A 57,671-nucleotide genomic window follows, 5' to 3' on the forward strand; every position below is an offset into this window, starting at 1 on the left:
ACAGCATATCCAGATATGAAGGTTTTGATTTATACAGGTTTTGACTTAAGTACACATTTTAATCTACTGGTCGAATCCAATATCTCTGGTTTTGTTAGTAAAACTGCCTCAAAGGAACAGCTCGTCACAGCGATACACTGTGCTTTAAGAGAAGAAGTGGTGGTTCCATTACACTTGTTTAAACAATTGCGTCGTGCGGAAGCAAAAGTGAATGATACCAATTCAGAAGGAGATGAGAAAGTTCTTGCAATTTCTCTTAACGAGAAGGAGCATAATATTTTAAATGAGGTATCAAAAGGGTACACCAATAAGCATATAGCTCAAAACCTTCATATGTCTCAGCGAAGTGTAGAATATACATTAACCGGTATTTTTAACAAACTGGAAGTCCGTTCAAGAACGGAAGCTTTAATGAAAGCCAAGGAGCTTGGATTGATTTCAGAAATATAAAATTTGGATACCTTTATTTGGAACGGCTGCGCTTACACCTTCATAAGATATAAAGACTAAATAACTACCCTCGTTCATGCAGCTCTATGTCAGCAAGGAGGGGTTAATGCTTGAAGGAGAAAGACTATAAGCCGAAGCAACTACTGACGAAACGGGAAAAAGAAGTCTTTGAATTGCTAGTGCAAGACAAGACAACGAAAGATATTGCCCAGGAACTTTTTATTTCAGAAAAGACTGTGCGAAATCATATTTCAAACGCTATGCAAAAGCTGGGCGTTAAGGGGCGTTCTCAGGCTGTTGTTGAGCTCCTTCGCATGGGGGAACTCAAGCTATAGTGGAGGGCCGACTTTCTACGGGAAGTCGGTTTTTATTTCAATTTCAGAAAGTTTAAACCTTCTGATGGAACAAATGATTACTGCAATTAAAATTATATACGTAATGGGTATATCACTAGTCATGATTGAGCTTTTCTTAACCACCTTAAGAAAGTGTGAGCGTTTACTCGATAAAGATTACCGACTTAAACAACAGTATGTTCTTGCAATTTTCAGTAAAAACCGTAACAATTAATTTATTGAGTGATTTTTTGAGGAGGAAAGCCTTTTGAATCAGAGTACAGTCACAGAAGATAAAATTGCCGATATAGAAAAAAAATTACGGCATATATCAGGAATTATTAAGCAAAAAGGAAGGGAAATCTTAAATCACTATCCTATAACACCTCCACAATTTGTAGCATTACAATGGTTACTGGAATCAGGTGATATGACAATAGGAGAGTTATCGAATCAAATACATCTTGCGTGTAGCACTACTACTGATTTAGTGGATCGCATGGAGAAGAATGGGCTAGTAGAGCGTGTACGAGACCCAAATGATCGCCGTGTGGTTCGAATTCACCTTCTGGAGAAAGGTGAATCGATTATTCATGAGGTGATTGAAAAACGACAGGCGTATTTAGAACATGTGCTACGAAGTTTTTCAGGTGACCAAATCGATTTATTTCGTGGTCTATTAAACTCTATGCATGATGAAATGACAGTGATTCAGCAAGAAAATCAGGCGAACAACGAGAATTCATAAAAAGAGGCGATAGATGTTGGACCGACCTATAGGAGTTATTGATTCAGGAGTAGGCGGAATGACCGTAGCTAAAGAGTTAATGAGACAACTTCCTAACGAAGAGTTAATTTATTTAGGGGATACTTTACGATGCCCCTATGGTCCTAGGCCAAAGGATGAAGTTGTAAAATATACATGGCAAATGGTTCGTTTTCTACTTGATAGAGATATCAAAATGCTAGTCATTGCATGTAATACAGCTACAGCGTTCACATTGGAAGAGTTAAAGAATGAGTTGGATATTCCTGTGATTGGGGTTATTCAACCAGGAGCAAGAGCTGCTATTAAAACCTCTGAGAACCTACATATTGGTGTAATAGGTACGGAGGGGACAATTGATAGTAAAGCTTATACGAATGCGCTTAAGCATATAAATCCGAATATTTTTGTGAATGATTTAGCATGCCCATCCTTTGTGCCAATGGTAGAACAGGGAATCTTTACAGGGCCAAGGGCGAAGCATGTGGTTTCAGAAACTTTAGAACCGATGAAGCAAGCGAATCATATTGATACATTAATATTAGGATGTACACACTATCCGCTTTTGCAGGATACGATTCAAGAGGTAATGGGAGAAGAAATCACCATTATTTGTTCTGGCGATGAAACAGCTAGAGAAGTAAGTGTTATCTTAGATTACTATCAAACTCTTTACTATGGTGACCGCATTCCTCAGCATCAATTTTATGCAACAGGTGACCGAGAACTTTTTGAAAAAATAGCAAATGAATGGTTTGAAGAACCAATAGGATTCATCGAAGTAATTGAACTATAATTTTACTAACAATCTGCTATCTATAAGGTGGCAGATTGTTTTTGGTGGAATGTTATATTAACCATTTTCTTAGCTTCGTACACTGGAATGCCCAATTATGTGTTATTCAAGAATAGAGGCATAATCTTGAAGACTTGGAATAGAGATAGTTTGGGGGAGTGGGATGTTTCCGTAGATTAAAGGTGGCCGTGGAACAACTGGCATCCTGCCGGCGAGAGTCTCCTTGTTCCACGGCCACCTCCTGCGATGTTGGGAGAAATGGAAACATTGCGAAGTTAGAGAGGTTGAGGTATTTGAATATCTTCTGACGGTCTACACCCTAGTAAGTTCTAGTATAACAATTGGTTCATAACAAAAAATTCTTTGGCAAGAAAGCTAATGAACATTTAGTTAGCTGCTTGTAAAAAATAAAGTTTTATTTGTCCGTAAGATCTACCCAAAGAGGGATTTTTACTAAAAATAAGGGCTTATATGTTCTTTCGGGAGACATACAACATTTGGCCGCGCGTCTGTGAAGGCTCACCAGCTCGCCCGCAGGAAAGCGAGTTGCTTCACCGTAACCCCCTTCCACTTTTCAAGTATCGGACCCATCACCTCTTAAATATATTTCGAACGCTAAGTAAAACTATGCATGCTCATAAAATTTCGCCTAAGCTGGTCTAATTTTATTTATGGCTCGTATATATGGTAGTACAAACCATCATAGGAGGCGAAAAACATGCGAAAGCGTGCTATGTTATTTATGGGTATGTTTGCAAGTGTCACACTGCTATCGGGGTGTGTTTTTCAAGGGGAACAATCGTTAGAAGATATGGATACTCCACCAGAAGAAGTCAGTGAGCAGGCAGGAGAGAATGCTGAGCAAAATGTTTCTTCTGATGAAAATGCAGAAAACACGAATCAAGAAAAACAAGAGGTTGTTGTTTCCGAAACAGTTGATCGTCAATTATACTTGTTAGATGAGAATGGTATGGTAGTTCCGCAGACCTTACCATTACCTGAAGCAGAGTCTAACGAAGTAGCCCAACAAGTTCTTGAATACTTAGTAAAAGGTGGTCCAGTGACAGAGGTGCTTCCTAGTGGATTCCAAGCGGTATTACCTGCTGGAACTGAAGTGAATGGATTGAACTTGAAAGATGATGGCACCCTTGTAGTCGATGTGTCTAAAGAATTTACAGGTTATCGTGCTGAGGATGAATTGAAAATTTTGCAGTCATTAACCTACACTCTGACTCAATTCGATAGTGTGAACAAAATAAAATTACAAATTAATGGCTACGAAACAGATGTGATGCCGGTGAATAGTACACCGATATCTGATGGATATTCAAGAGCAAATGGTATAAATATTCATGTTGGCGATGTTGCAGATTTAACTAAAAGTGAATCTGTTACAGTCTATTATCCAGCACAGCATGACGATCAGTATTATTATGTACCAGTAACAAAACGAATTGATGCTTCAGAAGATAATATGTATGAAGCCATTGTTCAATCTTTGGTGGAAGGTCCTGATTACCAATTGAACTTGTTGAATGTGTTTAATCAAGACGTAAAGCTTATGGATAAACCATCCTATGAAGATGGGGTTCTTACATTGACATTTAATGAAAATGTACTTAGTAATTTTGAAGATCAATCGATATTATCAACTAAAGTAATGGATTCTTTAGTTCTATCTCTTACTGAACAACCTGGGGTAGAAGCAGTGTCAGTTAAGGTTGAGAATTTTGATCAAGTATTCTCAGAGGAAGGTTCAGTTATTGCAGAACCTGTTTCCCGACCTCAAATGGTAAACACAAGTAGTTTTTAAATGAATGAAATGGGTTATAATATAATGAAGACAAAGAGGCTAAAATTTACTAGCCTCTTTTTTTATTCCTAATCATGTTCTATTTAAACTTTCGCTGTAAAATATGTTACCATGAGCAAGGATAGATGAAGGAGGAGCAAGTAATGAGAACGGATGAACGTAAAGAAAATGAACTAAGACCAATACATATGGAAGCAGGTTATGTAAAGCACCCTGAAGGGTCTATACTTATAACCGTTGGTGATACAAAAGTAATTTGTAATGCAAGTATTGAAGATCGTGTCCCTCCTTTTATGAGAGGTCAAGGGAAAGGCTGGGTTACAGCAGAATATGCAATGCTACCTAGGGCTACTCAACAGCGAAACATTCGTGAATCATCGAAGGGGAAAGTCTCTGGACGTACAATGGAAATCCAACGCTTAATTGGTCGTGCGTTACGAGCAGTGGTGGACCTTGAGAAATTTGGCGAGCGCACCCTTTGGATTGACTGTGATGTTATCCAAGCAGATGGTGGTACACGTACAGCATCTATAACTGGTGCCTATGTGGCTATGGTTTTGGCTTTTGGGAAGTTAGTAGAAAATGGTACGATAAAAGAACTACCAATTAAAGATTATCTCGCAGCTACTTCTGTTGGGGTATTATCAAATGGAAGTGAGATATTGGATCTTTGCTATGAAGAAGATTCAGAAGCACAAGTAGATATGAATGTAGTCATGACTGGTAATGGAGAATTTGTTGAGTTACAAGGTACAGGAGAAGAAGCTACGTTCTCTTATACACAACTTCAGAAAATGCTTGAATTAGCACAGTCAGGGGTAAAAGAGTTATTTGATAAGCAAAAAGAAATCATGGGAGAATGGACAGCCCATATAGATCGTAACCGTAATCAATCTTCTTAAAAAGGATAATGTGTAATGAAAAAATTGATTGTGGCCACTAAGAACCAAGGGAAAGTAAACGAGTTTCGTGAAATGTTTTCAAAATATGGTATAGAGACATATTCTCTCAATGATCTAGATACGCATATACCAGATGTTGAGGAAACAGGCACGACATTTGAAGAAAATGCTCAATTAAAAGCTGAAACCATAGCAGACTTACTCCAGGTACCAGTGCTAGCAGATGATTCTGGTTTGGAAGTTGATGCATTAAACAAAAGACCTGGAGTATTTTCTGCAAGGTTTGCAGGAGAAGACAAAGATGATCATCGTAATCTTGAAAAGGTACTGGATGAATTAAAGAGCATTGAGAATCGTGAGGCAAGGTTTGTATGTGCACTGGCTTTAGCAATACCAGGTCAAGAAACGATTTTTGAACGAGGTACGTGTGAGGGAATGATTGCGACGAAATCCTATGGAGATAGAGGATTTGGTTATGACCCTATTTTTATCCCTCGAGGGTATGAGGAAACGTTTGCGCAACTCCCTTCAGATGTAAAAAATCAAATGAGCCATCGTAGTAGAGCGATACAACAAATGGAGACCTCCATCCAGAACATTTTAACGTAAGGGGAGATCACCGTGCCAAAAGTATTAATCATTAGTGATAGTCATGGGCTATCAGATGAAGTACAGAAAATCAAAGATCGCCACTCAGATGAAGTGGATAGCATGATCCACTGCGGCGACTCAGAGTTACCTTTTGATGATGAAGCAATGAATCAGTTTCAAAAGGTGCAAGGAAATTGTGATATGGATGAACGGTATCAAGAAGAATTAGATTTCACTATAGGTGATTTAACATTTTTTGTGACGCATGGACACCTATTCCGTGTAAAATCCACTCTAATGCCATTGTCTTACCGTGCAGATGAACTTGGAGCTCAAGTGATTTGCTTTGGTCACTCGCATACTGCTGGAGTGGAAATGGTAGACGGCAAGTTATTTATTAACCCAGGAAGCATTCGCTTACCAAGGGGGATTACCGAGAAAACATATGCAACCCTGTACTGGGAGGATCCCTCTGTCGTTACGGTAGAATTCTTTACAGATCAAGGTGTAGTTATACCGGATTTGACCTATACTGCAGATTTTCAGGCAGAAGATTAAATTCTTCTGCCTGAAACCATTGACATTTTGCTTATAAATTCATATAATTATTTTTGTTCGCTTCACACACGAAGCAAAAGATAAAAACATACTATAACATAAGAGATTTTCAATTGCGGGTGTAGTTTAGTGGTAAAACCTCAGCCTTCCAAGCTGATGTCGTGGGTTCGATTCCCATCACCCGCTCCATACATAAATACAAACTAATAATAAAATGTCCCAGTAGCTCAGCAGGATAGAGCAACGGCCTTCTAAGCCGTAGGTCGGGAGTTCGAATCTCTCCTGGGACACTTTCGCGTATGATATCCCGTCATTACGGCGTTTGACCATCGAATAATGATCCGTTGATTGTTTTCGAAATGGTTGCCGTAATGGCGGGATTTTTCGTATGTATGTCGGACTAAGACGCTTCCCTACGTAGGACTCACTAGAGTCAGCGAAAGGGAGCGTTTTTAATATGGCGAGAAAGTTTGTGGGAGAGAGGCGTCCGACGGCCGGTCAAAGAGTCCGACGGAGTACCGATGTCCCACGTACAGAATTTAACGAGGTTGATTATACGATTGAAGAGGCGTTAGAAATCTTTATTCAAGCGAAAGAAGCCGAAGGTGTTAGGGAGCGCACTATTAAGGACTATCGGAGTCATATCGAATATCTAAAAACCTTCGTAGATAGTGAGGCGTTTTATATCTCCGAGTTAACCTCGCAGCTTATCCGTAAGTATGTTAACTATTTACTGCGTGATAGAAAGGCGTATGAAGGCGATGAGAGGCGCGAAAAGGTATCGAAAGGGTTATCTCCTAATACGGTTAATATGCGTCTTAGAACGCTTAAAACGATGTGTCGCTTTTGGTATGCGGAGGGTATGATCGAAAGTAATCCGATGAAGAACGTTAAACCCGTTCGCTCCGATCAAGAAGACGAGGTAGAAGGGCTATCCGACGATGTAGTCGATAAGATACTCCGATATTATGACGAGAGACAGTTCGCAGAGTGGCGTGATAAGACGCTGGTGCTCTTACTTTTAGATACGGGGCTACGCATATCAGAAGCCGTAAATTTAACGATAGAGCAAATCGACATTAAGTCGTTAGAAATTACCGTACCTTCTCAAGTCGCTAAGAATCGCAAATATAGGGACGTACCTATTACGCACCAAGTAGCGAAGCGTCTAAGGGATTTACACGCCGAGTCTCAGTTATATTTCGGAGATACCGACCGGATTTTCATGAACGCTTACGGCGAGCCCTTTACAGACGACGCTTTCCGGAGAAGGTTAAATCGACTAAAAAAGAAGTTAGATATACCGCGATTACACCCGCACCAATTCCGGCATACATTCTGTCGTAATTACCTACTAGCGGGCGGCGATGTCTTCACCTTACAGAAAATCGTGGACCATGCAGACATCAAAACAACGAGGAAATACGTACAGATGGACCGCGAGCATATTAAGCAACAACACAATAAACACTCGCCAGTACGGCGTTATTTAAGTCGCTCATAGTGGGCGGCTTTTTTACGTGTAACATCGGAATAAAGTGTAAAATTACACCTTCGTTTACTTCCGATTGCCTCCGTTTAATCCTGTGGATAAGTACGTTAAACCCCGTCATATAAGGCGTGTAGGCTGCGGGTAACTACGGAGGAATGGCGGGGAATGTGCGGGGGAGTTCGCGGTTAGTCCGTAGTTACGCTGTGATACCGACGTATGAGTCCGTGGTGCTGACTGCTCCGTATAACCTGCAACGAGGCGCTCGGGCGCGGCGGTCCAAAATATCGAGGGCTCGACGAAGGTAAACGGAGGTAAGCGCAAACTAGCCCGCCGAATGTACGAAACTGGATAAAAACGTACATACAAAACGTTGACTTCTCGGCGTTTATTGAATATACTTGTATTAACGATATAATAACGTACATTCAACGTACGAAAACGGAGGTTATTGACGATGGCTGATAAGGAGAAAAACGTTCAACCTTTACGCACTTCGGCGGAAATAGACGAGATGAAATGGGCGCTTAGGCGCTTTTGTTCCGAGAGGGATCGCTTCCTATTTAGCTTCGGAATAAACACGGGCTTACGGGTTAGCGATATAGTCCCGCTAACAGTCGGAGATGTACGTAATAAAACCCACGTAATTAAGCGAGAGAAGAAGACGGGGAAGGCTCGTAGGTTCTACTTAAACCAGGCGCTTAGAGCGGACATAGACGCTTATATTAGCGGACTGGACGACGCCGAATATCTCTTTCCTAGCCGTAAGGGTAACGCTCATATATCGACCACACAGGCGTATAGAACGCTCGTAAAGGCCGCCGAAATGTTAGGACGTGATGACGTAGGTAGCCATACTATGCGAAAATCGTTCGGTTATCACTACTACAAACGGACGAAGGACGTAGCTGCGTTGCAAACGTTATTCAATCATTCAGCGCCTTCTATAACGCTTAAATACATCGGCATAACAGACGAAGAAATCGAAGCAAGTCTCGAAGATTTCTCGCTGTAAACGTAGTCAAGCGGGCGGAGTTCGTCAAGTGTTCCGCCTTTACATAACCCCCAACCATACCTCTTTCTACCCCCATTCCTGGGCTCAAGACCGACTATATGATATAAAAAACCCGGACCGCTCGAAGTTTTACCCAGGCGAACCTTTTGCGTCGTACGTTCTACCTCGGAAAAATTTAGCGAAATAAATTTCAATCCGGGGTGCTGGCGACATAAAAAAAGACGTCTCGCTGGACGCCTCTACTCAGTTTCCTCCGATATATACCGAAATATATCCTCGACATTGTACCGCTTATTTATTCCCTTTTCATCCGCTAACTCATTTAACGTAGTAACGATACGCTCTAAAGTTTCGAAATTGATCGCCTTAGCTTTTTCACTTACTAAGTCGCTTATAGTATTCGGCCTAATTTTCGCCTCTACCGCAAGTTTATTCTTCGTAATATCCAGCTCCGCAAGTATATTCGCTACCGTTATCTTTATATACGGCATACTATCGCTCCTCTCGTTAATTTAACTATATTATACACTAAAACACATCATGCGTTAAACTTTTTTCGATAAAACTATTGACGTTTAACTATTTGCGTTATATTATAAGTATAACGAAACGAGATAAACTTTATTCGTTAAATTTAAAAAAAGGGGTTTTTATTATGACAGTATTAAACGCGAGCAAGGTTGAATGGATCTCTTACGATGTTAAAGGCGAGGTAGAAAGACTGCTTGGAGAAAACGAGGTATTCAAACGGAAAGCTAAAGAGGCAGCCAACGACGATGATTACGTTTATTACAACGAAAGAGCTGCCGAAATTGAAACGGAATTCTTCTCGATGTGATTAACGTAACCCGTTGATATTCCGAGCGCCTCCGCAAATTGCTTCATCGGCATTCGGTAGACTTTTCGGATTTGGTAAAACGTCTCACAATCCATAGGAAAATCGTTCATCGCCATAATGCGCTCCCCCTTTTCACTATAATTTTTTATAGTATTTTCGCTAAAAAAAGCGCTGCCTTATTTGGCAGTTACCAATTTATTAAAACCTCTTCCTATAACTAGCCGCCAAATCTACTAGTTAGGTTCATAAGGCTGTTACTTTAATAGTGATTTTTTATTTAATTGTTCACTGATTAAAAATACCTTCCCTACATTACGCTTTTTGCAGAGGTTATGTTCACTACTAAAAAGCCCTCTTCCAAACATAGCCCGTCTTATGGATAGTAGGTTTACGATTCTAATTAAATAACCCCTGTCATTTGCTCTAGCTAAGTTAAGAGCAGATTGTTCACATATTCTCATATTACAGGTCACTAAGAAGGATTTAGTTCACGATTCCTCATATACCTCGATACAAATTTTGAAAATGTTCAAACGCTTAACGAATTTTCCTCTCTACTTTTAAGTGGAAAACTAATCTCCGAACGTACACGCAACTCACGAATTTTTTCTGATTTTTTGCGGAGGCAAGTCCGGCTTTACGTCGTACTCCAACACACAATACGGCGGAGCTTGAAAAATACCGGAGTCGTCCTCGTCCGCTTCTAGCTCTCCGTCCATTAATAACGATAATTCCGTCCCGTCCTTTTTCGGCTTCACAAGCGCGTTGTATTCCTTATCGGGGTTATAGACGGTGTACTCCGCGCGCCTCTCCGCTACCTGGTCCGCCGAAATTATATAATCGGCTAATACGTCCAGGATCGAGTAATTTCGTTCGCGCATTTTCTTCCGCGTGGCCGGGTGCTTCGTGATTTTCTTCGCTAAGTCTACGTGATTCTCCCATTCCGCTATGAAGTCCGAGGCTTGTTTAACTCTTACCGCCGGATTCCCCTCGCCTAGATTCTGCTGCCAAAATCGGAATAAAGCTCGGATTGCTTGCGTCGTTTTCGTTTGCATAACGTTTCTCCTCCTCGATTAATTATGGACCGCAAAAAATACCCCCTTTTTCGGGAACAAAATCGCCAATTTACCCCCTTTTTCGGGAACAAAATCGCCAATTTACCCCCTTTTTCGGGAACAGTAAAAATCGGACATTTTCGCAAATAAACGCCTCTATATCAAGGGTTTTGGGCGATTAACTGCGATTTTTAAAGTGACTCGGATATCTTAAGGTCTGTATCTTATTACGTATATAACGCTAATAGTCGAAAGAGGTAAAACCTTTTAAGTTTCATGCGTCCTTCATTCGTTTCACTCATTCAGTCCGCCACATACCACCTTACGGAAGAACTTAACTCCGAATAGTAATACCTCCGAAAATGGTATAGGCCAAGGAATGAAATGACGAAGGCGGCGGGCGGTTTTTGCCCGGCTGATCTCAGAACGAAGTTCCCCGCTTATTTCCGCCCTTCTACTATTACCTCCGTATATACTGCGGAAGCGTAACGCAATTTGCGTAATTTTTTCGTAAATAAAAAACCCCGCCACTAGGGCGAGGCTTGTACGTTCTACAAGCGACGAGAATTTATTAGATATGATTTACGAGTATGCTGTAGAACAATATAAAAAAGTTATTAAGTGGGGGGTATAAGATATGGGCTATATTCAAGCTGTAACGGATTTGTACGAGCAATTAGAAGGAGAATTTAAGGAGTTATCCGCAGAATTAAAAAAGCGATATGGAAGCGCACCACAAGGAAAACGGCGGCTTCATTTTTGCTTTCTACGAAATGCAGCGAGATATGAGCGAACGTTTTCCGGACTTAACACAATCCGACCTAGCTCGATTAATGTTTATCGGCACATACGTCGGATGGCAGGGCGGCGAGCTTAGTTACGGTAACGGTGTTAGGATCGACCGTAAAGTTCTCGAAAAATTACTCGACATAAGCCGTAGCAAATTCAGCGAGTTTTTCAGCAAGTTGACCGACCTCGGCATATTAAACGAGGATAACACCGGAGCAATCCGAGTTAACCCTAGCGTATTTTACCGAGGAGCTGAAAAGGATTTTAAGAAAGTAGCCGGCGCCATGCAATACACGCGAGTATATCGGAAAACTATCCGCGAGTTATATGCGATGTACAACGGCCGAACTATCAAACAACTCGGATTAATTTACGCGGTGCTACCTTACATTAACTTTAACTATAACATCGTCTGCCACAATGCGGAGGAATACAACAAAGACAACGTTAAGCCGATGACTACAGCCGACCTAGCAAAGAAACTCGGCTATTCAAAGGCGGAGCAACTGACGAAGGCATTACGAGGTGTTAAATACGAAGGTCAGCGTGTTTTTGGCTTCTTTGAATGTGAGGACGACGCAAGAAAGAAGAAAATCGTGGTTAACCCTAACGTAATCTACGCGGGTAGCGGTGAAAAGTTAGACGGAATAAAAATCCTATTTAAGAGCGCTTAATGTAAAGCGTATTTTTTATGCTCTTTTTTAAGGAGGTGAGGCGAAATGAGCGAGGAAACGGTTTGCAAAGTATCGCAACACTACTCAGCAGATAGTGAGCTTACGACGTTAGTTATCGACGTCGAAACAGGCGAAGTGCTCTACAGAAGTACGCAACAGACCTCGGACATCTACGCAGTACGAAAGATAGTCGAGGGGTTGGCTTACGATGAGGCCGTTAAATTTACTTTCGGTGGAAATTACCGGTTAGAGGAATAAAAATACTTAATCGGATTGGAGGGATTGGATGGAGGATCGCACACATAACTTAGCGCTATATCTGATCGGACTGGCGCTTTTGCAAAAGAACGGTAAAAAATACGTTCATAGAGAAATAGACCAAGCAGTTGAAGAGTTACAAAAAGACTTAAATCTAAAAAATTAATTTAAAGGATGGGATTGGATTGGATAGAAAAATGACTGAGGAATTACAAGGTTTAATCGAGGACTTAAAGCACCTTAACGAAGAGGTAAAGCAAGGAAACGAGGTGCTGCGTTGTGGCTAAGGATAACACGAAAATATGCGTAGTTTGTGAAAAGGAAAAATCGCTAACCGAATTTAATAAACGCGCTTCGGAGACGGACGGTCGCCGCAAGGAATGCCGTATTTGTCAGAAGCAAGCAAACGCAGGCTACCGCAACACTCCAAACGGTAGATTAAGACGGGCTTTCCACGTTGCTAAAGCGAGGGCTAAAGCGGCGGGCGCTTACGATACCTTAACTTTCGAGGAGTTGAAGGAGACGTTCGACGCTGCGGTAGACCACGGTTGCGTTTATTGTGGCGGGGAGTTAGAAAACGATTGGTCGGTCGAGCATGTTATTCCGTATTCAAAAGGCGGTACGAACGAGATTCATAACGTTGTAATAGCTCATAACGCTTGCAACTTCCGTAAGCATAACCACGCTCCGGCCGATTATTGCGAAGCGCCTGGCTCCTTAGACCAGTTAGCGGCTTATCTATACGTTATGTCGGACGGTAAGTACGAAATAGACGAAGCATACGCGCTCTTAAAAAGTGGTGAGGCGAATGGGGAATAAACTTTGGCGGATGGAGCCTGGTTGGCTCGGAGGCTATACGGAAGACCGCGACCTCATCCGGAATATAAAGCGTAGCAAAAAGGATTGGTCGATTATGGCCGACTACTTTATCAGAGGACGATTAAAGGGCGTTCAATTTAAGATACCAGCGGACAAAAGGCGGGTTGCTGAAAATGCGTTCGGCGTAACGGTCGAAAAATCGAATAAATAAAGGCGTACAGGCGTTTTTATCTTTGTAGGAACTATAACCCTAGCGAGTGAAAGAACGTCTTTTATTTACGCCAATTTCTTTAAAAATCTGCGTATATAGTACAGAAATAAACGGATAAAGGGGCGGGTGAGTTGGACGGAAAGTACGGGGAGCATGAAGTCGTTTATTGTACGCTTGCCTTTACCAAGTCGCAAGAAAGCGGCGTAATCGCGGCTGGCGTCCAGTTTGTACGGAAACATAAAACCACGGAAGGCAAAACGGAGCACGAAGTATTAAAAGTGGCGTCGTTATACCTCGACGAGCCGGACTTATCGTCGTATAACCAAGCGTGTCGGGCCGTGATGTCCCGGTGTATTTCGGAGCTTCCGGAAGGTACGAAGTTAGTCATATTCCACAGCGCGCAAGCCGTTTTTAATCGGAATAAGGCGTTTGTCAGGCAAATCACGCCGCAGGCCGAGAGTTACGGCGTAGAAGTTAAAGCGAAAAAGTTTGACCGCAGGAACAAAGCCACGCAAGAGGCCGAGTTATTAGCGAATGACGCAATAAAACGTAAAGTAAGTGTAATAAACCAAATTCAATAAAAAAGGGAGAGATTTTTAATGAGAAATCCAATGCACGAATTATACGAAATCAAAAATAAATTTCACGGCGGAGAGTACGTATCGGAGGAAAATTTAAAACAATTAGAAAATATTTGCAGAACCACAGGCAACCAAGAAGCTAGGTCACTTTATTCGCAAGTTAAAAAACATCTAAAAGGAGACGATCAATAATGACTACATTCAAACAATCAGCAACCTTAAGAAGTTTAACTCAGGAACTTAAATCTAGAAAAGAAGAGCTCTCGGAAAATTTAAGAGGTTTTGATATGGCAATCGAAGAAACCGACAAACAAATCACAGAAAAACAAGAAGCTATTGAAGAAGGCGTTTCCGTAGACGAGGAAGTCAAATACCAGCAAGAAATTCAGTCTTTGGAGGCTACAAAAGACGTACTAAACAGAAGAAAGGGAGAAGACGAAAGAACTTTAAACCCCGTCATTAAAGATTTAGAAGAAAAGGTTATTCAACAATTAATTTCAGACGTAAAGAAACAAAAAGGCGAGGCTTTCGAACAAGCAAGGCAAGAAACAGCAGAAGCCTTAAAGAAGTACCAAGACAGCCTAGCTCGTTTTTACGAGATAAATAACGAAGGTAGAGACTTTATCCACGGATATACTAACTTACTCGGTGATTTCTTCGATGAAAGAGCTGAGGGAACTATGTACCGAAATAAGTCTGTTATATACGGCGATTCAAAAGCTGGAATTGAAGGTATAACCGAACCGCAACAATTACAACTAATAAACTACGGAACTATCAGAGGTAAGTAAATGAAATACACACTCACTTGTACGTACGTTGAAGACGATAAATTCGGAGTTTTCACCTGGGCGCTTTCAAATTTCGAAGGCGTCCTGCACTCCGATTCTATTATTGCGCTAGGCGAGCGGAAATCCGACCGTACTTATTGCGGTCATATCGCTTTACGTCGGGCGTTAAGGCAATCAGCTAAACTAACGGAGGGCGTGGTCGATTTAACGGTCAAGCTAGACGAAGGGCTTATCGAGGCGGTAGGTTACGAGCTTCTACCGGAAGTCTCGACGCCTCTATATCCGGCTTTAAAGGAAACCACCGAACGAGCTTTACGGAGATTCGAGAAGTACCAGCTCGCGCAGATTACCGAGGACGTGGACGGCGGTATGAGCGTAGACGAAGCTACGGCACTCGATGAAGCGGAGGATCGACTAGAGAGGTTGAGAACGATAGGCGGGCGGTTGGACCTTTGGTTTTTACGAATAACAGCACCAACAAAAATTATAAAATAGGAGAGGTTAAAATGGCAGAACCTAAAAACTTAGAGCAAGCGTTAAAACAGTACCACGGAATTAAGGACAAAGAAACGCAAGCAGCTGAAAATATTCGCAAACAAAAAGCAGACCTACAAACGGAAATAGCTGACTTAGAAAATAAGCTCGCCGAGCACCAACGGGAAACTACTTTAGATATATCGGATAAAGCATTACAAACAGAAACCGATTTAAAGCAGCAAATCACCTCGGCAAAGTTGAAGCTGCAAAGTCTCCAAGACAAAGAAGGCCGTCTTAGTTTCGGCAGAGACACGAAAGCAATCGGTAAAAAAGCGGTGGAGTTTGCGAAGCAGGAAAAGAAAGAAGAATACGACGAAAAACTTCCGGGAGTGCTAGACGCAATCGAAAAAGCAAAACGTGATTATCTATTGGCGGTAGTTGCGTATCGAGATTTAGAGAACGACCTTAAACAAGGTATTTCGGACGTCGGGCTAGAGGTCAATCATCAAATTACAAACGATGATTTTCCACGCGTACGTGAAATTGCGTGGGGTTATCGCGATCACCAGCACACAGACGGCGAAAAGTATGCGGTAAGTGAGGCCGACATACAGCGAGCAGTGAAAGAAGGTAAATTCAGCAAATACGAATAACTAGAACGAACGTCACGCGATGAAGAGGTAGCGGCCACCTCGGAGCGTGGCGATTTTTATATACCAAAAACAAAGGAGCGGATGAATAGTGCTAAACATTAGAACAAACGCAAAGGGCGATTATATTTTCGAAGGTGACGAAGAGGTAATGTCTAAGATTTCCGGCGCCAATTTATCGAAGGTAGACTTGTCGGACTATAATATTAGTTTCGACGTACTTTATCGCCTATACGACCGCGCTAAGTCGGTGCAAGGCGGTAAATCGGTCAGTTACGAGCAAATTCTTACGGAAGATGGTCCGGAAAAAGGAGAGGCTACGTACACGAATTACGCGGACTTATACGCGGCCATGAAGCAAAGGTTAATCGAAAGAAACCAGCTAATTAAGCAAAAAGGATTACGGTAAAACTTACGCGATGAACGGTAGTCTGACAAGCTACCCGGAGCTAATATGTCCTCCTAACGGGCGCCCTTACTACTAGGGGCGTCTTTTAATTATGCAGAAAGCGAGGTGAAGACGTATGGAACAAACCAAAAAAGCGAGGATTTCAGAAATAATCGATGAAATAAGCGCGCTAGAAAAGCCATTACACGAATTGTCTACAGGTCAACGCACAATACCGGAGACCAAGCGCGAACTAGATATACTCTACAACGCGGGTAAAGATCTTCGTGCTTTCGATGAGAAAGAAGTATCTTTACTAGGACAGAAAACAATCGAGTTTCATAGCACGTTAAAACAATTTCGACTAGCAATCCACAAGTATAAACCTAAGCACAAAAAAGTAAGAAAGCAGTCTCAACGGTTACTCGATGTCGCTAAACAAGTCGGCGAGATTGAACAACGAGTATTAAAAATTATCGAAACTGAGGAGGTGTAAAAATTGAGTTATGATTTAACAGCTAAATTACAACTACAGGACAGGTTATCAAGACCATTAAAGAAGGCAACAGATCAAGTTAAAAGAACGCAAAGACAGACCGAAGGACTATCCGGAAGAATGAAAGCGTTAGACTCCGGTATGAAGAACCTTGCCGTCGGAGGTGTAGCAGCGTTATCGACAGGGTTAATTGCGATGACAGGTTACGCAGCCAAAGTCGGCATGACCTTCGAGGCGGAAATGGATAAAGTTAAGGCGGTAACTGGCGCTACTACCGCAGAAATGGCGGCAATGACGGAACAAGCGAAGGAGCTCGGCAAGCAAACGCAGTTCTCGGCAACTCAAGCAGCACAAGCGCAAGCGTTTTTAGCGCAAAGTGGCATGGATACGAAAGAAGTTATGGGCTCTATGCCGTCAGTGCTAGACTTAGCGGCTTCCGGACAATTAGACCTAGCGCAAGCTTCCGACCTTGCTTCGAACGTGCTTTCCGGGTTTAACATGGAAGCGTCGGAAATGGGCCATGTATCAGATGTACTTGCTAAGTCCGCAGCGAGCGCGAATACTTCCGTCGGACAGATGGGCGAAGCCCTTAGCTATTCTGCCCCTATAGCACAAGGCCTCGGTATTTCGCTCGAAGAAACCGCGTCAGCTATAGGCCTGTTTTCTAATGCAGGAATACAGGGGAGTAGAGCGGGCAGCAGTTTGCGAGGAATGTTATCGCAATTACAATCGGCTACCGGCTCGACGGCGGACAAGTTGAAAGAATTAGGACTTTCCGCAAAAGACGTCAATCCAGCGGTACACTCCTTGTCTGATATAGTCAAGACGTTGAAGGACTCCGGTGCTACGGCAGCGGACGCCATGAAACTAGTCGGACAAGAAGCGGGCCCTGGACTAGCGGCGTTATTGACGCAAGGATCCGGAAAGTTAGACGAAATGACGGAGAAATTCAAAAATGCCGACGGTGCCGCGTCTAAAATGGCGGACACCATGAACGACAACTTACGCGGTAGGTTACGCGAGCTTAAATCCGCATTTGACGGGCTGGCGCTAGATATATTCGACCAAATGAAGCCGGGGTTAAATTCACTTGCGAAGGACGCGAAGGACTTTGTAGGTGTATTGACCGCCGGTTTTGCTATTTTATCGGGGCAAGACGTAAAAGGCGTTAAGCAGCTTACGGAGGTATTCGGCGCAGCAGACGGCGGAACGGAAAAAGTTGTTCGCTGGTCGAACGCTTTCGAAACGGCGAAGCAAAAGTTCAATACGGCAAAGGACGCGCTTACGGATGTCTACAACCAATCGAAGAAGGTAGCCAACTGGATTATTAATAATTGGCCGTTGGTATCAAACATCATCGTCGGAGTGGCTACGGCTGCTACAACGTTACGAGTCAGTTTCGCGGCGTTATCTATTATTCGTACGATAAAGAACTCTATGCTGTTGTATCAAGCGGCTGCTTTCGCTACTACGGCCGCACAACACGGTCTGAACGCGGCTATGAGAGCGAATCCAATCGGAGCGGTTATTACGGCGCTTACCTTACTAGTTACGGCTGGTGTTCTGCTTTATAAGAATTGGGGGAAAATTACCGAAAAAGCAGGTCAATTATGGAGCGGAATACAAACGGCTTTCGGACAAGTAGGTTCTTTTGTGGAAGGCGTTTTCTACCGTGCTAAGTCTGCGGTAGTAAGCTCTATTAATACGATAATCGAAAAAATCAACGGAATGATAGGTAAGATTAATTCGATCCCCGGTGTTAACGTGCCGATTGTTCCGAAAGTATCCGCACCGCAAATTCCGGACTCCGTCGCACAATCGCAAGGGCTTTCACCGATGGCTGCGCGAGGCGTGCAAGTAGACGGAAGCCACAAAGCCGGGCTTGAAAGAGTGCCATATGACGGTTACGTTGCTCGACTGCATAAAGGCGAACGCGTACAAACGGCGGAAGAAGCTAAGGAAGACAGAAACGGTGGAGAAGGTGGTAATACGTACAACTTTAACGTTAACTACACCGGACGTGGAAATACGAAGCAGGACGCCGAGGAACTTCTTTACGAAATGTCTAAGATTATCGAAAGAAAAGGGGCAAGAATGGCTAGCATTTAATTTACAAAGGAGAGGAATAAATGAAGCACCTTATAAAAGCGGCGGTTTTATCGGGATATATCCGACTATTCGGCGCTAGAAACTACAATAAATACGGAGGTATAAATAATGAGTAGAATAAAAGAATTAGAAAAAAGGCTTGATAGTAAACAAATACAAGCGGCCAATCTATTAGTAGCTAACGAGTTCGCAGGTAGAGAGGAGAAGCAAACACATCAAGAAATAGCGGACGAGTGCGGAATCTCACGCATGACACTTTTCAGATATAAAAAGAATCCGGACTTCGTTACGTACATGGACGCTCAAAGCGAGCTGACTTTAGCGAGTTATCGTTCTTTGGCAGATGCGCAACTTATGAGGCTAATTAGTGGTCACGGGCAAAACAACGGGCTTCCGAGCGTGAAAGGGTTAGAATTGTATTATAAGCTATTCTCGAAACTGGTCGATAAGTCCGAGGTTTTACACGTCGAAGAAAGTCCTAAGCACAATACCGACGCAATTAGAGCGGAAATTGAACGCTTCAAAAGCCGCAAAACGGACGAAGGAGAAACGACAAAGGACGACTAAAAACTATTGTGGCGGGGGTTGCAGCCTCCGTCTTTTTAATTTATGCTTATACATAGTTAGTAAAATATGGTAAAGGGGTGGGGTTATTTATGAAAAAAGTAATGGTGATTGTAACGTTATTCGGGCTCTTTATTCTTGGCGCGTGTAGTGGAGGAGCAGCGGAAACTAAAAGTTTAGATGGTATCGAGCAGCACTTTAAAGACGTGGGGCTTGAGGTAGCAGACGAAAAGCAGGATAAAATGTTTCAGATGATAGGGGCGAAGAATGGCTTCGGTTTAGATGTGGAAGGTACTGCAATCGAACTTTATGAGTTTGACAAAGGGGCTGACCAATTTAAAGTAATAAAAGAACAAGAAGCTATGAACGGGACTCCAGTTACACTTAACGGGAATTTAATCTTATTAATGCACGGCGAAAATAAAGAAGTCGTAGAAGCTTTCGAGGAATATTAATTAGACGCAAACGGCGGGTAGTCCTTAACGGGGCTGCCCGCTTTTTTTTATCCCCAAAAGTCCTCGTAATCCACATTGTATCCTTCTTTATTCAACGCTTTAATTATTTTCTTAGCGTTTTTAAAAGAAGGCTCATTGTCGTTAGAGCTAGCTATTCGACTAATAGTATTCCGATTTACTTTACTAACCTTCGAAAGCTCCTCTTGTGTAATTCCGTACTTATCCAGGAACTTACCGAACCTCGATCGTTTCTTCCCTAGACCGAACATCGCAACCTCAACCTTTCCTAAGTAATTGTATAGCACCATCATCGACAGATAGCTCGATTTTTATTCACAAAAATGAGATTTTCTCACAAAAGTGTGAATAATGTACAAGCGGAGGCTAATACGTTCTAATATGCACAACAAATTGCGAAGGGGCTGGCGAAACAGATTACGTTTTACCTATTCGAATTAAATAGCGCAGGCTGCAGCTTAAAACGTAGTTAAGAATCGTATAATTTCGGAGGTTAATAGGTTAAATGGATTTCGTTTTAGGAGGGACTATCTCTTATTGAGATACTTTGAGGAGGTGGAGCGATGTTTGTAGAAATCCTATCAAGCGCGGCGATGGGAAGTTTGCTCGGGTACACATACATTTATCAAGCAGGTTTAGGCGGGAATGATAAGAAGAAAATCGAGAATATAGCAAAGAATTGCGGCTTAGTTGCGAAAGACGGCAAAACTATCCGGATCCATCGGCGTTCAAAAAAGGACGGCTATACGGAGTATGTTTTCCAAATACCGCAAGGGCTGTCTGCGAAAGAGTTCCGGAATAAACTCGACCATTTTCAAGACGGTTTAAACATAAAGAAAAGCGTCCTAGACCTCGCACTTTCCGACTTTAAGGAGGTTAACTGGCGAGGCGATTTATTATCCGAAATAAGAGCGGTAATTGAGAAGCGACAAAAGCTCCGGAAAACAGTCGAGGTAGAGTTCGACGGTATGCTGAAATTCCGTGTTTATAACGAAGGCCTGCCGGAGTTGTTCGAGTACACCGAGGAGTTATTCGATAAGGTGAAGACGTGGGAAATTCCGATAGGCGTAGCGTTAGGCGGCCGATTAATTAAGCATGACTTCGATAAACTCGCGCACATGATTATCGGCGGAACTACTGACTTCGGAAAATCGAACGCTTTAAAGGTAATTATTACGACGCTTATCCATAAGCAGCCGAAACATGTATCGTTCTCTTTAATCGACCTAAAAGGCGGGCTTTCATTTAGTCGCTACAAAAACGTTAAGCAAGTCGATCGAGTAGCGAAGAACAGTAAAGAAGCGCTCGAAGCCTTAGAGGCGGTGCAACTACGACTAAACAAAACGATGGAATACCTCGAAGCTAACGGTTACGAGGACGTCAAAGAAGCGGGTATAAAAGACCGCCATTTCATCGTCATAGACGAAGCTGCGGACATAGCAGACAACGATAAATGCCAGGAGATTCTGAAGGACATAGCGCGGCGAGGTCGGGCGGCTGGCTTCCGGTTGTTGTACGCGACTCAATATCCTACGAGAGAAACGGTAAGCTCGCAGGTGAAGCGGAATTGTATAACGCGATTATGCTTCGTACTAGATACGGAGATAGCGAGTCGAGCGGTGCTAGACGAAGGCGGAGCGGAGGAGCTGCCGTTAATACAAGGGCGGGCGATTTATAAAGCGCATAAGAAAACCGTCATACAGACGCCTTATATCGAAAATAAATTCATCGAGAAAACCATTCAACCGCACGTTAATATCCGAGCTAAGAGGGAGAGTGGGAAACGCCATGAACAAGGTCATACAAAAGGAACAACGCGAAGAAAACATACTCTTATCGTTGAAGAAACTGCATTATCTTAGTCGATCGCAACTTCAAGCCTTACATGACTTAGGCAGTACAAGGAACGCGCAAAGAATCCTCCAAGATATGTCGCCGTACCTATCAAGTTTTCGGGACGGCGAGAACGTCTACTACTTAAATAAGGAAGGCCGCGAACGAGTTAACGCTAAAAAAGCATTTAAGAAGACGACGCAAGCCCGGCATTACCTTATGCGTAACTCTTTATACATCGCGTTCGGTTCTCCGGCTACGTGGAAGAACGAGGTTAAGCTAGAGGTATCGGGCAACGTGAAGGTAATTGCCGACGCTATTTTTACGCGAAACAACCAATACCATATTATCGAGGTCGATCACACGCAGAAAATGAGTAAGAACCGCGGGAAAATCGAGCGTTATAAGCAACTAATCGAGCTCGGCGTATTCCAAAAGCATCCAATATTCACCTGGATAACGACGACGGCTTATCGCGAAAAACAGTTAAGTAAATTGTTAGACGGAATGGAACATCAGATATTTACAATCGCAGACTTTCATTAAAGGGAGGGCTTAGTATGGCTAAGCGTTTATTTCAACCGAAAGTACAAACGGTGGGTAGTGTCTCGGAGTTCTTAAGCGGAGAGGGTACGTTAAAAAAGGAAATAGCGAGGTTTAATCGTCACGCAGCGGCCCACGGGTTAAAGGCGAGTTTAACCACGTTAGCAACCGGAGTTACGGCGGTAAGCATTACGGGCAAAGCGTTCGTAACTCACGCCTCGGCGCAAGCAGTTACCGTGCAAGGCGGGCCGGTCGACTACGTGAAAGGCAAGGCGAAGGAGCAGATCGTTCAAGCGTTCCAGCCGTTGGTCGATATGATACAGGCGCTAAGTTATCCGATAGCTCTCGTAATGCTGACGGGTGGGGCGTTGCTATTTATGATAAATCAGAAGGACAAAGGAATATCGCTCATACAAAACGCGTCTATCGGCTATATCCTCGTCCAGCTAATGCCGTTAATGATGCAACTACTCGTAGGTATCGGCGGAGCGGTCGGTTAAGTCCTACGTACAGACTACGTATACAATAAGAAGAAACGCGGAAATTTCTTACGGTTGTACTTTCGACATCCTTCGGGTAGAATAGTGTACGTAATACACAAAACGACTCGAACGTGAGACTCGTAGGGAATCCGTGAGACTTTGTAAAATCGGTTTGACCACCGATAAAGCCCGTCATAATGACCGTTTGATTGTCCGTAATGGTAAACGGAATTACATACGCGAAAGAAAATCGGCCTTCTAAGCCGTAGGTCGGGAGTTCGAATCTCTCCTGGGACACTTCGTTTTACGAATGGAAAGGAAGACATTAGGTTGATTACCTAATGTCTTCTTTTTATTTAGGATTATTGGTTGGAACTTCGTAACTTCATAATAAGTATTCTTAATATATATTTTTGTTAAAGAATGTTATGATGTTTTCAGGTGAAGATAAGTGAAACATTCAACATGAAAAAAGGAGTTTTTATCTTCATATCGAATGTATATTTAGGAGCTCGTGTATTTGGAAAATGATGAATACTAGGTCGATGGATACATATGATAAAAGAAAATCAAAACAAATAATGAGGGGAGGGACAACATGACCAAAGAAAAAGCAGATGTCGTAATATTTCCGAAATGGAAAACATCTTTAGAAGAAAATGGGCTAGCAGCCTTGAAGGCAAAAAAATATGAAGAAGCACTTGAACATTTTGATCAGTTAATACAATTTGAAGCTGCAAATTCAGAAGTGCTGACTGGTAAATTAATTGCGCTGATGGAGTTAGGTAGGTACACAGAAGCAGAAACAATTTGCCGTGATTTAATGAAGTTAGATGATGGTCACTACTTCCAATACTTACATATATACTTAACTGTTTTATTTCAGACAAGTCAATACGAAGAGCTAATTGATTTACTAGATGAAGTTTTCAAATCAGATGATATCCCGCAAGAACTTAGACAACAATTCTGGCAACTATATGATATTACTGAAAAGCTAAAAGTAGATGAAACGAAAACGGAACATATGGAAAGTTTAGATGAATTTTTGGTAGCGTTGGATACAGAAGATGTGAAAACGCAATGGCAACTTTTATCTAAATTAAGAAAAACAAGTATTCAGCCTTATTTGAATGATGTAGCTCCATACTTAAAAAAAGAACATATTCAACCTGTCATTAAAACGGCACTTTTGCAATGGATGCAAGAGCAACAAGTAGAAAGAAATGTAGAGGTACAAAAACTTGGAGAATCGCTCGTAGTTAATCCTAGTGAGCTATCAGATATCCTTGCTCACCCATCATCTATACATATATTGAACTTATTAAATGAAGTGGAACAAAATAATCCAACCTTATATGAGTTTATTCAACAACTTTTATTTAGGTATATGTACGTGAGATTTCCGATTATGCCAAATGATAAGGAATTACCATCTATAGCCAAAGCCTTGTTTGAATTAAGTTCTACATATCTACAACTTGAGAATGAACCATTTCCTATGGCATCCTCAATACCAGATGATTCAGTGGATGTATGGAAACAACAAATTGAATACTATGAAGTGCATTATTTCTCTGTATTAGATGAATAATGCAATATGCTTTTTTAGTGAAATGCATTCAGTATTTCTATTAATGGAATCATCATATGGTTGATTGTTGAAAGCAGAAAGTATTATGTTATAATAAGGTGGTTGCAATTTATACACTGCCTTCTTTTGTATGTAGATTACGAAACAACCATTATACACAATGAATGTATTAATAGATTTTGGAGGGAAAATCATGTCAGCAAAATGGGAAAAGTTAGAAGGAAACGAAGGTCAATTAACAGTAGAAGTAGATGCGGAAGAATTTGACCAAGCCTTAAATCAAGCATTTAAAAAAGTAGTAAAAGACGTCCAGGTACCAGGATTCCGTAAAGGAAAAGTACCTCGTCCGATTTTCGAACAACGTTTTGGTGTGGAGTCTCTTTATCAAGATGCTCTAGACATCATTCTTCCTGAAGCGTACTCAAACGCTCTTCAAGAAACAGGCATTAACCCAGTTGATCGCCCAGAAGTAGACGTAGAGCAAATCGAAAAAGGCAAAAACCTTATCTTCACTGCAAAAGTAACAGTTAAGCCTGAAGTAGAGCTTGGCGATTACAAAGGTCTTGAAGTAGAAGAGCAAGACACTCAAATAACAGATGAAGATGTAGAGAACGAACTACAACAACAACAAGAAAAGCAAGCTGAATTGGTTGTTAAAGAAGAAGGTACAATTGAGAATGGCGATACAGTAGTAATGGACTTTGAAGGATTCGTAGATGGAGAAGCGTTTGAAGGCGGACAAGCTGATAACTATTCTCTAGAAATCGGTTCTGGCACATTCATTCCTGGATTCGAAGAACAGCTTGTAGGCAAATCTTCTGGCGAAGAGACAGAAGTAGAAGTTACATTCCCAGAAGAGTACCATGCTGAAGAGTTAGCAGGAAAGACTGCAACATTCAAAGTAAAAGTACACGAAGTGAAAACAAAAGAACTTCCAGAACTTGATGATGAATTTGCTAAAGACGTAGATGAAGAAGTAGAAACTCTTGCTGAACTTAAAGAAAAAACTAAGGCACGTCTACAAGAAGAAAAAGAACGTGAAGCAGAAAACACGAAACGTGAAGAGATTGTTAATAAAGCAACTGACAATGCTGAAATCAACGTACCAGATGCTATGGTAGACACAGAGCTAGACCGTATGGTTAAAGAGTTCGAACAACGTCTACAAATGCAAGGTATGACGATGGACATGTATTTCCAATTCACAGGTCAAGATGAGAATGCACTTAAAGAGCAAATGAAAGAAGATGCTAGTAAACGTGTGAAAACAAATCTTGTACTTGAAGCAATTTCTGAAGCAGAAAATGTTGAAGTAACAGAAGAAGATATTAATGCAGAGCTAGAAAACATGGCTTCTATGTATCAAACAGATGTTGAGAACTTGAAGCAAATGCTAGGTGGCAATACTGACGCGGTTGAAGAAGATCTTAAAATTAAAAAAGCGATCGACTTCCTTGTAGCAGAAAGCAAATCTGCATAGTCTACACTAAAAACAAGGCGCGACATGATCGTGCCTTGTTTTTTACTAAAAAAACAAAGTTGTCCTACTTTTACTACCATTTCTTACATATACATATAATATAGTTTGTATGCAGAATCAGTTCAGATAGGGGTTACTACTCGTAACGAAAAAATATAAAAAGATACATAGCCCTTTTGTCACTGGTGATTGTTATGATTTTCTGAAATGAAGTATGGAATGTTCGTTCTTATGGAAAAATACATATCACCTAACGAACTTCTTTTACTATCTAATTATTATCTAATGAGCATGTTGTTGTTTAACCACTTAGTTTTACCTTAAATGATTGACTTCTTTTCAGCACATGTACATAATGAATACAAATAACAGGAAAGATTCTTCTTTAGAGAGTTTTTTACTTTTAGTACTATATATAATTTGATATGATGACGTAAAGAAGCGTTTTTATATTCTATGTAATGTTAATATTAAGTTTATGTATAGATTTGTTGTGACTTATACTTTGAGAGGTGAAAAGCATGTTTAAATTTAACGAAGAGAAAGGGCAATTAAAGTGTTCTTTCTGCGGCAAGACTCAAGATCAAGTCCGTAAGCTTGTAGCCGGACCAGGAGTTTATATATGCGATGAGTGTATTGAATTATGTACAGAAATTGTTGAGGAAGAATTAGGTAATGAAGAAGAAGTGGAATTTAAAGAAGTACCTAAGCCTCAAGAGATAAACTCCATTCTCGATGATTACGTAATTGGTCAAGATTATGCTAAGAAGTCGTTGTCTGTAGCTGTTTATAATCACTATAAACGTATCAATGCCGTTCAAAAGCAGGATGATGTAGAGCTTGCTAAGAGTAACATCCTAATGCTTGGACCAACAGGTAGTGGTAAAACATTACTAGCGCAAACATTAGCTCGAATACTAAATGTGCCGTTTGCTATGGCTGATGCTACATCATTAACGGAAGCTGGTTATGTTGGTGAAGACGTAGAAAACATCCTTCTTAAACTAATTCAAGCTGCCGACTATGATGTAGAAAAAGCAGAAAAAGGTATTATTTATATTGATGAAATTGATAAAGTTGCACGTAAATCAGAAAACCCATCTATTACACGAGATGTATCTGGTGAAGGTGTTCAACAAGCGTTGCTTAAAATTCTAGAGGGTACTGTAGCTAGCGTTCCTCCTCAAGGTGGACGTAAGCATCCCCACCAAGAATTTATTCAAATCGACACGGCTAACGTACTGTTTATTGTAGGTGGAGCCTTTGATGGAATAGATCAAATTGTAAAACGCCGTCTTGGTAAAAAAGTAATTGGCTTCGGCTCTGAAGATAAGAGTGCCGAGGATATGGATAAAGGGGAAGTACTAACAAAGGTACTACCAGAAGACTTATTACGTTATGGCTTAATTCCTGAATTTATTGGTCGTCTTCCAGTTATTGGAGCATTAGAGCCGCTTGATGAAGATGCTCTAGTAGAAATTCTTACGAAACCAAAGAATGCTCTTGTTAAGCAATATCAGAAGTTATTCCAAATTGATAATGTAGAACTTGAATTTGAAGAAGAAGCCCTTCGTGAAATAGCTCGCAAAGCCATCGAGCGTAAAACAGGTGCACGTGGTTTGCGTTCCATTATTGAAGGCATCATGTTGGATGTTATGTATGAATTGCCAGGTCGTGAAGATATCGAAAAATGTATCATCACTCCAGACACTGTTACAAAAGAAAATGGTCGTCCAAAGTTTGTACTAAGCGATGGCACAGTTAAAGATGAAAACGAAACACCAAAAGAAAGTGCTTAATATAAAACAGTAGCCCTAGGGCTACTGTTTTATTCATGATAAAGGGTACTAACTTGTTATGGATTAAGACGGAATGCAAAGTTTAGTATGATAGAATTTCATGCGGTCCTAAGGTTTAATGTGTTCATTTGCGGAGATACTAGCTGATAACATTAAAGATGAAATGCAGGAGGAATCTTTTATGACATTAGCTGGTATTGCTCTTTTTGTGCAGCTTTTCTTTGGAATAGTAATTGGTTTGTATTTTTGGAATTTATTAAAGAATCAACGCTCGCAAAAGGTTACAATCGACCGTGAATCAAAAAAAGAACTAGGCGAACTTAGGAAGATGCGACAAATCGCATTATCTGAACCCTTATCCGAGAAGGTGCGGCCGAAAACATTTGAAGATATTGTTGGACAACATGATGGAATTGAGGCTTTACGTGCAGCTATATGTGGTGCGAATCCTCAACACGTTATTATTTATGGCCCTCCTGGAGTTGGAAAAACGGCAGCAGCGAGATTAGTTCTAGAAGAAGCAAAACAATTTGCAGAGTCACCTTTCAGAACAGATGCTGTGTTCGTCGAATTAGACGCCACCACAGCTCGATTTGATGAACGTGGAATTGCTGATCCTTTAATTGGATCTGTTCATGACCCTATTTATCAGGGGGCTGGGGCAATGGGGCAGGCTGGCATCCCGCAACCAAAGCCAGGTGCTGTATCCAATGCACATGGTGGCGTCTTATTCATTGATGAAATTGGCGAGTTGCACCCCATTCAAATGAATAAATTATTAAAAGTGCTTGAAGATCGTAAAGTTTATTTCGAGAGTGCCTATTATAGTGAAGAAAATCAGCAAATCCCCTTACATATCCATGAGATTTTTAAGAAAGGATTGCCTGCTGATTTTAGGATGATTGGAGCTACAACGCGACGCCCTGAGGAAATCCCTCCTGCAATACGCTCCCGTTGTTTGGAAGTCTTTTTCCGGGAGCTTGAGCATGAAGAAGTTATAGAAATTGCTCAAAAAGCCGCAAACAAAATTCAATTTTCTGTAGAAGAAAAAGGGCTATCCACTCTTGCAGATTACGCAAGAAATGGAAGAGAAGCGGTGAATATGATTCAAATTGCTTCTGGAATTGCAAAAAAAGCTAACAAAGATACAGTAAGTAGAGCAGAAATTGAGTGGGTGGTAGATGCATCTCAACTGGCACCACGTTACGAAAAGAAGATTTTTTCTCAAGATCAGGTTGGTATCGTAAATGGACTTGCAGTGTATGGGCCTAATTCAGGCTCTTTACTTGAAATAGAAGTAAGTGTTTTGCCTACGAATCAGCAAGGAGCAATAAATATCACAGGTATTGCAGAAGAAGAAAGTATTGGTAGCCAAAGTAAATCCATTCGAAGAAAAAGTATGGCTAAGGGTTCTATCGAAAATGTCATTACAGTGCTTCGATCTCTAGGAGTACCTGCGCATGAATACGATATACATGTAAACTTTCCTGGTGGTATTCCTGTTGATGGTCCATCAGCAGGTATAGCAATGGCAGTAGGGATTTATTCGGCCATTCATAAAATCCCGGTTAGACATGACCTGGCACTGACTGGCGAGATTAGTATTCATGGGCATGTAAAACCAGTCGGTGGTGTTATGTCTAAAATTAAAGCTGCCAAACGAGCTGGAGCGAATAAAGTCCTCATTCCTGCTGATAATAATCAAGCAATGTTTGAAAAAATTGATGGGATAAACATTGTTCCGATTCATCATATACAAGAAGCACTGACCTTGTGCCTAGCAGGAGATATACAATCCTTATTAAAAGAGAAACGTTTATTACCCAATCCCAAGCGTAATACACAATCTTCATAAGAAATAAGAATAGGCCCATCGTCTAGTTAGAATAGTTTACATTGAAATAGCTTTTCTATATACTTTTAAAGAACCATATTGTTTCAAGAAAAGAGCGTTGTCTTTTGTAAAAGGCATGCTCTCTTTCACTTATGAGGCAAATAGAAAACGTGTTTCTTCTACAGACAGAAAAAAGGATAAAACGTACAAATTACGAATAATAAGAAGTAGTATATATATGGAGGTGTTAGCATTATGACTGATACAAATATAAAACAGATTCCCCTCCTTCCATTACGTGGGTTATTAGTCTATCCTTCAATGGTCATGCATTTAGATGTAGGCCGGGATAAATCAGTAAATGCAATTGAAAATGCAATGGTAGAGGACAACATCATCTTTCTCACAGCTCAAAAAGAAGTGAGTGTAGATGAACCGACAACCGATGACATTTATTCGATAGGTACGGTAGCCAAAATTAAACAAATGCTGAAACTGCCTAACGGTACTATTCGCATCTTAGTTGAAGGCTTATACCGTGGTAAAATTGATGAGCATATGGAAGATGAAGAATATTTTAAAGTAACGTTTAAAGAACTAGAAGAAGAACATGGCGATCAAAATGAAGAAGAAGCACTTATGCGTAATTTGCTGGAACAATTTGAGCAATACATAAAGGTGTCTAAGAAGATAAGTGATGAAACATTAGCATCTGTGAAAGATATTGATGTTCCAGGTCGTCTAGCGGATATTGTTACTTCTCATTTATCTTTAAAAATCAAGGATAAACAAGAGGTATTAGAAATAGCCAATGTGCCTGATCGTTTAAAACACATTATCGAACTAATTAATAATGAAAAAGAGGTTGTTCACTTAGAGAAGAAAATTGGACAACAAGTGAAGAAGTCGATGGAGCGAACGCAAAAAGAATATTATCTTCGTGAACAAATGAAGGCTATTCAAAAAGAACTTGGAGAAAAAGATGGTAAGTCAGGTGAGATTGCAGAGTTAAAAGAAAAAATCGAAAATGCCAATATGCCTGAGCGTATCGAAGCAGTAGCGTATAAGGAACTTGATCGCTATGAAAAGATTCCAAGTAGTTCAGCCGAAAGCTCAGTGATTCGTAATTATATCGAATGGCTTGTTGCCCTTCCTTGGACAGAAGAAACAGTAGATAATTTAGATATACCTCATGCTGAACAAATTCTAAACGAAGACCATTATGGGTTGGATAAAGTAAAAGAACGTATTCTAGAATATCTTGCAGTCCAAAAGCTAACCGAGTCCATAAAGGGACCAATTTTATGTTTAGTAGGGCCACCAGGAGTAGGGAAAACGTCACTTGCTCGTTCCATTGCACGATCGATGGATCGTAATTTTGTACGTTCATCATTAGGTGGTGTTCGCGATGAAGCTGAAATCAGAGGTCACCGTCGTACGTATGTAGGTGCGATGCCAGGACGTATTATTCAGGGAATGAAAAAGGCTGAAACAGTGAATCCTGTCTTTTTATTAGATGAAATTGATAAAATGGCAAGTGACTTTAGAGGCGATCCTTCCTCAGCAATGCTAGAGGTACTGGATCCAGAGCAAAACAGCAACTTTAGTGACCATTTTATTGAGGAGACTTACGATCTTTCCAATGTAATGTTTGTTGCAACAGCTAATAATATGGCTACTATTCCGGGACCATTATTAGACCGTATGGAAGTTATTACAATAGCTGGTTACACAGAAGTCGAAAAGCTTCATATTGCGAAAGAGCATCTACTTCCGAAGCAAATCAAAGAAAACGGCTTAAAGAAAAGTCAAATTCAAGTACGCGAGGAAGCGTTATTAAAACTAGTTCGACAGTACACAAGAGAAGCTGGTGTCCGTGGGTTAGAACGTGAACTTGCAGCTGTATGCCGTAAAGCAGCAAAAATATTAGTATCAGAGGATAAAAAACGAGTTGTCGTTACCGAGAAAAAATTAGAAGCGTTATTGGGCAGGCCAAAATACCGTTACGGACAAGCAGAAAAAGAAAACCAAATTGGTACTGCAACAGGATTAGCTTATACATCAGCTGGTGGAGATACTCTGTCCATTGAAGTTTCATTATATCCTGGTAAAGGCAAGCTTACGTTAACGGGTAAGCTAGGCGATGTGATGAAGGAATCAGCTCAAGCAGCATTCAGTTATATCCGTTCTCGAGCTGAAGAATTGCAAATTGATCCGGAATTTCCTGATAAAAATGATATTCACATTCACGTACCTGAAGGAGCTACTCCTAAGGATGGACCATCAGCAGGTATTACGATGGCTACAGCCCTTGTCTCTGCGCTTACAGGGCGTCCAGTTCGTAAAGAAGTAGGAATGACTGGGGAAATCACATTACGTGGTAGAGTTCTCCCTATTGGTGGGTTGAAAGAGAAATCACTAAGTGCACATCGAGCAGGATTAACAACAGTTATTATGCCTGCGGATAATGAAAAGGACCTAGAGGATATACCAGAGAGTGTACGAGATAGCTTAACGTATATCCCAGTCCATCATCTTGATGAAGTGTTAGACAAAGCATTAGTGGAGGAGAAATAATGAAAATCAATCAAGCGGAACTTGTCATAAGTGCCGTAAGTCAACAGCAATATCCGAATGAACCGTTACCAGAAATAGCATTAGCAGGACGGTCAAACGTGGGGAAATCATCTTTTATTAATCAATTGATTCAGAGAAAAGCTTTAGCTAGAACATCTTCTAAGCCAGGAAAAACGCAAACATTAAATTTTTATAAATTAAACGAAGTGTTTTTCTTTGTGGATGTTCCTGGTTATGGATACGCCAAAGTATCAAAAACCGAACGGGAAAAATGGGGGAAAATGATGGAAGAATATTTCTCCAACCGTCAAAAGTTAAAGATGGTCGTAATGATTGTGGATATTCGTCATGATCCATCTGAGGATGATAGGATGATGTATGATTTTCTTAAGCATTATCGTTTGCCCGTTACAGTAATCGCAACGAAACTGGATAAAATTAAACGAGGCCAGCGTGCCAAGCAGCTTAAACGCATCATTGAAGTACTAGAACTAGAAGATGAAGATACCCTTATTCCTTTCTCTGCCGAAACAGGGGAAGGGAAAGACGATGCTTGGCGTACAATTCGCTCCTATATAGGTAAGTAAAGAACGAAAGCTCAGGGCGCCGGTCTAACGACGTACTAACTGCTGCTTGCAGGACGTGGTTTGGTTCGATGTTCGGGCCTATATGATGTAGGTCAGTTAGATGTTCGCACGATGCGTGATCTTAATTGAACCTCTATCACCCCAAAACTTCCCTGAGTCCGTTTGAGATAAAGGAAGCACGGAGAGCGCTAGCAATCCGATGTTGACTTATCGTAAGGAGGAGTGGGAAGTTTGCTAGTCGCTGGAACTGGACGTGGCGACATCACTTTTTCAGTTCTACACATGCATTGATTTTATAATTTCCTATACTGCGACAAAAAGGGTTCCATTTATGGAACCCTTTTTTGTATCTAGAGCTATTTTGTTTATAGATGTTCCCTATCATATTCTGCAAAAGTAGATTACTAGAAGAATGAAAAACAAATTATAATTGTTATCATATAATATATGATATAATCATTTATAGAAAATCGATTCTGGGGTCCTATATTATTTCTTTTTAAAGAATAGTAAATAAATGCCAATGAGTATTAGTAACAGAGGCCAAAAGGTTTCAACAACATTCACAGCAATATTAATCCACTGGAACCATCCAGGTTTGTTGGAAACAAAGATAGAGAATAAGGCAATAGCAACGAGTAGTAGACCAGGGAAAAGGCCTTGTTTGGTTTTCTGATAGCGTAATATAAATGCTATACCAACAATCAAAGGAAACATGCCCCAGTGGTCAATCCAAAATGAGTATGTATATAGACCATGAAAATGGATGCCAAGTCCTAATAATATGGTTCCAGGTAGTATGGGTTCATAATCATTTGAGACATAACTGTTTAATAGCATGGCTACACCAATAATCATTAGAATAGTTGGCCACGAATAAAAGTCTGTAATAATAGGAATATTAAATTGTTGTAATAAGAAATATATACCTATACCAATTAAAAAAATTCCTGGAAACGTGTGTTGTTTTTTCAATTAAAATACCTCCTTCTACGTGGGAGAAAATAGTTGTGTTTCTTGCTTTAAAAGCATGGTTATGTTAAGGTACATACGGTATTATACATCAATAAAACGAATAATTAGATAGTTCTATCGTATCATAACCTTTCAATAACTGTTCACATTTTACATAATTGTGAGCTTGATAACCATGTTATAATGGATGTAATTGATGATAAAAGTTCGTGTTTTGGGGGTGAAAGATGTGCATATTTTAGTAGTTGGCGTAAATTATAAAACGGCCCCTATTGAAATTAGAGAGAAGTTAACCTTTTCTGAAAATCAAACAGCAGAAGCAATGAAATCACTTAACCAACAGAAGAGTGTGTTGGAGAGTGTGATAATCTCTACATGTAATCGTACAGAGATTTATGCGGTGGTTGATCAGCTTCATACTGGCCGTTATTATATAAAACAATTCTTAGCTGAATGGTTTGATTTAGATAAAGAGCAGTTTTCGCCATTTCTATCTATGTACGAAGCGGATGGTGCTCTTGAACACCTATTCCGCGTAACATGTGGACTAGACTCAATGGTTCTTGGTGAAACACAAATTCTTGGACAAATGAAACAAGCCTTTTTACAAGGGCAAGAAGCTGGTACAACAGGTACCATCTTTAATCAATTGTTCAAACAAGCTGTAACGTTAGCAAAACGCTCCCATAAAGAAACAGAAATCGGGGAAAACGCTGTGTCTGTTAGCTATGCAGCAGTAGAATTAGCTAAGAAAATATTTGGTGATTTAGTGAACAAGCATGTCGTCATTTATGGTGCTGGTAAAATGGGTGAGCTTGCCGCTAAAAATCTTCATGGTTCAGGAGTTCGGGAAGTAACGGTTGTTAACCGCACTATGGAGAACGCAGAACGTTTGTCGACACAATTTAATGGCCAAGCTAAAACAGTAGATCAGTTAAATGAAGTTTTAGAGACAGCGGACATCCTTATTAGCTCTACGGGCGCTAGTGATTATGTGATTAATAAGCAGACAATCGAAGCTGTGCATAAAAGACGTAAAGGGCGCCCACTTTTCTTGGTAGATATTGCTGTTCCTCGTGACTTAGATCCAGCAATTGATGAATTAGAGAGTGTATTCCTCTATGATATTGATGACTTGCAAGGCATTGTAGATGCGAATTTAGAAGCTCGTAAAGAAGCTGCTGAACAAATCGAAATCATGGTGGAGGCTGACATAGTCGCATTTAAAGATTGGCTACAAACCATTGGCGTAGTTCCGGTTATATCTGCGTTGCGTAACAAGGCTTTATCGATACAAGCGGATACAATGGAAAGCATTGAGAGAAAAATGCCTGACTTAACAGAGCGAGAAAAGAAAGTCTTAAATAAGCATACAAAGAGTATTATTAATCAAATGTTAAAGCAACCAATTCTTCAAGCAAAGGAATACGCTGCTTATCCAAACGCAGACCAGCAGTTGGATATGTTTAAGCAAATTTTCGGTATTGAAGAAGAGGTACAACAGGAAATCGAAAAGCAGCAAGATAAAAATAAACAAGCTGTCTTAGATACCGATGGGAAATCATCCTTTCAACCGGCTTCGAACGTAGCTAATTCTTAAGAAAGGAATTTCCTTTATGTTTGATTTCAAATGGCTATATGAATTCATAATATTCATTTATTGTTTGAGTTTAATTGGATACTTTATAGATTTTATTCAATATAACCGGAAGGCGAATCGAATTGCCTTCTGGTTACTTTCTATGGTTTGGGTTTTACAGACCCTTTTTTTATTGGGGGAAATGCTAACCTATTCAAATTTCCCAATATCTACGATTTATGATGGACTCTATTTTTACGCATGGATTCTTGTCACGTTCTCTCTTGTGATTAATCGACTGTTTCGTGTCGATTTCTTTATCTTTTTTACCAATGTATTAGGTTTCTTTTTAATGGTATTGCATATCTTCACAAGAGCTAATACTGATGCTACAGAACAATCCATGCGTCTTGTGAGTGAATTGCTCGTAACACACATCACACTTGCGATGGTATCCTACGGTTTCTTTACATTCTCTTGTATATTCTCCTTTATGTATCTATTACAATACCGATTATTGAAGGAGAAAAAATGGAACAAGTGGCTACTTCGGTTAGGGGATTTAGGCAAGCTTGATAGTCTTTCTTATATTGCTGTTGTTTTAGGGGTACCCTTACTTCTAATCGCAAATATTTTAGGGATGATTTGGGGATACACCTCTACAGATGAGTTTTACATTTTTGATTCTAAGACGCTAGGTTCTTTTGTCGTTTTAGGGGTATATTTAATCTATTTATTTTTAAGAGTAGTTCGTGGCTATCAAGGAAGAGCAATGGCCCTTTATAATACGGGAGCCTTCCTATTTCTACTAGTTAATTTCTTTCTATTTGGATCATTATCGAACTTTCACTTTTAGGAAAGGTCAGGAGGAACAGATATGCGAAATATTGTAGTGGGCACTCGTAAAAGTAAGCTTGCCCTTACTCAAACAGATTGGGTAATTGATCAGTTGAAAAAACTTGAGCTTCCATATGAATTTGAAGTAAAAAAGATTGTGACAAAAGGAGACAAAATCCTTGATGTAACCCTGTCGAAGGTAGGCGGAAAAGGGTTGTTTATTAAAGAAATCGAGGATGCTCTATATAGCGGTGAAATCGATATTGCTGTTCACAGTATGAAAGATATGCCTGCCGAAACACCTGAAGGGCTTACCATTGGTTGTATCCCAATTCGGGAAGATCATCGAGATGCTTATATTGCAAATGACAACGTACCTTTTCATGAATTGCCTGAGGGAGCGGTAGTAGGTACAAGTAGTCTCCGTAGGGCAGCACAGGTATTAGCTGCTCGTCCTGATATTCATATTAAATCCATTCGTGGCAATATTGATACACGATTACGTAAGCTAAAAGAAGAAGACTTTGATGCTATTGTCTTAGCCACTGCAGGATTGAAGCGGATGGGATGGACTGATGATTATATAACGGAATATCTAGAGCCTGATGTATGCGTTCCAGCCGTTGGACAAGGTGCACTAGCAATAGAATGCCGCGAAGAGGATAAAGAAATACTGGACCTCCTTCAACACCTTAATCATGAATATACGTATAAAACAGTCATTGCTGAACGTACCTTCCTTGATTTATTAGATGGAGGTTGTCAGGTCCCAATCGGAGGCTATGCATATCTTGATGGAGAAGACGTTGTTCTAACTGCGATGGTAGGTAGTCCAGATGGAAAGACGATTTTAAAAGAGCAAGTACGTGGTACAGATTCTGTTGAAGTAGGCCGCGATGCAGCAGATCGCATAAAAGCACGTGGTGGTGCGGAGATTATTCAAAAGGCAAAAGAGGAGTTAGATTTATAATGCTCCCTCTCTCTGGTAAGCACATATTGGTTACAAGAGAAGCCACTAAAGCTCATACAATCACGAGGCTTATAGAACAACAGGGCGGAATTTCTATAGAAATTCCGCTTCTTCACTTTCAGGGTATCTATTCTGAGGAGAATGAAAAGGTAATGAACCAGTTATCCTCTTATGATTGGGTATTTTTCACGAGTACGAATGGTATTCACTTCTTTTTCGAGCTAATGGAACATTACCACCATAAAACATTTGAACATGCAGTAAAGATGAAATTTGCTGTCATAGGTGAAAAAACAGAGAAGGTTTTACATGATTTTGGCTATAAAGCTCATTTTATTCCTGATACATACACAGGTGAACATCTTGGAAAAGAGTTTAATGAGTACACAAGCGAATCGTGTTCTATTTTAGTCGTGCAAGGTAACTTAGCAAAACAATCTGTGGTTCAAGAACTATCAAACAGGAACCACACAATCAGTACTGCTGAAATGTATGAAACAAACGTAAATGTTAGAATGAAAGAAGCGTTAAAAAAGTCTCTTCATGAGACCAGCTTAGATATTATTACATTCACTAGCCCTTCTACTGTTGATGCATTTGTGGAATTAGCAGAGGAAGAATGGACAGAGGAATTAACGTCCATTCCTTGCATGTGTATTGGACCATCAACACAAGCTGAAGCGAGAAAAAAAGGTTTTACGTACACTATAATTCCGGAATATTACACAGTAGAAGGTATGATTGAGGCTACTTCTGCTTACTTTAACAAGAAAGGATAAGAAGACTATGGATAACATTCAATTTAGTCGTCACCGACGCTTACGTACAACTGAATCAATGCGTTCTCTTGTACGAGAAACACATCTGCAAAAAACAGATCTCATTTATCCTATATTCGTTGTAGAGGGTGACCAAATTAAAAAGGAAGTACCTTCTATGCCAGGTGTGTACCATGTTTCCCTTGATTACTTAACAGAAGAGATGAATGAGTTGGTAACCTTGGGTGTTCGTTCTGTTATTGTCTTTGGTGTGCCTGCACATAAAGATGAAAAAGGAACACAAGCCTACTGTGAAACAGGTATTGTACAGAAGGCGATTCGTCAAATAAAAGAAGATGTTCCAGCGTTAACGGTAATTGCGGATACTTGCTTATGCCAATACACAGATCATGGGCATTGTGGCATTGTACAAGACGGAGAAATCCTCAATGATGAATCACTAGAACTACTTACTGAAACCGCCGTAAGTCAGGCGAAAGCTGGAGCAGATATTATTGCACCTTCAAACATGATGGACGGTTTTGTTGCGGCTATTCGTAAAGGTCTAGATGATGCAGGATTTAAGAATACCCCCATTATGTCTTATGCTGTAAAATATGCATCCTCTTTCTATGGACCCTTCCGAGACGCAGCTCATAGTTCACCTCAATTTGGAGATCGTCGTGCGTACCAAATGGATCCAGCCAATCGTTTAGAAGCGATTCGCGAAGCACAGTCTGATGTAGAAGAGGGAGCAGATTTTCTTATCGTAAAGCCTGGCCTATCCTATTTGGACATCATGCGAGAAGTGAAGGATCGTTTTAATTCGCCAGTAGTGGCTTATAATGTAAGTGGTGAATATTCTATGATAAAAGCGGCTGCTCAAAATGGTTGGGTCAATGAACAAGAAATTGTCTTAGAAAAATTAACATCTATGAAACGAGCAGGAGCAGACTTAATTATTACCTATTTTGCAAAAGATGTAGCACAATGGCTAAGTGAATAATGGTAAGGAGTGAGGAACAGAATGCGTGATTTTAATCGTTCTCAAGAAGCATTTAAAGAAGCGGTAGAGTATATGCCAGGTGGAGTGAACTCTCCAGTTCGAGCATCTAAATCTGTGGGAATGGATCCGATTTTTATGGAAAGAGGTCAAGGATCCAAGATATACGATATAGATGGCAATGAATACATTGATTATGTATTAAGTTATGGGCCTTTGATTTTAGGTCATGCTGATGAGAAGGTTGTCAGCCACGTAAATGAAGTAGCCATGAAAGGGACGAGCTTTGGCACACCAACGATTCTTGAAAATGAACTAGCCAAGGTTGTCATTGATCGTGTACCTTCTATCGAGATGGTTCGCATGGTGAATTCAGGTACAGAGGCCACAATGAGTGCATTACGACTAGCTCGTGGGTACACCGGTAAAAATAAAATCCTTAAATTCGAGGGGAACTATCATGGTCATGGTGATTCCTTGTTAATTAAAGCTGGTTCAGGTGTTGCTACACTAGGATTGCCTGATTCTCCAGGTGTCCCAGAAGGAATCGCAATGAATACCATTACTGTGCCTTACAATGATTTAGAGAGCCTTCGTTATGCGTTTAATGAGTATGGTGATGATATTGCAGGGGTCATCGTAGAACCTGTTTCTGGAAATATGGGGGTTGTTCCTCCATCAGACGATTTCCTACCTGAACTTCGTAAGATTACAGAAAATCATGGTTCTTTACTCATTTTTGATGAAGTAATGACTGGATTTCGTGTTGGATACAATTGCGCACAAGGGTATTATGGTGTAACACCTGATTTAACTTGCCTTGGAAAAGTAATCGGTGGCGGACTTCCAGTAGGAGCGTATGGTGGTAAGCGCGAGATTATGGAAATGATTGCTCCAACAGGTCCCATTTATCAAGCAGGTACACTATCAGGTAACCCTCTAGCAATGGCAGCAGGATTAGAAACATTACAAGCGTTAACACCACAATCCTATGATGCCATTAATCAAAAAGTCGATCGCCTTGTGGAAGGCTTTACGCAAGCAGCGGAAACTTATAATATTCCTCTTACAGTTAATCGAGCGGGATCTATGGTTGCTTTCTTCTTTACAAATGAAGAAGTATATAACTATGAAACCGCGAAAAAAGCAGATACAGACCTATTTGCTAAATTTTATCGCGTTATGATTGAAGAAGGTATTTACATTGCCCCTTCTCAATATGAAGGATTGTTCTTATCTACGAAGCATACGGACCAAGATATTGAAAAGACAATCGAAGCCGCCCAGCGCGCTTTTGCTTCTATTCAATCATAATTTTTTAAAGCCCTTATCATCCATGGTAAGGGCTTTATTACTATTCTATAGTAGCCACATTATCTTGAAGATTTGAATTCGAGATATATTCAAAAGGTGATGGTCCGATACTTGAAATGTGGAAGGGGGCTACGGTGAAACAACTTGCTTCCTGCGGGCGAGCTGGTGAGCCGGCAGGACGCGAGTTGTTCCACGGCCACCTTTATTCTAACTAAATCTATGGAAACATCCCGCTCCCCCTAACTATCTCGAATCCAAGTCTTCAGGATTATGCCTCGATTATTGAATAACTTTTCTTATCCATTCTTTACAAATTGACCTTTGTCTTCTAATACGATCAACATATGTGTGGTTCTTATGTCTAGCTTTAGTGCTGAGCATTAACCTGTTATTAGTTACTAACGCTTTTTTTATCTTCCCGTTCTAAATCACTAAACAGTCATAAATCGTCCTACAAGGACATATACCTGTAATGACATAAGAGATCGAGAGGTCATGTGTGTATTTGAAGGGAGGAGAAAGGTTTGTCATACGATGAACAAAATGTTTTTTCTTTTCATTTAAATGAGTCACTTTGGTTTCAAAGAGGACAGGAAGTAGATGAATTCATGGGGATATCACTAGAACCAGACATCTCCATTCAAGAATTTGATGATACGGTTTCCATTAGAGGTGTAATTGAATTAACGGGGGAGTATTACCAGACAAAAGAACAGGTAGACGAAGAACCACAAGTATTATCGCTACGTGATCACGCTGCTAAAAGATTAATAGAGGAAGTGGAAACACACGAAGATGGGGTAAGCGAATGCTATCATCGTTTTCCAGTAGAAATCTCTATTCCGAAAAGTAGAATTGAAAACTTACATGATGTCACAGTAAGTATTGATTCCTTTGATTATGAGCTACCTGAAAGAGGTCAATTAAAGTTAAACGCTACAGTGGCGATTCATGGTGTCAATCATGAAGAAATTTCTTATGTGCAAGAAGAACAAAGAAATGATTTTCAAGATCAAGAAGAGTTTGAGGGAGTTCATTATGATGAATTAGAAAGTCGGTTTAGTTTTGATGTGAAGTATGAAGAAGATGAGGACCAAGAAGAGCCAGTCGTAGCCGATTCCGTTGATCATCAAACCCTAGAACAAGATGATGATTCATCGTTAACAGAGGATGAAGGAGGGCGCTGGAAGTATAAACAAGTTCAATCTTTTTCTGAGTTCTTTGGAAATGAAGCGGAAGCCCCTCCATCGGAAGAGGATGTAGAAGAAACAGAAGAACATGAATATAGCATGGATTACGAAGATAGTTATGAAGACGATCGCGAGGAGGAAGAAGAACATTATCCTCAAGATGCACGTTATTTAACCTCGATGTTCCAGCGCGAGGAAGAACCATATGCAAAAATGAGAATGTGTATTGTTCAAGAAAGTGATACACTGGGGTCTATTGCCCAGAAGTATAAGGTTCCACCTACTCATTTAAGTCGTATTAACGATTTAGGGGACGAAGATGTATCAGCCGGCCAAATTTTATATATTCCTTCAAAATAATAAAACGGAGGCTGACTCTAGACGATGGAGTCAGCCTAATTTCTTGTATTAACCTTATTTAAAAAAGGAGGTATGGGCATGAGTGAGTTTTTATCCGAAGTGCTTGCTCACTATGGCTTGTATCCTTTAGAGGTGAACCAACAGACTGACAATGTATATAAGGTCTATACGAATCATGGTGCTGTAGCTGTAAAACGAACAGATATGGATGATCAACAAATAAAACAATGGATTGCAACCTATCAACAAGCAAATGAGTCTCAACTTTCCTCTCTAATGCCTTTATATATGACGTCAAATCAAGAGCTATATGTTCAGCAGCGAAACCATACATGGTATATCATGCCGTGGGTTGAGACGCCTCATCGGGATACACCACCTTATCCATTTGATCTTTTTTACTCATCTCTTGCTGATATCCATCGACGTACTTCTAAAACACAGGTGGTCAAACGAGAGGATTTTGAAGACAGGATGGAGAGCAAGAAAAACCAAATAAGAGCTGATAAGGATAAGTTAGAAGGGTACGTAGAAGCATTTGAAAAACATCATTATATGGCACCGTTCGAGTTGCAAGTGTGCACACATTTTCGTGACCTGTTATATGTGTTTGAAATATCAGAAGAATGGTGTGATCGTTTTTTAGAGGATATAGAAGAAGACAAGAAAATTCGACTTACCTTGTGTCATGGAGACTTAAAACCTAGTCATTTCATTTATGATGAAAATAAACCTTACTTTTTGAATTGGGAACGTGCTTCTTGGAATTATCCCGTTTTTGATTTAACTTCTTATTATTGGAATATTATTAAGTATCATGATGCTCCTGTTGAACAATTGGTTACCACATTTTCTTCTTATGAGGAAAGATTCAACTTAATGAATAGTGAACGATGTTTGTTTGCGCTCTATTTACTCAGCCCTGATCATTATCTTGATCAAGTTGATGCATATGTAAGCGGTGCCCGGAATAGTGGGCAACCTTTTTTAGTACAAAAGCTTGAACACTCTTATTATGTTTTACAGCATTCTTTGCAAATCCAATCTCAGATTGAGAAAGCTCGAGAATATATACAGCAGCAGGAAGAAGAGAAGGAACAAGAAGAAGGATAAACTACTTAAAATCTACCCACGTTTGAACAACTAATTTCTTAATTTCAAGAAGAAAGCAACCTTTTGTCTTTGTAAGGATTACTGGGGAGAGTTCTTACCTGACGAATGGCATTAGGGTTCTTTACGGCTTGGATAGTTTACGTATGGTAGGATTTGCTTCGTTCTACTGACTTAACCGAAAGCCAATTTCTCCCCCTTTCCTTTACATGCTTGAAGAGGGAGGGTTCTTGGCCCCAATCGTTAAATCCATTTCAAGTAAAAAGCAAAATACAGTCCAATTAATAATCCTAACAAGAACACGTCAAAAGTGGTTGGAAACAACAGGGTACGAATTAATTGGAAAACTGCGATAGGCAATGTACATTTTTCAATAATAAATATCCATTGGCGACACCATGGAGGGAGTTTATACCGATAAAATTGCCCCATTCAGCTAAACCTCCTTTTAAGCTTTTGCTTTATCTTATGTAAGGATTAACCTAATTGGTGAATAGAAAAGTTTTTAGGTAAGGATTGACTTAACATAGGATAAATGGATAAAATAACAATACAATCAATTTATCGAAATGCCGTGAAGGGGAAGAGTATGTGTTTCAAACTTTTCAGAGAGAGAATCATTTGCTGAGAGATTCTTAAGCTCTTGAACGCAGAAGTCACCCCAGATGCAGCTTCTTTGAAACGTAGAGTAGGAGAAGCCGGAATCCATCCGTTACATGATGAAGTGTACAGTGCAGGTAGGTGAAGTCTATCTGTCCGCTGTAAAATAAGGTGGTACCGCGAATCCTTTTCGTCCTTTTTATAGGATGAAAAGGATTTTTTTATTGCATCATATTCGTAATCACGGTGGATAGAAGGAGGAAGTTTTATGGAGAATGAGAACAAAGAAATATCTTTACCGACAAAATACGATCCGAATGCAATTGAAAAGGGGCGTTATGATTTTTGGGTGAATGGGAAGTTTTTTGAAGCTAAAGATGACGAGAATAAAGATCCGTTTACTGTGGTTATTCCACCACCAAACGTAACAGGTCGCCTTCATCTAGGTCACGCATGGGATACCACACTACAAGATATCATCACCCGTGTAAAGCGTATGCAAGGATACGATGTACTGTGGCTACCTGGAATGGACCATGCCGGTATTGCTACACAAGCTAAAGTGGAAGCAAAGTTAAAAGAACAAGGTACATCTCGATATGACCTAGGTCGTGAAGGATTCCTTCAACAAGCATGGGATTGGAAAGAAGAATATGCTGATTTCATTCGTCAACAATGGGAAAAGCTTGGATTAGGATTAGACTATTCACGTGAACGTTTTACTCTAGATAACGGATTATCTAATGCCGTACGCGAAGTGTTTGTAACATTGTATGAAAAAGGGCTAATCTATCGCGGTGAATACATTATCAACTGGGATCCTGCTACCCAAACAGCTCTTTCTGATATTGAAGTAATCTATGATGATGTTCAAGGTCATTTCTATCACATGAAGTATCCGTTAGTGGATGGATCGGATGAGATTGAGATTGCTACTACTCGTCCAGAGACGATGCTTGGTGATACAGCTGTAGCTGTCCATCCAGAAGATGATCGTTACAAGCACCTTATTGGCAAGAAGGTTAAACTTCCTATCGTTGGACGTGAAATCGAAATTGTAGCCGATGATTATGTTGATATGGAATTTGGAAGTGGTGCAGTTAAGATTACCCCAGCCCATGACCCTAATGACTTTGAAATCGGAAATCGTCATAATTTAGAGCGCGTACTTGTTATGAATGAAGATGGTTCAATGAATGAGAACGCTGGTAAATATCAAGGCATGGATCGATTCGCTTGTCGTAAGCAACTAGTTAAAGATCTTCAGGAAGATGGTGTTCTATTTAACATTGAAGAACATATGCACTCTGTTGGTCATTCCGAGAGAAGTGGAGCGGTTGTCGAACCTTATCTTTCCACACAATGGTTTGTGAATATGCAACCATTAGCCGACGCTTCTATTGAGTTACAAAAAGGAGACGATAAAGTCAACTTTGTTCCAGACCGTTTTGAGAAAACCTATTTAAACTGGATGGAGAATATTCGCGACTGGTGTATTTCTAGACAGCTTTGGTGGGGCCATCGTATTCCAGCTTGGTACCATAAAGAAACAGGTGAATTATATGTAGGTCGTGATGAACCAGCTGATCCTGAAAACTGGGTACAGGATGAGGATGTTTTAGATACTTGGTTCTCCTCTGCATTATGGCCTTTCTCTACAATGGGCTGGCCAGATGAAAACAATAAGGATTACAACCGTTATTTCCCTACGGATGTATTGGTAACAGGCTATGATATCATCTTCTTCTGGGTATCGCGTATGATTTTCCAATCGATTGAATTTACTGACCGTCGTCCATTTGAAGATGTGCTCATTCACGGGCTTGTAAGAGATGCTGATGGACGTAAGATGAGTAAATCTCTTGGTAACGGCGTAGATCCAATGGACGTAATTGATAAGTATGGTGCAGACTCCTTACGTTACTTCCTTGCTACAGGCTCTACTCCTGGTCAGGATTTGAGATTCCAATGGGAGAAAGTTGAGGCAACATGGAATTTTGCTAATAAAATTTGGAATGCTTCGCGCTTTGCGCTAATGAATATGGATGGTATTAAATATGAGGAAATAGATTTATCCGGTAAGAAATCACTTGCTGATCAGTGGATTTTGACTCGTTTAAATGAAACCATTGAGCATGTAACGCGTAACGTTGATAAATACGAATTCGGAGAAGCTGGACGTCATTTATACAACTTCATTTGGGATGAATTCTGTGATTGGTATATTGAAATGGCGAAGTTACCGTTATATGGAGAAGATGAGGCAGAGAAGAAGACAACGCGTTCTATCTTGGCTTATGTATTGGATCAGACGATGCGAATGCTTCATCCTTTCATGCCATTTATTACAGAAGAGATTTGGCAAGCTCTACCTACTAAAGGTGAATCCATTACAGTTGCAAAATGGCCGGAAGTGCGTAATGGTCTTCATAATGAACAGGCATCAGAAGAAATGAAGCGACTTGTTGATATTATTCGATCTGTACGCAACATTCGTGCTGAAGTGGATACACCAATGTCTAAACAAATCCAACTGATGATTAAAGCAAAAGATGAAGAAGTGGCTAAGCAGTTAAATAACAATCGTCATTATTTAGAGCGCTTCTGTAATCCAAGCGAGCTTATCATTAATCCAAATCTTCAGGCACCAGAAAAGGCTATGTCGTCTGTCATAACAGGCGCTGAACTTTACCTTCCACTTGAAGGATTGATTGATATTCAAGAAGAAGTAGCTCGCCTTGAAAAAGAATGGAAAAAATGGGACGACGAAGTGAAACTTGTTCAAAAGAAGCTTTCCAATGATAAATTTGTTAATAAAGCTCCAGAGCACATTGTGCAAGCTGAGCGAGATAAAGAACAAGATTATTTAGATAAGCGTGACAAAGTAGAAACGCGTATCAACGAATTAAAATCTTAAATAGGTAAAGGGACAAAGACGGACCTGAAATCGGGTTCGTCTTTGTTCCAATTATAAAAATATAGGTAGAACTAAAGAACAAGAGCATTTCAGCGTAAAATGTCTTGGATTAACAATGTACGTTTAAGAAAGAAGAAACGAGGAAAACGAAATGGATTATCAAGAGGCAATTGAATGGATTCATAATCGACATAAATTTGGGATAAAGCCGGGTTTGCAACGAATGGAATGGTTGATGGATCATCTCGGGAACCCCGAACAGCGTCTTCATGCTATTCATGTAGCAGGAACGAATGGAAAAGGGTCAACTATTTCATTTATCCGAAATATTTTGCAGGCACATGGCTATCAGGTTGGAACGTTTACTTCTCCCTATGTTGTCACCTTTAATGAGCGAATCAGCATAAATGGTGAACCACTAGCTGATGAGGAATGGTCAAAGCTTGTGGAAAAAATTAAACCACTTGCTGAAGAGTTAGAGAATTCGCCATTAGGCGGGCCTACAGAGTTTGAGATAATTACTGCCTTGGCTATTTTGTACTTTGCCGAACATCCTATGGATTTTGTCCTTATGGAAACAGGCTTAGGAGGCCGATTGGATTCAACTAATGTTATCTCACCAATTCTTTCTATAATAACAAGTATCGGAAAAGATCATACCGCTCTTCTAGGGGACACTTTTGAAGAAATTGCTTCAGAAAAAGCAGGGATAATCAAACCTAGTGTTCCCGCTATAACAGGGGTTGAGAAGATAGACGCACTAGAAGTAATCAAAAAGAAAGCAATTTCTCAGGATGCAGCGTTGGATAGTTTAGGTGAACAATTTCAGATTATAGCTGAAAACACTACACAAAATGGTGAACTATTCACGTTCAAGAACCAATTTGTACAATGGGACAAGCTTCTGATTCATATGAAGGGAAGGCATCAGATGAAGAATGCCGCACTTGCTATTCAAGCTGTGACACGATGTCTTGATTATGTAAGGGAAGAAAAGGTTCGTGAGGGAATCATAACAACGAGTTGGGTGGGTCGATTCGAACAAGTTTTTGATCAACCCACCATCATTCTTGATGGTGCTCATAATGAAGAAGGTATTCAAGCTATGACACAGACTGTTCGTGATCATTATCAAGATAGGGAGAAGCATCTGTTATTCGCGGCTCTGCATGATAAACCACTTGATAAAATGATACCCTTGTTCACAGGCACGTTTGATACGGTCACCTTTACTACGTTTGAATTCCCTAGAGCATCTGATGCAGAAGAACTATATAATTTATCTCATCATCACAATAAAAGCAAAACAGACGACTGGAAAATCTTCATTGAGAACAGGATGAAAACATTATCAAATGAGGATGTTTTGGTGATATCAGGTTCATTGTACTTTATATCAGAAGTGCGAAAATTTTTTGAAAATATAGGTTAATTGTGCTACTATGTTAGTGATATTTGTTTACAAAATTTGCATGATATTTTTAAGACGAAATAACGGTGATAGGTATTTCAAACTTGATAGGATAGAGATTTACTTGGTTGGGAGATGCATGACATGCTAACGAAGCAAAAAAAGGTGGCCCTCTGGGTAATATGGGTTTTATTATGGCCCAGCATATTTGTATTGATTTATCAGCTTCAACCCCCAACATTCCAAGGTCACGAAATTGATCTCCTTTCCTTTGCTTTGTTAATGGGAATTGTGGCGTTATTTCCAATTATAGTGAATGGTACTCCTATATTTTTCATTCATGGAATTGGTTTAACTGTTTTTATTTATTTTGGTTTGTTTGTGGAAATCATGCTAACTCAAATGGCTTATATCATTTTATTCGCTAAATTGAGGTTACCTAAAAATGATTTATATAAGATTCCATTAAACTTTCTAATGTTTATGTTTGTTTCCATCGGGGCAGCTGGTGTGTATTATTTATTTGGTGGCAGACATGGGGCACTAGAAATTAGTTCACCTATGGATATTATTCCTATTTTAGCTTATTCCCTTGCAATCATTCTTATCAACCAGCTACTTCTCAATCTGATTCGCACCTTTATTGTGGGCTTACCTTCAAAGTTCTTTAATCGCAGTTTGCTATGGGAAGGTGTTAGTAACCTCATTATTCTACCTGTAGCACTCGTGCTTTATATTCTATATGTAGAAATTGGACTAGGGGCTATTTATTATGTTGGTGTTCCATTTGTCAGCTTATCGATTATACTTATGCTTTTTTATAGAAGTCGTCGCATCAATGACTATTTACAACGCACAAGTGACATAGGTCATGAGCTAACGGAAAAATTAGAGGTTAGTGAAGTACTAGATCGGTTTGTAGAGAACATCTCTACTCTCTTGGATGTGAATTATGCTTATATTTATGATGTAGATGAAAGTAAGGATTGGTTAACACTAATCCGTTTTTATGATGCAACGGAAGAGCGCGATTTTCCAACTGATGACCTACATAAATTCGAAGGCATTAGTGGGAAAGTATGGGGAAATGCGCAAGGTATTTATTATCATTCTCGCAAACAATGGGAAGAAGGCAATACCAAGTTTATGCCTGAAGAAGTTGAAAGTGTTATTTCAATCCCAATATTGCGCCATAATCAGGTCGTCGGCGTTCTAACGCTAACATCGAAAAAGAAGCGAGCGTACGAGAAATATCAATATATGATTGTAGATATACTAACAAATTACTTAGCTGTAGCTATAGAAAATGCTCGAAATTATGAGGAAACCAAACGGCAAAGTGAAATATGCCCTCTCACAAATCTATATAACTATCGATACTTTGAAAAACACTTGCAAGCATATTTTAGTCAATTACAAAAGAATGGCGTCCCTGAAAGAATAGCTCTTATTTTACTAGATTTAGATCATTTCAAAGAAATTAATGATCAATACGGACACGAAAGTGGAAATGAAGCACTTTGCGAGCTTGCTGATCGTTTAAGGAATATTATTTCCGACAAGGGAACGGTTGCGAGGTATGGTGGAGAAGAATTTGTTATATTACTACCAAATGTTAACCAGGAACATGCTCTCCACATCGCAGAGCACGTGCGACGAAAAATAGCCAATACTCCTTTCACCTTACATGAACATATATTAGAAGAAAAGAATCCAGTGCAGGTGTATATAACCGCAAGCATTGGGATTGCAACGTATCCTGATGATTGCGAAGATCCTATGGAGCTTGTTCGTCATGCAGACCGAGCCATGTATATGGGAGCTAAGCGCCAGGGCCGAAATAAAGTTGCAAGTTACGAGAAGGTAGTGGAAACAGCAGAGTAATGACTCTGCTGTTTTTTATTGTCTAGCTACAAAAATATTGGCGTGTGTATAACTTAATAAATTAAGCGTAATACTTGTGTTTATTTTCATGTGTACGACATGGTAAATGGTTCGTAGGAACTAATGATTCGGGGGATATATGGTAATGGCTAGGTCAAATATAGCAATAAATTCTTTTAAATATACCAACTTTATTATACAATTACGATATAGTCGAACGTTGTCAAATTTCGGAGAAAAAGGAAGAGGTGAGGTTTTGGACATTCTATTTGCCCTCGTTGGGGTAGGAATTTTGTTACTTATACTGTACATAGTGCCTGTAGGATATAACAAAAAAGGAAACCTCTACTTAGTTGGAGCTGCGTTATTGATTGCTCTTACCACACATTATGCAAATGTAACATTCCAATGGTGGCAAGGAGGACTAATTTTACTTTTATTATCCTTTCTTATGACGATTCTTTTAAGTCGAAATCTCGAAAACTATAAATTAGCAACAGAAGGATCAGATCTGGAGAGCTCTTCAGAAAAAGGGGAATACGATAAACATTTTAATCATTTTGACGATGATATAGAAGAGGATTATTCTAGTGATTTGCTAGTAGAAGGGAATAGCGAAACTACATTTACTCAACCACCATCAGCCCAAACTTCTGAAGACCCCTCAAGCATGGCAACCAATCAACCAACGGCTATCGAAGATCATAAGCAGGATGATGTTGTAATCTCAGAGTTAGATGAGGAAGATGTTGACTTTATAGAAGAACGAGAAATCATCACTGAAGAAAAAGACAGAAATGAACAAGATCAAACAGGTGAAGATATTATAGAATGGGAAACGATAGACATAAAAGAAACAGAAAGTATTGTGAGTCCTGAAGAAGAGCTAATAGCCAATCGTCTACAAGGAAACGAAGAAGAAGCTATGCCTGTCAAAGAACCACATAACGTATCCCTAATTCACGGTGATGAAGATGACGGAACTACTGTAAATGAAACTGATCAAGAAGAATTCTTAAATAATCGAGACTTGGACGATACTAATTCATCAATGGAAGATACTTATGAAGATTAAGAATCTTGTAATCAATCCTGACACGGATCAGCTGACTTTTTAACAATAGAGCATGTAGATTGGCAGGTAAGTGTGAAAGCAATTCCCTTTAAGAAAATAAACGTTAGTGAATAACCAAGCAAGCTATGCACAAGAGCAATCACAGAGCCAAACAGCTCAGCTGGAAACAAATTTAGCTGACGTAGAGAAACAACAATTAGAACTTCTTAAAGGTAAAACGGTGCTAAAAGATATCGTAAATCCACAAGGAGACGTCATTATTGAAAATGGGAAAAAGCTAACAGCTGAAGATGTTGAAATGGCCGAAAGTGAAGGGCCGATTGTAGTGGTAGATATAACGATGAACGTAAATGAGTAACCACGACAAGGGTGAATTAATGTGGGACAAAAAATTGACTTTAAATTATTTTTTTTACTGTTGTCTATGGCTTTATTCCTCACTGGAATGTCGATAGGTGGAGGTTTTGCTTATGATACCGTGTTGGCAGGACCAGAAACATACGAAAATGGGACAGCGGTAGGAGGGATTGACCTAAGCGGTTTGACGAAAGCTGAAGCAAAAACTAGCCTTCAAGACGCAACTACTGACTGGAAACAAACACATTCTATCATGCTAAACATGATAGATACTCAAGTCACACTTCCGTCATCATTAATACAATTCAATTTAGGTCAATCCTTAGAAGAAGTAATGGAAGGTGCCTCCTCCCCATTATCTGTGGCTATTATTCGTTCTAATTTTTCCGAAATTGAGGATGAGGTAGGAGTAAATCTTTATAATAAATTGTTGCTTCAAGAATTAGAAAAAGATTTAAAACAAAGAGCGAGTTCATTAAACTCCGAACCGATTGAATATTCTATATATGATTATGTAGAAAAAGGTACAACTGAGTTATATGAAACCATTAGTCAATATACCATCTCTATTCCAGAGGGGGTTGATCCCTCCTATTATGTTAAGGAAGTTAACAAAGCAACCATTAAGGCAAATGATTCTTTTTCCTTATTAGAGTTTGCTCAAGATGCATCTGTTCAGAACCCCAAAGCTTTACATTTAATGGCTTCTACTATATATGGAGCTACACTTAAAACGAACTTCACTATTAAAGAGCGTCATATAAGTCAACACCGCCCTGCTTATATTCCTAGAGGACGTGAGGCTAGTGTGAAGGTTGAGGAAGATCATGACCTTGTTTTTGTAAACGTTAATTCTAGTAATTATGAGCTTCAGACAGAAGTGACTAATGGGAATTTGGTGGCAAGATGGGTAGGCTATCCACTTCCTGATGAATATGAGGTGGCCATTAAAGATGCTCAAACCTTAGACCCTAGAACGGTAGTACACTATTCAACAGAAGTCTATCAAACACAGGTGAAACAGGAAGGTTCTTCTGGTGAAGTATATAAATTGTATCGAACAATCAATGGTGAAAGCGCGACAAGATTGATTACCGAAGACTATTATTCACCAGTAAATCGTATAGAAGTTCGTTATCAACCTGTTGAATCCAGTGATTCGTCTTCTAACAACAATTCTGACTCAGATTCTAGTGACGATGATTCTAATAGTAATGATGATTCTACAGATGGTTCGAACAACGGAGATGACACAGGAGATTCTAACTCCACTAGCGGAAATGATGGATCTGATGGGACGAATGATGATACGTCTACAGACTCAACTAATGATAACCAGGATGATTCAAACGATGTCATTCAAGATCCAGAAGATATATGGGACATTTCGGATGGTCCATCTAAAGGAGAATAATAACTTAAAAATGCGAATCCCGATAGGATTCGCATTTTTATAGAGGAAAGTGAGGGAGATTGATGGCTGAACGTAAACGCTTGGGAGACTTATTAAAAGAAGCCGGCATACTGACAGAAGAGCAAATCTCAGACACAATCGAAACCAAGAAAGAGGGACAAAAGCTTGGAGATGCTTTACTTGAAAAAGGATTTATTACAGAACAGCAGCTTATAGAAGTGTTGGAGTTCCAATTAGGAATACCACATATTTCCTTATACCAATATCCTATTGATCCGAGTATTATAAACATTGTTCCAAAAGAGTTCGTACAACGAAACTTAGTAATACCTCTAAATAAAGAAGATAATCAACTAGTAGTGGCAATGAATGACCCAATGGACTACTATACTATTGATGACTTAAAAATATCTACGGGGTTTCAGATTTCTCCGGTTATCGCAACGAAAGATGAAATACTCCAAGCAATCAACAAGCATTACAATTTAAAGGACGAGGATTTAGAGGAAGGAAATTCAGACGATCCAAACGATGCACCTGCAATTCGACTGATGAATCAACTTCTTCAAGCTGGTATTCAACTTAAAGCAAGTGACATACATATTGATCCACAGGAAACGAAAGTATTCATACGATATCGAATAGATGGCATTTTAAGAACGGAACGAACGTTGCCAAAATCATTGCAGAACTCTTTAATTGCTAGAATTAAAATCATGGCAAATTTGAACATTACCGAAACGCGTTTGCCTCAGGATGGTCGAATTAAAACGACCATTGATCGCAATCCAGTTGATTTACGTATCTCCACTTTACCAACTGTTTTTGGTGAGAAAATCGTTATTCGTATTTTGGATTTAGGGAGTGCTTTGAGTAAGGTCGGGGAATTAGGCTTTAATAAAATTAATCATAAACGGTTTATGAATTTAATTGAGCAACCTTCTGGATTAGTTCTCATAACGGGCCCAACAGGTTCTGGTAAATCCTCTACCTTATATGCTTCGTTGAATCAACTGAACACAGATGATGTCAATATTATTACCGTTGAAGATCCTGTTGAGTATCAGATTGAAGGAATCAATCAAGTCCAAGTGAATAGTGCTGTAGGCTTAACGTTCTCTAAAGGACTTCGCTCCATTTTACGCCAGGACCCAAACATTGTCATGGTAGGAGAAATTCGTGACTCTGAAACAGCCGAGATAGCAATCCGAGCTTCTTTAACAGGACACCTTGTATTTAGTACACTCCACACCAATAGTGCCATTGCTACTATTCCAAGATTATTTGATATGGATGTAGAACCATATTTGGTCGTTTCCTCTTTATCAGGAATTGTTGCTCAGCGTCTAGTGCGAAAGATTTGTCGAGATTGTAAAACATCTTATACCCCTAGTGATATGGAAGTACAGACAATGAAGAAGCGTGGTATGAAAGTGGACCAACTATACAAAGGCAAAGGTTGCAATAGTTGTCAAAATACAGGCTACAGAGGACGGTTAGCCATCCAAGAAGTTTTAGTGATTGACGATAAGATTAAGACAATGATGATGAATTATGAATCCATCAACGAAATCTATCATTATGCATGGAAAAATGGCATGATTTTTTTAATAGATGATGGCTTGTTAAAAGCAAAGCAAGGCCTAACATCCATCGAAGAGGTTTTACGAGTAGCTCAGAGCAGTTAGGAGGTTCGATATGAAAGACCGTTTTGACACACTATTAAAAAGTGCTTTTGAATTAAAAGCATCCGATATTCACCTAACAGTAGGAATGCCACCTGTCTTCAGGATTCATGGTGACCTAAAACAATATGGAAAAGAAAAACTAGCGCCGCAGCATACAGAAGAAATGGCTAAAGCGATTCTTTCGGATACCTTATGGGAGAAATTCGAAGAAACAGGTGAGGTAGACTTTTCTTATGGAATCCCGGGAATTTCAAGGTTTAGAATAAATGCATACCATCAACGTAATTGTATTTCTTTAGCTGTTAGGGTTGTTCCTACTAGCATTCCAAGTATGGAAGATTTACATATGCCTGAAATCCTTAAGACCATTTCTAAATTACCCCAAGGGTTGGTTTTAGTTACAGGACCAACTGGTAGTGGGAAATCCACAACATTAGCTTCGATGATTGACTATATGAATCAAAATACAAGAAAGCATGTTATTACATTAGAAGATCCAATCGAATATTTGCACTCTCACAGATTATGCCTTATTGATCAACGAGAGGTAGGTTTTGATACAAGAAATTTCGCGAATGGATTACGTGCATGCTTACGACAAGACCCCGATGTCATTTTGGTGGGAGAGATGCGTGATTTAGAAACAATCGCAACTGCTATAACAGCTGCAGAAACAGGGCACTTAGTATTGGGTACGTTACATACCACAGATGCTGCTTCTACCATTGATCGTATCATCGATGTGTTTCCACCCAACCAACAATCACAAGTTAGGATTCAATTGGCGGGTGTATTACAGGCTATTATATCTCAACGTTTATTCCAAACAACCGATAAAAAAGGTAGACGAGCAGCTACCGAAATTTTACGAAACAGTCCAGCAGTAAAGAATTTGATACGAAATGAAAAAATTCATCAGCTTCCTAATATTATGCAAACCTCAAAAGCGCAAGGTATGCATACGCTTCAAATGTCGGTGAAGTCATTGCTTGAACAAGGAATCATTTTAGAAGAGCAAGCTTCTCCGTATTTAGAAGAGAGGAATGTATAACATGGCTTACTATAGTTATAAGGCTCGAAACACGCGTGGTCAGCAGAAGCAAGGAAAAGTGAGAGCAGCTTCCAAAAGAGAAGCGATTGAACAGTTGAAAACACAAGGGCTAGCGATTACTACCATTCAGGAAATGAACAGTATTTTATACAAGGATATATCCTTTGGAAAAGCTGTAAAGCCAAAAGATTTTGTAGTGTATCTTAGACAGTTTTCTACACTTATTGATTCAGGAGTATCTCTCGTTCAATCTACCTATATTCTGGCCGAGCAAACGTCCAATAAATCCTTAAGTAGTGCACTAGATGACATAGCAAATCGCTTAGAAGGTGGACAATCATTTTCAGATTCCGCCGAACATCATCAAAAAATCTTTCCACCCTTGTTTATCAATATGCTCCGTGCAGGGGAGGTAGGGGGTAATATTGATGAAATTCTAGAACAAATGGCCGAATATTACGAGAAACAAAATGAAACACGTCAAAAGGTCATTTCTGCTCTTACGTACCCTGCCATTGTATTAACGATAGCTGTTGGAATTATCATCTTCTTACTTAGTACAGTCGTCCCACAGTTTACGGATATGTTTGCGACAATGGGAGGAGAGCTACCTGCTGTCACAAAATTTGTTATCGCTTTAGGAGAAATTACACAGTCTATATGGTGGCTATTTCTCATTCTTCCTGTTCTTATTTGGCTTTTATTTAAGTACATGAACCAAGTGGATACCATAGCATATCGGCTTGATTATATAAAATTACGAATTCCGGTATTTGGCTCTTTGTTACAAAAGGCTGCCCTGGTAAGGGTTACGAGAACATTAAGCTCTCTCTTTCAAAGCTCTGTACCTATTCTGGAATCCGTTCAAATTACAGAACGGATTGTTGGAAATAGGGTCATAGAGAAAGTGTTGAAGCAATCAAGGTCCGAACTAGAAAAAGGTGAATCTATGGCAAGACCATTTGAGAATCATTGGATTTTTCCGCCTTTGGTTACTCAAATGATATCTGTGGGGGAACAAACAGGTTCATTGGATAAAATGCTCACAAAAGTAGCAGATTTCTATGAATCAGAACTAGACCATACAACCGATCGTTTAAAAACATTAATAGAACCGATAATGATTACAATATTAGCTGTTGTAGTTGGTACTATTGTTGCATCCATAGCGATACCAATGTTCTCTATTTTTGAACAAATTAATTAAAGGTTTTAGGCTGAAAGTAATAGGATATTTGATATAATAGTAGATAGATAATAATTATTGGAGGTGACTGTCAGGGTGAAAATTAGAATAGGATATCTTCATATATTAATAATTCTTCCTCTTGTTATCATGTTCACGGTGATGTACCTACCGGGACAAGTAGATGCTGAAAAAACGCAACAAGAAGTAATTAATGATATGAAGGAGTCTCCTTTATATCAAATGACTGATTATAAGCCTATGCAATATAGTACAGATCAAGATTTGAAGTTTAGTAATGATGTGAGAATCTCAGGTAATCCAACTATCTCCAGTCAATCTGTTGCTTTTCTGAAATCAGTTTCCATTAGCGGAAATACAAACTTTGATATAAATGGAGATGCTTACTTTTATGAAAGACTCATGGTTAGTGGAAATACTGACATAACTGTAAAAGAAGATACTTATTTTTATAACGGTGCCGATATTTCAGGAAACACAGAATTTATAGTAGAAAATGATGCTTATATAAAAGGGAGTCAATTATTTGCATTTAATGGTAGTAAAAGTAAGATTTGTGTGAGAGGCACGTTACACTATGAAGGTAGTAAGCCTGACTATGTACATGAAGAAGCATGTACACAAAAAGGGAATGGCATTTACGCACAGCATATTTCTGACTCTGACCAAAACGATGACTCAGATTCTGATGATGATTCTAGTAATAATGATGACGATAACAATAACAACGAAAACCAAGGCTCTCCATCTCTAAATGTGAATGTAACTCCTAGTAACGATAATATTATTAAACCAGTAAATGGCCCCGCGGAAGGTAATGTAGATATTGAATTACTGACAGAAGGAGCATTACAAGCTTCCAGACGACAACCAATTGATGTTGCGTTTATCTTTGATGTGTCTGGTTCCATGAATGATGGCTCGAAGTTAAGGGACGCTAAGGAAGCCTTTGCCAATGCCATAAACGAGTTTGAAACGAACGGGCACCCTGATGATCGATTTGCAATTATTCCGTTTTCGACTGACGTAGGTAAAGTAGGGGGCCGCGGAGAAGATTATCTTGATTTAACGAAAGATTTGAATTCTATTCGCTCATTCTCCGAAGACCTCTATGCAAATGGTGGTACAAACTACACGCAAGCCTTAGAGAAAGCAAATGAGCTGTTAAAAGGATCGGACCGTAATAAAAGTATTATCTTCCTAACGGATGGTGAACCTACTGAATCAAAAGGTTACGATACAGTAAGATATACGACGAATGATTGTGCATTTTGGGATTGGCGCTGTGAAGATGAAGAACATACAGTAGAAGCTCTTCATCGTTATACCATTTATACAAACAATTCCACGAGTG

At 39.8% G+C, this 57,671-nt stretch carries 59 protein-coding genes, 3 tRNA genes, 1 pseudogene and 1 other annotated feature (2 of these 64 running past the window's edge); of the genes and pseudogenes, 58 read left to right on the forward strand and 5 right to left on the reverse strand.

The window, feature by feature from the left end:
* The 13 genes and pseudogenes from GLW08_RS07990 to GLW08_RS08045 all read left to right on the forward strand — a co-directional run.
* On the forward strand, nucleotides 1–450 hold the 3' portion of the coding sequence (locus GLW08_RS07990; protein ID WP_160848075.1) for a response regulator transcription factor. Its footprint begins 207 nt before the window's first position; 450 of the gene's 657 nt are visible here — the last part of the coding sequence; its start codon lies beyond the left edge, outside the window; it ends in the stop codon at nucleotides 448–450.
* A 110-nt stretch (nucleotides 451–560) separates the two neighbouring features.
* Nucleotides 561–785 (forward strand): helix-turn-helix domain-containing protein, encoded by a 225-nt coding sequence (locus tag GLW08_RS07995; RefSeq protein WP_036816533.1) that lies wholly within the window; start codon nucleotides 561–563, stop codon nucleotides 783–785.
* A gap of 268 nt (nucleotides 786–1,053) precedes the next feature.
* On the forward strand, nucleotides 1,054–1,533 hold the full coding sequence (locus tag GLW08_RS08000) for a MarR family winged helix-turn-helix transcriptional regulator (protein WP_160848076.1): 480 nt from the start codon (nucleotides 1,054–1,056) through the stop codon (nucleotides 1,531–1,533).
* Between the two features lie 16 nt (nucleotides 1,534–1,549).
* The gene (gene racE, locus GLW08_RS08005) at nucleotides 1,550–2,347 is read left to right on the forward strand and encodes a glutamate racemase (RefSeq protein WP_160848497.1); all 798 of its coding nucleotides are present in this window, start codon (nucleotides 1,550–1,552) and stop codon (nucleotides 2,345–2,347) included.
* Nucleotides 2,348–3,065: 718 nt separating this feature from the next.
* Complete coding sequence (locus GLW08_RS08010; RefSeq protein ID WP_160848077.1) at nucleotides 3,066–4,160, forward strand: GerMN domain-containing protein; 1,095 nt, start codon at nucleotides 3,066–3,068, stop codon at nucleotides 4,158–4,160.
* 143 nt (nucleotides 4,161–4,303) lie between these two features.
* Nucleotides 4,304–5,062: a ribonuclease PH gene (rph, locus tag GLW08_RS08015; RefSeq protein WP_160848078.1), complete on the forward strand. Its 759-nt coding sequence runs from the start codon at nucleotides 4,304–4,306 to the stop codon at nucleotides 5,060–5,062.
* 15 nt (nucleotides 5,063–5,077) lie between these two features.
* Nucleotides 5,078–5,671 carry an XTP/dITP diphosphatase gene (locus GLW08_RS08020; RefSeq protein WP_160848079.1) on the forward strand — a complete coding sequence of 198 codons (594 nt, stop codon included), beginning with the start codon at nucleotides 5,078–5,080 and terminating at the stop codon, nucleotides 5,669–5,671.
* A 12-nt stretch (nucleotides 5,672–5,683) separates the two neighbouring features.
* On the forward strand, nucleotides 5,684–6,211 hold the full coding sequence (locus tag GLW08_RS08025) for a YfcE family phosphodiesterase (protein ID WP_160848080.1): 528 nt from the start codon (nucleotides 5,684–5,686) through the stop codon (nucleotides 6,209–6,211).
* Nucleotides 6,212–6,326: 115 nt separating this feature from the next.
* Nucleotides 6,327–6,400 (forward strand) — tRNA-Gly (locus tag GLW08_RS08030).
* Between the two features lie 27 nt (nucleotides 6,401–6,427).
* Nucleotides 6,428–6,501: transfer RNA gene (locus GLW08_RS08035), tRNA-Arg, on the forward strand.
* 167 nt (nucleotides 6,502–6,668) lie between these two features.
* A pseudogene (locus GLW08_RS22405) lies at nucleotides 6,669–7,091 on the forward strand (phage integrase SAM-like domain-containing protein); the annotation flags it as partial.
* A complete protein-coding gene (locus GLW08_RS21850; protein ID WP_237458371.1) occupies nucleotides 7,092–7,715 on the forward strand; it encodes a tyrosine-type recombinase/integrase in 624 nt (207 codons plus the stop codon).
* Between the two features lie 442 nt (nucleotides 7,716–8,157).
* The gene (locus GLW08_RS08045) at nucleotides 8,158–8,715 is read left to right on the forward strand and encodes a site-specific integrase (RefSeq protein WP_160848082.1); all 558 of its coding nucleotides are present in this window, start codon (nucleotides 8,158–8,160) and stop codon (nucleotides 8,713–8,715) included.
* Nucleotides 8,716–8,954: 239 nt separating this feature from the next.
* Here the strand turns inward: GLW08_RS08045 and GLW08_RS08050 are convergent, their stop codons facing one another.
* Nucleotides 8,955–9,206: a helix-turn-helix domain-containing protein gene (locus GLW08_RS08050; RefSeq protein ID WP_160848083.1), complete on the reverse strand. Its 252-nt coding sequence runs from the start codon at nucleotides 9,204–9,206 to the stop codon at nucleotides 8,955–8,957.
* 164 nt (nucleotides 9,207–9,370) lie between these two features.
* Between GLW08_RS08050 and GLW08_RS08055 the strand changes: the two genes are divergently transcribed.
* Nucleotides 9,371–9,553, forward strand: a complete 183-nt coding sequence (locus GLW08_RS08055; protein ID WP_160848084.1) for a hypothetical protein — start codon at nucleotides 9,371–9,373, stop codon at nucleotides 9,551–9,553.
* A 596-nt stretch (nucleotides 9,554–10,149) separates the two neighbouring features.
* On the opposite strand, the gene GLW08_RS08060 is transcribed toward GLW08_RS08055, so the two are convergent.
* Nucleotides 10,150–10,608, reverse strand: coding sequence for a hypothetical protein (locus GLW08_RS08060; RefSeq protein ID WP_160848085.1), 459 nt, complete (start codon nucleotides 10,606–10,608; stop codon nucleotides 10,150–10,152).
* 637 nt (nucleotides 10,609–11,245) lie between these two features.
* On the opposite strand from GLW08_RS08060, the gene GLW08_RS08065 reads away from it, so the two are divergent.
* From GLW08_RS08065 to GLW08_RS08140, 16 genes are all read left to right on the forward strand, one after another.
* Nucleotides 11,246–11,485, forward strand: coding sequence for a hypothetical protein (locus GLW08_RS08065; RefSeq protein WP_160848086.1), 240 nt, complete (start codon nucleotides 11,246–11,248; stop codon nucleotides 11,483–11,485).
* Nucleotides 11,486–11,573: 88 nt separating this feature from the next.
* A complete protein-coding gene (locus GLW08_RS08070) occupies nucleotides 11,574–12,071 on the forward strand; it encodes a hypothetical protein (protein WP_160848087.1) in 498 nt (165 codons plus the stop codon).
* A 45-nt stretch (nucleotides 12,072–12,116) separates the two neighbouring features.
* Nucleotides 12,117–12,329: a hypothetical protein gene (locus tag GLW08_RS08075; RefSeq protein WP_160848088.1), complete on the forward strand. Its 213-nt coding sequence runs from the start codon at nucleotides 12,117–12,119 to the stop codon at nucleotides 12,327–12,329.
* A 28-nt stretch (nucleotides 12,330–12,357) separates the two neighbouring features.
* Nucleotides 12,358–12,495: a hypothetical protein gene (locus GLW08_RS08080; protein ID WP_160848089.1), complete on the forward strand. Its 138-nt coding sequence runs from the start codon at nucleotides 12,358–12,360 to the stop codon at nucleotides 12,493–12,495.
* Between the two features lie 347 nt (nucleotides 12,496–12,842).
* A complete protein-coding gene (locus tag GLW08_RS08085) occupies nucleotides 12,843–13,148 on the forward strand; it encodes an HNH endonuclease (RefSeq protein WP_160848090.1) in 306 nt (101 codons plus the stop codon).
* Complete coding sequence (locus GLW08_RS08090; RefSeq protein WP_160848091.1) at nucleotides 13,138–13,359, forward strand: hypothetical protein; 222 nt, start codon at nucleotides 13,138–13,140, stop codon at nucleotides 13,357–13,359. The genes GLW08_RS08085 and GLW08_RS08090 overlap by 11 nt, the downstream gene beginning before the upstream one ends.
* A 131-nt stretch (nucleotides 13,360–13,490) precedes the next feature.
* On the forward strand, nucleotides 13,491–13,940 hold the full coding sequence (locus GLW08_RS08095) for a hypothetical protein (protein WP_160848092.1): 450 nt from the start codon (nucleotides 13,491–13,493) through the stop codon (nucleotides 13,938–13,940).
* 18 nt (nucleotides 13,941–13,958) lie between these two features.
* Nucleotides 13,959–14,132 (forward strand): hypothetical protein, encoded by a 174-nt coding sequence (locus tag GLW08_RS08100; protein ID WP_160848093.1) that lies wholly within the window; start codon nucleotides 13,959–13,961, stop codon nucleotides 14,130–14,132.
* On the forward strand, nucleotides 14,132–14,731 hold the full coding sequence (locus tag GLW08_RS08105; protein WP_160848094.1) for a hypothetical protein: 600 nt from the start codon (nucleotides 14,132–14,134) through the stop codon (nucleotides 14,729–14,731). The genes GLW08_RS08100 and GLW08_RS08105 overlap by 1 nt, the downstream gene beginning before the upstream one ends.
* Entirely contained in the window at nucleotides 14,732–15,226 is a 495-nt protein-coding gene (locus GLW08_RS08110) for a hypothetical protein (protein ID WP_160848095.1), read from the forward strand.
* Nucleotides 15,227–15,237: 11 nt separating this feature from the next.
* Nucleotides 15,238–15,861 (forward strand): hypothetical protein, encoded by a 624-nt coding sequence (locus tag GLW08_RS08115; protein ID WP_160848096.1) that lies wholly within the window; start codon nucleotides 15,238–15,240, stop codon nucleotides 15,859–15,861.
* An 88-nt stretch (nucleotides 15,862–15,949) separates the two neighbouring features.
* The gene (locus GLW08_RS08120; RefSeq protein WP_160848097.1) at nucleotides 15,950–16,267 is read left to right on the forward strand and encodes a hypothetical protein; all 318 of its coding nucleotides are present in this window, start codon (nucleotides 15,950–15,952) and stop codon (nucleotides 16,265–16,267) included.
* A gap of 115 nt (nucleotides 16,268–16,382) precedes the next feature.
* Nucleotides 16,383–16,742, forward strand: coding sequence for a hypothetical protein (locus GLW08_RS08125; protein ID WP_160848098.1), 360 nt, complete (start codon nucleotides 16,383–16,385; stop codon nucleotides 16,740–16,742).
* A gap of 3 nt (nucleotides 16,743–16,745) precedes the next feature.
* On the forward strand, nucleotides 16,746–18,851 hold the full coding sequence (locus tag GLW08_RS08130) for a phage tail tape measure protein (RefSeq protein ID WP_160848099.1): 2,106 nt from the start codon (nucleotides 16,746–16,748) through the stop codon (nucleotides 18,849–18,851).
* Between the two features lie 108 nt (nucleotides 18,852–18,959).
* Nucleotides 18,960–19,418 (forward strand): phBC6A51 family helix-turn-helix protein, encoded by a 459-nt coding sequence (locus GLW08_RS08135; RefSeq protein ID WP_160848100.1) that lies wholly within the window; start codon nucleotides 18,960–18,962, stop codon nucleotides 19,416–19,418.
* 89 nt (nucleotides 19,419–19,507) lie between these two features.
* Nucleotides 19,508–19,870: a hypothetical protein gene (locus GLW08_RS08140; protein WP_160848101.1), complete on the forward strand. Its 363-nt coding sequence runs from the start codon at nucleotides 19,508–19,510 to the stop codon at nucleotides 19,868–19,870.
* A gap of 47 nt (nucleotides 19,871–19,917) precedes the next feature.
* Here GLW08_RS08140 and GLW08_RS08145 read toward each other — a convergent pair whose 3' ends face one another.
* Nucleotides 19,918–20,139 carry a helix-turn-helix transcriptional regulator gene (locus GLW08_RS08145; protein ID WP_160848498.1) on the reverse strand — a complete coding sequence of 74 codons (222 nt, stop codon included), beginning with the start codon at nucleotides 20,137–20,139 and terminating at the stop codon, nucleotides 19,918–19,920.
* Between the two features lie 312 nt (nucleotides 20,140–20,451).
* On the opposite strand from GLW08_RS08145, the gene GLW08_RS08150 reads away from it, so the two are divergent.
* The 10 genes from GLW08_RS08150 (at nucleotide 20,452) to yihA (ending at nucleotide 32,617) form a co-directional block, all read left to right on the forward strand.
* On the forward strand, nucleotides 20,452–21,750 hold the full coding sequence (locus tag GLW08_RS08150) for an FtsK/SpoIIIE domain-containing protein (protein ID WP_160848102.1): 1,299 nt from the start codon (nucleotides 20,452–20,454) through the stop codon (nucleotides 21,748–21,750).
* Nucleotides 21,677–22,267 (forward strand): replication-relaxation family protein, encoded by a 591-nt coding sequence (locus tag GLW08_RS08155; RefSeq protein ID WP_160848103.1) that lies wholly within the window; start codon nucleotides 21,677–21,679, stop codon nucleotides 22,265–22,267. Before GLW08_RS08150 ends, GLW08_RS08155 begins: the two co-directional genes overlap by 74 nt.
* A gap of 14 nt (nucleotides 22,268–22,281) precedes the next feature.
* Nucleotides 22,282–22,764 carry a hypothetical protein gene (locus GLW08_RS08160; protein ID WP_160848104.1) on the forward strand — a complete coding sequence of 161 codons (483 nt, stop codon included), beginning with the start codon at nucleotides 22,282–22,284 and terminating at the stop codon, nucleotides 22,762–22,764.
* A 193-nt stretch (nucleotides 22,765–22,957) separates the two neighbouring features.
* A tRNA-OTHER gene (locus tag GLW08_RS08165) sits at nucleotides 22,958–23,043 on the forward strand.
* 301 nt (nucleotides 23,044–23,344) lie between these two features.
* The gene (locus GLW08_RS08170) at nucleotides 23,345–24,340 is read left to right on the forward strand and encodes a tetratricopeptide repeat protein (protein WP_160848105.1); all 996 of its coding nucleotides are present in this window, start codon (nucleotides 23,345–23,347) and stop codon (nucleotides 24,338–24,340) included.
* 193 nt (nucleotides 24,341–24,533) lie between these two features.
* Entirely contained in the window at nucleotides 24,534–25,820 is a 1,287-nt protein-coding gene (tig, locus tag GLW08_RS08175) for a trigger factor (protein ID WP_160848106.1), read from the forward strand.
* Between the two features lie 521 nt (nucleotides 25,821–26,341).
* Nucleotides 26,342–27,619, forward strand: a complete 1,278-nt coding sequence (gene clpX, locus GLW08_RS08180) for an ATP-dependent protease ATP-binding subunit ClpX (protein ID WP_036816550.1) — start codon at nucleotides 26,342–26,344, stop codon at nucleotides 27,617–27,619.
* A 181-nt stretch (nucleotides 27,620–27,800) separates the two neighbouring features.
* Nucleotides 27,801–29,474 carry an ATP-dependent protease LonB gene (gene lonB, locus GLW08_RS08185; RefSeq protein ID WP_160848107.1) on the forward strand — a complete coding sequence of 558 codons (1,674 nt, stop codon included), beginning with the start codon at nucleotides 27,801–27,803 and terminating at the stop codon, nucleotides 29,472–29,474.
* A 234-nt stretch (nucleotides 29,475–29,708) separates the two neighbouring features.
* Entirely contained in the window at nucleotides 29,709–32,030 is a 2,322-nt protein-coding gene (lon, locus tag GLW08_RS08190; protein WP_160848108.1) for an endopeptidase La, read from the forward strand.
* Nucleotides 32,030–32,617, forward strand: a complete 588-nt coding sequence (gene yihA, locus GLW08_RS08195) for a ribosome biogenesis GTP-binding protein YihA/YsxC (RefSeq protein ID WP_160848109.1) — start codon at nucleotides 32,030–32,032, stop codon at nucleotides 32,615–32,617. Before lon ends, yihA begins: the two co-directional genes overlap by 1 nt.
* Before the next feature lie 489 nt (nucleotides 32,618–33,106).
* Here yihA and GLW08_RS08200 read toward each other — a convergent pair whose 3' ends face one another.
* Nucleotides 33,107–33,592 carry a LiaI-LiaF-like domain-containing protein gene (locus GLW08_RS08200; RefSeq protein ID WP_160848110.1) on the reverse strand — a complete coding sequence of 162 codons (486 nt, stop codon included), beginning with the start codon at nucleotides 33,590–33,592 and terminating at the stop codon, nucleotides 33,107–33,109.
* 229 nt (nucleotides 33,593–33,821) lie between these two features.
* On the opposite strand from GLW08_RS08200, the gene hemA reads away from it, so the two are divergent.
* The 8 genes from hemA to GLW08_RS08240 all read left to right on the forward strand — a co-directional run bounded on the left by hemA (nucleotide 33,822) and on the right by GLW08_RS08240 (nucleotide 42,716).
* Nucleotides 33,822–35,192 (forward strand): glutamyl-tRNA reductase, encoded by a 1,371-nt coding sequence (gene hemA / locus GLW08_RS08205; RefSeq protein ID WP_160848111.1) that lies wholly within the window; start codon nucleotides 33,822–33,824, stop codon nucleotides 35,190–35,192.
* Between the two features lie 16 nt (nucleotides 35,193–35,208).
* Entirely contained in the window at nucleotides 35,209–36,027 is an 819-nt protein-coding gene (locus GLW08_RS08210; protein WP_160848112.1) for a cytochrome c biogenesis protein, read from the forward strand.
* A 21-nt stretch (nucleotides 36,028–36,048) separates the two neighbouring features.
* Nucleotides 36,049–36,978, forward strand: coding sequence for a hydroxymethylbilane synthase (gene hemC, locus GLW08_RS08215; RefSeq protein ID WP_160848113.1), 930 nt, complete (start codon nucleotides 36,049–36,051; stop codon nucleotides 36,976–36,978).
* The gene (locus tag GLW08_RS08220; protein ID WP_160848114.1) at nucleotides 36,978–37,757 is read left to right on the forward strand and encodes a uroporphyrinogen-III synthase; all 780 of its coding nucleotides are present in this window, start codon (nucleotides 36,978–36,980) and stop codon (nucleotides 37,755–37,757) included. The genes hemC and GLW08_RS08220 overlap by 1 nt, the downstream gene beginning before the upstream one ends.
* 7 nt (nucleotides 37,758–37,764) lie before the next feature.
* Entirely contained in the window at nucleotides 37,765–38,742 is a 978-nt protein-coding gene (hemB, locus tag GLW08_RS08225; RefSeq protein ID WP_160848115.1) for a porphobilinogen synthase, read from the forward strand.
* Between the two features lie 21 nt (nucleotides 38,743–38,763).
* The gene (gene hemL, locus GLW08_RS08230) at nucleotides 38,764–40,053 is read left to right on the forward strand and encodes a glutamate-1-semialdehyde 2,1-aminomutase (RefSeq protein WP_160848116.1); all 1,290 of its coding nucleotides are present in this window, start codon (nucleotides 38,764–38,766) and stop codon (nucleotides 40,051–40,053) included.
* A 524-nt stretch (nucleotides 40,054–40,577) separates the two neighbouring features.
* On the forward strand, nucleotides 40,578–41,603 hold the full coding sequence (spoVID, locus tag GLW08_RS08235; RefSeq protein WP_160848117.1) for a stage VI sporulation protein D: 1,026 nt from the start codon (nucleotides 40,578–40,580) through the stop codon (nucleotides 41,601–41,603).
* Nucleotides 41,604–41,681: 78 nt separating this feature from the next.
* Nucleotides 41,682–42,716 (forward strand): phosphotransferase, encoded by a 1,035-nt coding sequence (locus tag GLW08_RS08240; protein ID WP_160848118.1) that lies wholly within the window; start codon nucleotides 41,682–41,684, stop codon nucleotides 42,714–42,716.
* 240 nt (nucleotides 42,717–42,956) lie between these two features.
* Here the strand turns inward: GLW08_RS08240 and GLW08_RS08245 are convergent, their stop codons facing one another.
* Complete coding sequence (locus GLW08_RS08245; RefSeq protein WP_036816579.1) at nucleotides 42,957–43,145, reverse strand: hypothetical protein; 189 nt, start codon at nucleotides 43,143–43,145, stop codon at nucleotides 42,957–42,959.
* 133 nt (nucleotides 43,146–43,278) lie between these two features.
* Nucleotides 43,279–43,514 (forward strand) — a binding site (T-box leader).
* Between the two features lie 67 nt (nucleotides 43,515–43,581).
* Between GLW08_RS08245 and GLW08_RS08250 the strand changes: the two genes are divergently transcribed.
* The 10 genes from GLW08_RS08250 to GLW08_RS08290 form a co-directional block, all read left to right on the forward strand.
* A complete protein-coding gene (locus GLW08_RS08250; protein WP_160848119.1) occupies nucleotides 43,582–46,230 on the forward strand; it encodes a valine--tRNA ligase in 2,649 nt (882 codons plus the stop codon).
* 151 nt (nucleotides 46,231–46,381) lie between these two features.
* Nucleotides 46,382–47,662, forward strand: a complete 1,281-nt coding sequence (locus GLW08_RS08255; protein ID WP_160848120.1) for a bifunctional folylpolyglutamate synthase/dihydrofolate synthase — start codon at nucleotides 46,382–46,384, stop codon at nucleotides 47,660–47,662.
* Between the two features lie 123 nt (nucleotides 47,663–47,785).
* Nucleotides 47,786–49,525 carry a sensor domain-containing diguanylate cyclase gene (locus GLW08_RS08260; RefSeq protein WP_160848121.1) on the forward strand — a complete coding sequence of 580 codons (1,740 nt, stop codon included), beginning with the start codon at nucleotides 47,786–47,788 and terminating at the stop codon, nucleotides 49,523–49,525.
* Between the two features lie 256 nt (nucleotides 49,526–49,781).
* Nucleotides 49,782–50,600, forward strand: coding sequence for a hypothetical protein (locus tag GLW08_RS21625; RefSeq protein WP_202410161.1), 819 nt, complete (start codon nucleotides 49,782–49,784; stop codon nucleotides 50,598–50,600).
* 106 nt (nucleotides 50,601–50,706) lie between these two features.
* Nucleotides 50,707–50,958 (forward strand): hypothetical protein, encoded by a 252-nt coding sequence (locus tag GLW08_RS21855; protein ID WP_237458372.1) that lies wholly within the window; start codon nucleotides 50,707–50,709, stop codon nucleotides 50,956–50,958.
* 21 nt (nucleotides 50,959–50,979) lie between these two features.
* Nucleotides 50,980–52,371: a VanW family protein gene (locus GLW08_RS22240; protein WP_160848122.1), complete on the forward strand. Its 1,392-nt coding sequence runs from the start codon at nucleotides 50,980–50,982 to the stop codon at nucleotides 52,369–52,371.
* Between the two features lie 62 nt (nucleotides 52,372–52,433).
* On the forward strand, nucleotides 52,434–54,059 hold the full coding sequence (locus tag GLW08_RS08275; RefSeq protein ID WP_160848123.1) for a GspE/PulE family protein: 1,626 nt from the start codon (nucleotides 52,434–52,436) through the stop codon (nucleotides 54,057–54,059).
* 10 nt (nucleotides 54,060–54,069) lie between these two features.
* Complete coding sequence (locus GLW08_RS08280) at nucleotides 54,070–55,110, forward strand: type IV pilus twitching motility protein PilT (protein ID WP_160848124.1); 1,041 nt, start codon at nucleotides 54,070–54,072, stop codon at nucleotides 55,108–55,110.
* Nucleotide 55,111: 1 nt separating this feature from the next.
* Nucleotides 55,112–56,317 (forward strand): type II secretion system F family protein, encoded by a 1,206-nt coding sequence (locus tag GLW08_RS08285; protein WP_160848125.1) that lies wholly within the window; start codon nucleotides 55,112–55,114, stop codon nucleotides 56,315–56,317.
* Nucleotides 56,318–56,392: 75 nt separating this feature from the next.
* A protein-coding gene (locus tag GLW08_RS08290) for a VWA domain-containing protein (RefSeq protein ID WP_160848126.1) crosses the window boundary here: on the forward strand, nucleotides 56,393–57,671 show its beginning. Its footprint extends 2,366 nt past the window's final position; 1,279 of the gene's 3,645 nt are visible here — the first part of the coding sequence; it begins with the start codon at nucleotides 56,393–56,395; the stop codon falls past the right edge of the window.

Source organism: Pontibacillus yanchengensis (genome assembly GCF_009856295.1).
Taxonomy (GTDB): Bacteria; Bacillota; Bacilli; order Bacillales; family BH030062; genus Pontibacillus; species Pontibacillus yanchengensis_A.

What these genes read in the sequence shown, in the direction of transcription:
- GLW08_RS08240 (WP_160848118.1), top strand. Translation starts at nt 41,682, where the DNA reads ATGAGTGAGTTTTTATCCGAAGTGCTTGCTCACTATGGCTTGTATCCT.
- GLW08_RS08155 (WP_160848103.1), top strand. Translation starts at nt 21,677, where the DNA reads ATGAACAAGGTCATACAAAAGGAACAACGCGAAGAAAACATACTCTTA.
- GLW08_RS08210 (WP_160848112.1), top strand. Translation starts at nt 35,209, where the DNA reads ATGTTTGATTTCAAATGGCTATATGAATTCATAATATTCATTTATTGT.
- GLW08_RS08050 (WP_160848083.1), bottom strand. Translation starts at nt 9,206, where the DNA reads ATGCCGTATATAAAGATAACGGTAGCGAATATACTTGCGGAGCTGGAT.
- GLW08_RS08285 (WP_160848125.1), top strand. Translation starts at nt 55,112, where the DNA reads ATGGCTTACTATAGTTATAAGGCTCGAAACACGCGTGGTCAGCAGAAG.
- GLW08_RS08140 (WP_160848101.1), top strand. Translation starts at nt 19,508, where the DNA reads ATGAAAAAAGTAATGGTGATTGTAACGTTATTCGGGCTCTTTATTCTT.
- hemL (WP_160848116.1), top strand. Translation starts at nt 38,764, where the DNA reads ATGCGTGATTTTAATCGTTCTCAAGAAGCATTTAAAGAAGCGGTAGAG.
- GLW08_RS08105 (WP_160848094.1), top strand. Translation starts at nt 14,132, where the DNA reads ATGACTACATTCAAACAATCAGCAACCTTAAGAAGTTTAACTCAGGAA.
- rph (WP_160848078.1), top strand. Translation starts at nt 4,304, where the DNA reads ATGAGAACGGATGAACGTAAAGAAAATGAACTAAGACCAATACATATG.
- clpX (WP_036816550.1), top strand. Translation starts at nt 26,342, where the DNA reads ATGTTTAAATTTAACGAAGAGAAAGGGCAATTAAAGTGTTCTTTCTGC.
- GLW08_RS08245 (WP_036816579.1), bottom strand. Translation starts at nt 43,145, where the DNA reads ATGGGGCAATTTTATCGGTATAAACTCCCTCCATGGTGTCGCCAATGG.
- GLW08_RS08170 (WP_160848105.1), top strand. Translation starts at nt 23,345, where the DNA reads ATGACCAAAGAAAAAGCAGATGTCGTAATATTTCCGAAATGGAAAACA.
- GLW08_RS08150 (WP_160848102.1), top strand. Translation starts at nt 20,452, where the DNA reads ATGTTTGTAGAAATCCTATCAAGCGCGGCGATGGGAAGTTTGCTCGGG.
- GLW08_RS21850 (WP_237458371.1), top strand. Translation starts at nt 7,092, where the DNA reads ATGAAGAACGTTAAACCCGTTCGCTCCGATCAAGAAGACGAGGTAGAA.
- yihA (WP_160848109.1), top strand. Translation starts at nt 32,030, where the DNA reads ATGAAAATCAATCAAGCGGAACTTGTCATAAGTGCCGTAAGTCAACAG.
- GLW08_RS08080 (WP_160848089.1), top strand. Translation starts at nt 12,358, where the DNA reads ATGGAGGATCGCACACATAACTTAGCGCTATATCTGATCGGACTGGCG.
- lonB (WP_160848107.1), top strand. Translation starts at nt 27,801, where the DNA reads ATGACATTAGCTGGTATTGCTCTTTTTGTGCAGCTTTTCTTTGGAATA.
- GLW08_RS08020 (WP_160848079.1), top strand. Translation starts at nt 5,078, where the DNA reads ATGAAAAAATTGATTGTGGCCACTAAGAACCAAGGGAAAGTAAACGAG.
- tig (WP_160848106.1), top strand. Translation starts at nt 24,534, where the DNA reads ATGTCAGCAAAATGGGAAAAGTTAGAAGGAAACGAAGGTCAATTAACA.
- GLW08_RS08250 (WP_160848119.1), top strand. Translation starts at nt 43,582, where the DNA reads ATGGAGAATGAGAACAAAGAAATATCTTTACCGACAAAATACGATCCG.
- GLW08_RS08220 (WP_160848114.1), top strand. Translation starts at nt 36,978, where the DNA reads ATGCTCCCTCTCTCTGGTAAGCACATATTGGTTACAAGAGAAGCCACT.
- GLW08_RS08145 (WP_160848498.1), bottom strand. Translation starts at nt 20,139, where the DNA reads ATGTTCGGTCTAGGGAAGAAACGATCGAGGTTCGGTAAGTTCCTGGAT.
- GLW08_RS08110 (WP_160848095.1), top strand. Translation starts at nt 14,732, where the DNA reads ATGAAATACACACTCACTTGTACGTACGTTGAAGACGATAAATTCGGA.
- hemC (WP_160848113.1), top strand. Translation starts at nt 36,049, where the DNA reads ATGCGAAATATTGTAGTGGGCACTCGTAAAAGTAAGCTTGCCCTTACT.
- GLW08_RS08125 (WP_160848098.1), top strand. Translation starts at nt 16,383, where the DNA reads ATGGAACAAACCAAAAAAGCGAGGATTTCAGAAATAATCGATGAAATA.
- GLW08_RS08255 (WP_160848120.1), top strand. Translation starts at nt 46,382, where the DNA reads ATGGATTATCAAGAGGCAATTGAATGGATTCATAATCGACATAAATTT.
- GLW08_RS08160 (WP_160848104.1), top strand. Translation starts at nt 22,282, where the DNA reads ATGGCTAAGCGTTTATTTCAACCGAAAGTACAAACGGTGGGTAGTGTC.
- GLW08_RS08135 (WP_160848100.1), top strand. Translation starts at nt 18,960, where the DNA reads ATGAGTAGAATAAAAGAATTAGAAAAAAGGCTTGATAGTAAACAAATA.
- GLW08_RS08090 (WP_160848091.1), top strand. Translation starts at nt 13,138, where the DNA reads ATGGGGAATAAACTTTGGCGGATGGAGCCTGGTTGGCTCGGAGGCTAT.
- hemB (WP_160848115.1), top strand. Translation starts at nt 37,765, where the DNA reads ATGGATAACATTCAATTTAGTCGTCACCGACGCTTACGTACAACTGAA.
- GLW08_RS08100 (WP_160848093.1), top strand. Translation starts at nt 13,959, where the DNA reads ATGAGAAATCCAATGCACGAATTATACGAAATCAAAAATAAATTTCAC.
- GLW08_RS08275 (WP_160848123.1), top strand. Translation starts at nt 52,434, where the DNA reads ATGGCTGAACGTAAACGCTTGGGAGACTTATTAAAAGAAGCCGGCATA.
- GLW08_RS08075 (WP_160848088.1), top strand. Translation starts at nt 12,117, where the DNA reads ATGAGCGAGGAAACGGTTTGCAAAGTATCGCAACACTACTCAGCAGAT.
- GLW08_RS08060 (WP_160848085.1), bottom strand. Translation starts at nt 10,608, where the DNA reads ATGCAAACGAAAACGACGCAAGCAATCCGAGCTTTATTCCGATTTTGG.
- GLW08_RS08280 (WP_160848124.1), top strand. Translation starts at nt 54,070, where the DNA reads ATGAAAGACCGTTTTGACACACTATTAAAAAGTGCTTTTGAATTAAAA.
- GLW08_RS08045 (WP_160848082.1), top strand. Translation starts at nt 8,158, where the DNA reads ATGGCTGATAAGGAGAAAAACGTTCAACCTTTACGCACTTCGGCGGAA.
- GLW08_RS08055 (WP_160848084.1), top strand. Translation starts at nt 9,371, where the DNA reads ATGACAGTATTAAACGCGAGCAAGGTTGAATGGATCTCTTACGATGTT.
- lon (WP_160848108.1), top strand. Translation starts at nt 29,709, where the DNA reads ATGACTGATACAAATATAAAACAGATTCCCCTCCTTCCATTACGTGGG.
- GLW08_RS08010 (WP_160848077.1), top strand. Translation starts at nt 3,066, where the DNA reads ATGCGAAAGCGTGCTATGTTATTTATGGGTATGTTTGCAAGTGTCACA.
- GLW08_RS08115 (WP_160848096.1), top strand. Translation starts at nt 15,238, where the DNA reads ATGGCAGAACCTAAAAACTTAGAGCAAGCGTTAAAACAGTACCACGGA.
- GLW08_RS08065 (WP_160848086.1), top strand. Translation starts at nt 11,246, where the DNA reads ATGGGCTATATTCAAGCTGTAACGGATTTGTACGAGCAATTAGAAGGA.
- GLW08_RS08260 (WP_160848121.1), top strand. Translation starts at nt 47,786, where the DNA reads ATGCTAACGAAGCAAAAAAAGGTGGCCCTCTGGGTAATATGGGTTTTA.